We start from the raw sequence: 57,671 nt of genomic DNA, 5'->3' as shown, positions 1-57,671 counted from the left end.
CGGACGAACGAATAAAGTTCACAATTTCGTCGCGCTCATCGGAGGGGGGGAGTTCGAGTTCAACCTGGGTTAGCGCATCGGCATTGTTCAGACCGCGCAGATATAGATACCGATAAACTTCCTGAATTTCATTGATACGCTCATTTGTATACCCTCGTCGACGAATGCCTGTCGAATTAATACCAACGTAGGTCAAGGGTTCACGGGCCGCTTTCGCAAAAGGCGGAACGTCTTTACGAACGAGTGAGCCACCCGAAATAAAGGCATGAGCGCCGATGCGGGTGAACTGAAGCACCGAACTTGACCCGCCGATAATAGCCCAGTCTCCCATGTAAACGTGGCCTGCCATCTGCACATTGTTGGTGATAATGCAGTGATTACCAATGCGGCAGTCGTGGGCTACGTGGGCGTAAGCCATAATCAGGCAGTGGGTCCCAATTTCAGTTTTCCAGTGTTCTTCCGTTCCCCGGCTAATGGTAGCATACTCGCGAATGGTCGTATTGTCGCCGATGTAGGTACGGGTGTATTCATTATTGAACTTCAAATCCTGGGGAGTTGCTGAAATAACAGCCCCCGGATAAATCTTGCAATTCTGGCCGATGCGCGCCCCTTCGTTGATAACTGCGTGCGAACCGATCCACGATCCTTCGGCAATCTCAACGTCTTTATGGATAACCGCAAACGGCTCAATCACCACGTTGTGGGCAATCTTTGCTTCGGGGTGAATGTAGGCTAATGGTTGAATCATTTTTTCAAAAATGTACAATGAGTAATGAACAATGAGTAATGAACGGCGAAGGAGAGAGCTAATCCTGCATTATTCATTGTACACTATTCATTATTTTTTCTTCACTAAACTGGCAATCATGTCGGCTTCGCAGACCAGTTGGTTGCTAACGTAGCCCCGGCCCTGCATTTTCACAATGCCCCGCTTCATAGGCGACGTAAATTCGCACTTGAAGATGACAGTATCTCCCGGCAAAACGTTTCGCCGGAAACGGCAATTCTCAATCCCGACCAGAAATGGCCAGTAGTTTTCGGGATCAGGCACTGTGCTAAGCACCAGAATACCACCGGTTTGTGCCATTGCTTCGAGCTGCATAACGCCGGGCATTACCGGATTGCCCGGAAAGTGACCTGGAAAAAACGGCTCATTCATGGTCACGTTTTTGAGGCCTACCACGCTGTTTTCGTCTAACGCGATGATTTTGTCGATCATCTGGAACGGGTAGCGGTGGGGCAGCAACTGCGATATCCGGTTAATGTCCAGCACGGGCGGCTGCGTTGAGTCGTACTGCGGCACCTGATTGGCCGCATTTTTCTGAATCAGCTTCTTTATTTTTTTGGCAAATGCCACATTGGCTGCGTGGCCCGGCCTGGCTGCCAGAATCTGGGCCTTAATGGGGCGGCCAATAAGGGCCAAATCACCAACTACGTCGAGCAGTTTGTGGCGGGCCATCTCGTTCGGGTGGTGCAGTTGAATGTTGTTCAGAATGCCTTCCTGTTTGTTTACGCTCACCTTGGGTTTATGAAGCAAGTCGGCTAAATAATCCAGTTCGCCATCTTTCACATCCCGGTCAACAATCACAATAGCATTTGTGAGGTCACCACCTTTAATGAGATTCTGCTTGTAAAGTGCCTCTAATTCGTGCAAAAAGACAAACGTGCGGGAACTGGCAATCTGTTCAGGAAACTGGCTGATGTCGTTCAGGTAGGCGTGCTGGCTGCTGATAACCCGTGAGTTATAGTCAACCATTACCGTCAGGCGATAGTCGTTCAACGGCAGCGCTGCCAGTTCGATGTCTTTTTCGGCATTGCGGTAATGAACATATTCACTGACTTCAAAATAGTTGCGGGTCGCATTCTGTTCTTCAATACCGGCATCGCGCAGCGCATCGATAAACTGAATCGAAGACCCGTCCATAATGGGCGGCTCGGGGCCATCCAACTGAATCAGAATATTGTCTAACTGCAACCCCACCAGCGCGGCCAGCGTATGCTCGACGGTGTGGACCCGGGCGCCACTCTGTTCAATGGTTGTGCCGCGCGAGAGGTCGACAACGTTATCCACGTCGGCATCAACAACGGGACTCCCCGGCAGGTCGATGCGCTGGAATTTATAGCCATGATTGGTAGGGGCGGGCAGGAAGGTCATCGTTGCCTGAACGCCTGTGTGCAGGCCCACCCCCGATACCGAAACGGCTTTTTGAATCGTCTGTTGTTTGGTATTCATTCGTACATTATGAGTAGTGAGAGGTAAGTCGTAAGTCTCTTAAACCAACTTATCGCTTGTCACTTACGACCGTTTTTCATTTTTCTTCTCTAAATTGGAAAGTCGTTGTTCCAGCGAGGGCAACCGGCGGAACACAGCTAAGGAGCGCATACTTTCTTTAAGGCCGAATGCCGGGGAGCTATTGATGGCCGTATTTTCTTCGTCAATGCTTTTCCCCACCCCCGATTGCGCCCCCACTTTGGTTCCGTTGGCAATAGTCAGGTGGCCCGCAAAACCAACCTGACCGGCAATAACACAGTTTTCGCCAATCTTAGTCGACCCCGAAATGCCCGTCTGGGCCGCAATAACGGTGTTTCGGCCGATTTCGACGTTGTGCCCAATCTGAATCAGGTTATCGAGTTTAGCGCCCGTCCGGATAATGGTTGACCCCAGCGTAGCACAGTCAATGGTCGTCCCGGAGCCTACATTCACCCAGTCTTCCAGAATCACATTGCCGAGTTGCGGAATGGTCTTGTAGGTACCATCGGGCTGGGGCGCAAAGCCAAACCCTTCGCTGCCAATAACCGCGTTGGGGTGAATGATGCAATGCTGCCCGATGAGGCAATTATCCAGAATGCGGGCACCCGGATGGATGATGGTGTTGTCGCCGATGCGAACATTGTTGCCAATGTAGGCATGTGGATAGATTTTGACGTTTCGGCCAATCTGGCAGTTGTGTCCAATATAGGAAAACGCCCCCCGGTAGCTTAACTCGCCAACCCGGCTCTCGTCGCCAATATACGAGGGCTGCTCAACACCGACCCGCGAAAAGCTTAGCTGTTTGTAATATTCCTCTAACAGGCGTGCAAAAGCCGTGTAGGAATTTTCCACAAAAATCAGGGACGAATCAACGGGTTTTTTAGGCTGGAATGACTGATCGACGATTACCGCCGATGCCTGAGTAGTATAGATATACGGCTCATATTTGAGGTTCGACAAAAACGAAATATCGCCTGGCTTTCCCTCTTCAATTTTAGCTAATCCGGTGATTGCCAGTGACTCATTTCCGGCGACTTCGCCCCCCAGCAGCGTGGCAATCTGCTTGACTGTAAACTTCATATGCGTATGACGGCCGTCGCAAAGCACTCGCTATTGGCGAGCGATCAGGCCGCTAAGGTAGCTAACAAATTGGACTTTTCCGCAATGGGTTAGGTAGGTGGCGTAAGTAAAACAGGTCGGGTCGTGGCGTGTGTCTGGGCATTTTGTTTACCAGTGCAGCTATTTCACTACGTCACTAATTACTAAATCCCTCGCCCAGCATACATAATATCGGCGAACAATGTTGGTCAGCACCTGAATATTCGACAGGTCCGATGCATCGGCAATGTCAATGACCCGGCCCGATTTGAGTTTAATGGCAATCCGGTCGCCGGAGGGCAGGTAAGCCGCGTTGGTTGCCTGCCCTTCCACCAGAAAGTACGACAGCCAGTCGTCGGGCAGGCCAGTTTGGTGCAATTGAACTTCGAGTTCGTTGAGCAGTTCGCCCGCAAACGGCTCGGTCGATAGCATAATTTTGAACAGTTTCCGGTCGAGCAGCATATTGCAGAGCATCGACAAAACCGGGTCCGCATGCGAAGCTCCCTGTTTTATACACGCCCAGATATCGAAGTCATCTAACTTAGTGAAGGCGTTGAGGTACATCGAATTCGCCTGAAAATCAGTTAGGGAAACACTTTTGCTTAGAAATAACCGGAACGCATCCGACGCAAAAATCGGCTCCTGGCTCGGTAGTCGAGTCAAAAACCGCGCCCGGCGCAGAATCTGCACCAGCATGGACTCGCAGCAGATCGAGGTTTTGTGCAGATAGACCTGCCAGTACATCAACCGCCGGGCATTCAGGAAATTCTCAACACTCAGAATGCCTTTCGCTTCCACAACCAACTGGTCGTCAACTAAATCGAGCATTTTAATGATGCGTTCAGCGCCAATGGCTCCCTCTGCAACGCCCGTATAGTAGCCGTCGCGGTTGAGGTAATCCATGCGGTCCATGTCCAACTGACTCGAAATAAGCTGATGGAAAAAGGGGCGCTCATAGGTGCCATCGAACATGCGGATAGCCAGCGATAAGGCTCCCCCAAATTGGTGGTTGAGGTCGTGCATGATCATCAGCGAAATCGCTTCATGCGGCACATTGTCCAGCAAACAGCACTCCAGCACGTGCGAGAACGGCCCATGGCCAACATCGTGCAGCAGGATGGCAATTTGGGCGGCTTCGCACTCCGTATCGCTGATGCGGTGGCCTTTGCTTTGCAGCGTGCTCATGGCCTGGCCCATCAGGTGCATAGCCCCCAGCGCGTGATGAAAGCGTGTATGCAAAGCGCCCGGATAAACGTACTCCGACAGACCCAACTGCTTAATCCGCCGAAGTCGCTGGAAGTAAGGGTGCTCAACCAAATCGAAGAGCAACTCCGTCGGGATGGTAATAAACCCGTAAACGGGGTCATTTAGAATTTTCTTCTTGTTAGGCGTTGCCATCAGGCAAAGATAGTTCAGATTAGGATTACAGGATTTTGAGATTGTGCATTGAAAATCCAACCAGTTCTGCAATACTGTCAAAAAATTCGTAAATTTGCATCGCTGAATCTGAGCAATCAATCAGCAATGGGCTTGTAACTCAGTTGGTTAGAGTGCCTGACTCATCGAAGTATTGTTCTTTGATATTGTGAAATAACTATTTTTTTGTAAATTGAGTACTTAACGACTTGGTTTATGAAAAGAGTATGTGTGGTTTGTGCGAAGCCTATTGATGGTCAGAAGCAGAAGTATTGTGGTAACACATGTAAGCAGAAAGATCACTATCACCGGGTAAAGGCACAGACAAATACATATCACTCCCAAACGATTCGGTCACTTGATTGCAAACTCAAGTTAATCAGTCTGTTGGGTGGTAAGTGTGTCCGGTGCGGTTATTGTGCAAACATTTCCGCTCTACACTTTCATCATGTTGATTCGTATCAGAAGTCATTTAAATTAGACTCGCGCATTTTGTCTAATAAGAAATGGAGTCTGATTGCTGAAGAAGCAAACAAGTGTTAATTAGTATGTTCCAACTGCCATGCAGAAGAACATAACCCGGAACTCACCTTTCACAATGTACAACGAATAGTCGCTGGTGCCTCCCGTGAGAAATCACAGGATGAGCAGGGGGTTAATTCAGGGAAGCCTTACCAGATGCTTTTTGCAGAGTATGCTGATGGTAATCCTGAGCCAAATTAGGCGAATGGTTAGAAAATCGGTCCGCCGATACGGTAGCTTAAACGGTGCAGAGACTAAGAAGTGAGGAAACCAACCAATACGCTTCTACTAACGCCCCCCGCCCTAACGATTGACTTTTTAAGGTCAGACGAGGGTGATGAGATAGTCCAACTACTTTGGGAAACCAGAGGAAAGTGAATCAGTAAGTCCCAGGTTCGAGTCCTGGCTGGCCCACAAAAAACCTCCATGTCTATATGATGTGGAGGTTTTTTGTTTGACCAATCACTCAGAAATTAACCTACAGCTTCAGCCGCTGCCCGACCAGCGGTGCGACCCGAAAAGATGCACCCACCCAGAAATGTGCCTTCTAAAGCCCGGTAGCCGTGCATTCCACCCCCGCCGAATCCGGCTACTTCGCCAGCAGCATACAGACCGGGAATGGGTTCACCATCAGCGCTCAATACCCGGCCCGATAAGTCGGTTTGGAGGCCACCCAGCGTCTTGCGGGTCAGGATGTGCAACCGAACAGCAATCAGGGGTCCGGCGGCCGGGTCGAGTAATGGATGTGGTTTAACGGTTCGTATCAACCGGTCGCCGAGGTACTGGCGCGCTCCCCGAATGGCGGTAATCTGTAAATCCTTGCTGAAGGGGTTGAGAATCTGGCGGTCGCGGGCAACTATCTCGCGTTCGAGCGATGCCAAATCAATGAGGTTTTCGCCCGTCAGCGCGTTCATGCCTGCCACGAGGTCGGCCAGGTTGTCTTTCACAATAAAATCAATGCCGTGCTTTTTGAAGGCTTCGACCGGGCCGGGGGCCGCTTTGCCCGTAGCCCGGCCCAGCACCTGCCGCCAGCTTTTGTCCGTTAAATCAGGGTTTTGCTCGGAACCCGACAGTGCAAATTCTTTTTTGATGATGGCTTGGTTCAGCACAAACCAGGTGTAGTCGTAGCCCGTTGTTCGGATGTGCCGGAGTGTGCCGAGCGTGTCGAAGCCCGGAAATAAGGGAACAGGCAGCCGATTACCAGCCGCATCGAACCACATTGAGGAGGGGCCGGGCAGAATACGAATCCCGTGCTGGCTCCAGATGGGGTTCCAGTTCTGAATGCCCTCGGTATAGTGCCACATCCGGTCGCGGTTGATCAGGTTGGCCCCGGCGGCTTCGGAAATGGCCAGCATACGCCCGTCTACGTGCTCTGGCACACCCGACAACATGTGCTTAGGTGGCTCGCCTAACCGCTTCGGCCAGTTTTGGCGAACCAGGTCGTGGTTAGCGCCAATACCGCCCGATGTGACGATAACAGCCTGCGCCTGAAACGTGAATTCACCCACGACCACACGCGAGCTTTTCTCCCCGCGTTTGGCCAGGCTGGGTTCAAGTATGTCGCCCCGGATGCCATTGACGATGCCGTTGGTCAGCGTTAATTCGTTGACCCGATGGCGAAATTTCAGGGTAATCAGGCCGCGTTTTACCGCTTCACGGACGCGGTGCTCAAAAGGAGCCAGCACGCCGGGGCCTGTGCCCCAGGCAACGTGAAACCGGGGAACCGAGTTGCCGTGGCCGATGGCGCCATAGCCTCCGCGCTCGGCCCAGCCAACAACGGGAAAGAAACGAATACCCTGCTGGCGCAGCCAGGACCGTTTTTCTCCGGCTGCGAAGGCAACATAAGCCTCGGCCCATTGTCGGGGCCAGTGGTCCTCGGGTCGGTCGAAACCGGCGCTGCCCAGCCAGTCAGTAAGCGCCAGGTCATACGAATCGCGAATTCTCAACCGACGCTGCTCGGGGGAATCAACTAAAAATAACCCCCCAAACGACCAGAATGCCTGTCCGCCCAGGTTTTGTTCTGGCTCCTGATCGACAATAAGCACCCGCCTGCCCGCGTCGGCAAGCTCAGCGGCTGCTACCAACCCCGCCAGCCCTGCTCCAACGACGATTACATCTGTATCCATTTGCCTAAAAGTATGTTATCGTACTCCCTACTTAACCTCCACCTCATCCACCGCCAGTTGGGCCACGTTACCGGGATTGCGAAGCCCCGCCGGAACCCGCCCCACGTGCCTGGCAATGATCCGAATGTATCGGGCCGATGTTGGCGTGAAGTCGAAGGGGAGCCGGACAATGGCCCGTTTGCCCCCTTCGGCAGCATTGGTTTTCGCGATGAGTACAGATTTGAACGCTTTTCCATCCTCCGACACCGAAATCTCGACCTGTTTGGGCAGGCAAATATCCCGGGCCGTGTACTTCAGAAACCCTACCCGAACACTCTCTACCGGCTGCACCTGACTGAGGTCGATCACGAGGTTGATGTCATTTTTGAACGAAACCACCCCCGCGACCTCGTAGCCACCCATGCCGCCCGTCATGCCATCGGTTAGGCTATACTGTCGGTCGGGCCGACCGCTGGTCGGGGCGTTTAGCAGGGTATAAGGCTTGCCCGTCGCTTTCGAGACGATATAGTCGTTTTTTACCTTCGCCATCTCGTTTAGGTGTTTGCCCTTGTTGAATGTGGCGACTCGAACGGTTGTGGATTTGTCGAGCAGAAACGGTTTTTCGTACCGGGGTGATTCCCCCGATGGAATGCTGCCATCGAGCGTGTAGCGAATTTCCGGCAGCCAGGCTCCCCATTGTTTGCCTCCCGATAACGTTAGCTCTACCCTGCCTTCGGGTGTGGGTTTGGCCAACAGGCTTGCATCATAAATTGTTCGGGCGTAATTGACGTTCAAAATGGCTAACCGCTCGAAATGGGTTGATAGCCGACGGGTAAAATCATCGTAGTTTTTCTGCGGGATGGGCGTCCAGACCACCTCGGCCAGCGCAGCAGCACGGGGCCAAATCATGTAGTCGGCCTGGTCGGGCGTAGCAATATATTCCGTCCAGATGTTGCCCTGTGCGCCCAGAATATGCGTGGCTTCGGCGGGCGACAATACGGTGGGCGTGGGGTTGTAAGAATACACTTTTTCTAAGGGTAATGCGCCACCGAAAGCCGTTGGCTCCTGGGCCGGATCGCCCTGATAATGATCGAAGTAGCAGAACGACCCCGGCGTCATAATCACATCGTGGCGTTGGCGGGCTGCCTGAATGCCGCCTTTGATTCCCCGCCAACTCATGACCATGGCATTGGGCGATAAGCCGCCCTCCAGAATCTCATCCCAGCCAATAATCCGGCGACCTTTGGCCGTTACGAATTTGTCGATTCGCCGGATGAAGTAACTCTGTAGTTCGTGCTCGTTTTTCAGCCGTTCGCGTTTGATAAGCTGCTGACAGAATAGGCTTTTTCGCCAGGCGGTTTTCGGGCACTCGTCTCCGCCAATGTGAATGTATTTGCCCGGAAACAGGTCCATCACTTCCGTCAGTACATCCTGCAAAAACGCAAACGTTTTTTCGGTGGGGCAAAACACATCCTCAAACACGCCCCACTTCGTTGCCACCTGATAAGGGCCGGGCGAACAGGCCAGTTCGGGATAGGCGGCTAAAGCCGCCAGCGCGTGGCCGGGCATCTCAATTTCGGGGATGACGTTAATATACTTTGTAGCGGCATAGCGCACGACCTCGCGAATCTCGTCCTGGGTGTAAAAACCAGCGTAGGGTTTTCCGTCGAACACCTGCGGGTCAGCGTCATCATAGTGGCCAATAATCGTTTCATGCCGCTGCGATCCGACCTGCGTTAATTTGGGGTATTTTTTGATATCAATGCGCCAGCCCTGGTCGTCGGTCAGGTGCCAGTGGAAATTATTGAATTTATGCAGGGCCATCAAATCGAGGTATTTCTTGAGGAACGCTACCGAAAAAAAATGGCGGCTCACATCCAGACTCATACCCCGATAGCTGTAGCGGGGTTTGTCCTGAATCCGGCAGGCGGGTAGGGCAAGCAGCGGGGAGCGCGGGGCAGGCGATATAACCCGGCTTGCGGCCCCCTGCCCTGCGCCCAACACAGCGGGCGGCAGGAGTTGATAGAGCGTCTGAACAGCATAGAAAATTCCTTTAGGGGTAGACGCTTCGACGGTTACCCACTTTTCGGTTGCGTCGATTCGGTAGCCTTCATCACCCATCGTCGTGTCGCGCGTGAGAGCAAACACAATTCGATTCTCCGGTGATGTAAGGTCATCAGACTTGCCTGTAGCCATATGCACGGAAAGGGCCAGGCCGCTGCTCCGGTTGATTTGATTGGCAAACGCATCGACAATGACTTTGATCGCAGGCTGAGCAGCGGGCACCAGTAGGGTAGTGGCACCAGTAAGGGTAAATTCACCGGCGCGGGGTTCAAGCTGGGCCGGTCGGGGAATAATCGTGTACCGGTCGGTAACCTGACCAATGGCAAGAGTTAGCTGAGTAAGGAGGAAAAGGCTGAGTACGAGACGGGTGGCCATAATAAGCGATGACGGTGGGTATTACTTTTGCTTGCAATAGTCGTTAATCGTTTGTTAGTTACGATTGAATACCCTATTTATTATTCCCAATGACGTTGACAAATTGGTTGGTTACCCTGATTTTTTGCCTGCTCCTGACCACGGCAACGGCCCAGATATCGACGGGAACCGGCCCGGCCGAAACGCATCATTACGCCATTGAGATGGCAGGCATCCGGGTGGGGACCATGACCGCCATGCGGCAGCCACTGGCCGACAATCGCACAACCTACACCCTCATTAGCGATGTAAAGGTGAATTTGCTGGTCTATACCGTAAAAATTTATTATAAAACGGTGAACCAGTTTGATGGCAAAAAATTGACTCTGGCAACCGTTGATGCCCGCACAAATCGCGGAAATTTCGCGTCACGGACCGAATGGAAAGGTGATCATTATGACATTGTAGCTGATCAATATAAGTACAAACACCAGGCAACCGAAACCCAGAATATTGATTTTACAAGTTCACTTTTGTACTTTTACGAACCAACGGGTCGCAGTAAGGTCTATGCCGAGTATTTTGGTGATTATTTCACCCTGACCCGGACAGATAAAGGCTACCACGCGGTGATTAGCGACCGGGCTGACGACTACAGCTACGAAAACGGTCGGTTAGTGAAAATTGTCAAACACAATTCAGTTAAAAATTTCATTGTGCGGCTGCTGGATTAGTGAATAAAGGTCAGAAAAAAGCGTGTGAAGCCGCTGTGTATCGAGTGTCGTTCAGGTTGAACGGTTAGTAGCATACCCACCGTAACTCATGCTGTTTAATGACCAAACTCCTCCTGATGGTTGCCGTCGGCTTCGGCACCAACCTTCTCACTCACCTCTCGTCGTTTGCACAAACGGGTCAGTTACTGGCTCTTAGTCTCGCAAAGTCAACCAGGACGCTCACTAAGCTGTCGGCCCTAAGTAAACCCGATGATAGCCCTGTTCATTTCTGCGGGGAAACCATTCCGACCAATCATCCGGCTATCATTGCCCGCTGGACCCGCACCCTGAACCAGCAAGTGGCGTATGCCCGCGATTTAGCCCTGTTGAAACGCCGGGCGTCGGTTGTGTTTCCGCTTATCGAACCCATTCTGAAACAATACCGGATTCCGTCCGATTTCAAGTTTCTGCCTCTGCTCGAAAGCGCCGTGACGAATCGGGCCGTTTCGCGGAAGGGCGCTGCCGGTTTCTGGCAACTCATGCCCCAAACGGCGCAATCGTTGGGGTTAACGGTATCACGTCGGCACGACGAACGGTTTAATCTTCAGAAAGCGACTCATGCCGCCTGCCGCTACCTGACTGAACTGTATGAGCAGTTTGGCTCCTGGATGCTGGTGGCCACGGCCTACAACGCCGGACCAACCTATATTCAGCAACTTAGCAACCGGTATCCGGGCGAGCATCCAATGGCCCTGCCTTACCGGGCTGCCGAAACCAAAGCCTATTTATTTCAGGCGGTAATTATCAAGGAATTACTGACCCGCCCGCAGGCCTACCGTAATCAATTGAGCAGCCAGAACCTGGCCGATTTGAGCGATGAAAGTACACCAATGCCCCTGACCGAGCGAACGGCTATTCTGGCATCGTTCGATATGAGCGAAACGGATTTCCCTGATGTCAGGGTGGAACCAATAGAAGCGAACTTTGTCGCCGATTCGACGACGACCGTTGTTTTGCTGACCGAGACCGACGATGAACAAACGGCTGAATCAATAGCCGAATCACCTAAAGAAGTGATGGCGTCGTCATCGCCCCAGGCGGTTCTGCCGGTTGATCGGTTAGCCACGCGCAGTCTCAGCGAAGGGTCCCTTTCCGATGGACAGTTGTGCGTTTTTCAGGTGGTGCAACCCGTAACGATCAACGGGCGGGCGTTTGCGGTTGGCGACGTTATTCAGGCTCATATCGAAATCATGGACGCAGCATCAGGACGGGTATACCTCCGCACCGATCACCTGACAACAGCACAATCCCAGCAAATGGTACCACTTAACCTTGTGGCTACGGGGCAGCCTAAACAGCCGGGTGTTGGGCTACCTATCCGACTGGAAGGCTGGCAACTGATGTGGGAAGCGTTATGAATGAATAATGAGTGAATTGTGAATGAGTGAATAAAGACACGTCTCATAATTCATTCACAATTCACTCATTATTCATTACTTTGGGTCCCTGCCGGTTTATTTCGGAAACATAGGCTTCGCTGGTGATGCCAACCGACAGAAACGCCTGCTGCATGGCGGCACCTACCTGCTCGGCGGTTTGGGCGTCGCGGCTCAGGGCGAACATCGACGGTCCCGACCCCGAAATACTGCATCCGAGTGCGCCATTGTCCAACGCAGCCTGTTTGGCTTCATTGAATTCTGGAATCAGGATGGCCCGCACCGGCTCAATAATCACATCGACCAACGAACGGCTAATCAAATTATAGTCGGGCGTCATCAGGCCCGCAATTAGTCCTGCCACGTTTCCCATCTGGGTGATGGTATTTTTCAGCGAGACTTCGTTTTTAAGAATGAACCGGGCATCTTTCGTATTTACCTCAATATCGGGGTGTACCAGCGTGCAAAACAGGGTGGCTGGGGTTTCAATTCGGATTACGTCCAGGGGCTGGTAACTCCGAATGACCACAAACCCCCCCAATAAGGACGGGGCTACATTATCGGCATGGGCCGAACCGCAGGCAATCCGTTCGCCTTCCATGGCAAAGGGCAGCAGTTTCATGGTAGGCAATGGTCTGCCCAGCAACTCATTAACGGCAAATACACCCGCCACCGCACTGGCAGCGCTGGAGCCTAAACCGCTGCCCAGCGGCATTTGCTTGTGCAGCACAATGTCCAGCCCTACATCGAGCCGGTTAATATGCTTGAGGTAGGTCTGGATGGCTATTCCTGCCGTGTTCCGGCTGGCTTCGCGGGGCAACCGCCCTTCATCGCCAAGAATGTCGGTAATGCGAACACCCGGCTCCTCGCTGGCTGTTAGTACAATCTGATCGCCGGGATTATCAACCGCAAAGCCAAAAATATCGAACCCACAGGCTACGTTGGCAACTGTAGCGGGGGCAAACACACGAATAGAATCCACGATAGAAGAAGGGGCAACAAAGCGCAAAGGTAATGATTTGGCCCGGAAATCACTTACCCCGTCTATTCTACCCGAACGAAGGCTGAATGACATCCCTCAATGCAGGGTGGATGCAGGGTAAGTGTATCATTTTTAAGGGTAATCCACTGAGAACCTGCATACCCGGAAACATTCGGGGAAAAGTGAATCTGAACGATTTTGTTCGTGGTATCGGTTCGAAAGGACGTATACGATTGATAGGATTTCAATTGATCGCCCTGTGCCCGCACCTGACCATCGGCGGTAAACGTCAGGGTCTGCGCCGGTTTTGATGGAATCTTATCAACAATGTAGCCCGCTCCCGGCGAGTAGCCTGTTTCATACAGGAGCCAGGTTCCAGCCAGTCCTTCGCCATGCACGGGCTTTATTGAGTCATCTGATCGGCAATTTAGTAAGCCGAGCAGAATCGTTGCCATAAGTGTCCAGCGGTTCATAATTTCTCTATTTTTGCCTATAGAGTCTGTTTAATGAGAAACAGTTGGAACGCCTGGCCTGTTGCCCTCACCCCAACCCCTCTCCCAAAGGGCGAGGGGTTGGGGTGAGCGAAGTTTATTCACCAAATAACTGATGCCAGACGCTTTTCGCTTTTTCTTTGGCCGCTTCGATCTGAAGAGCCGCTTCGGCCTTAAGTTCATCGAGTTTGACCTGGGCTGCTTCGAGTTGGATAGCGGCTTCGGCCTTCATTTCGTCAAATTTATCTTCCGCTACGTCGGCAAGTTCATCGGCTTTGGCAGAGGCTGCGGCAAAAGCCGTTTCGGCCTGCGCCTGTAAGCTGGCTAAGTTCTCGGCGGTAGCAGCTTTGGCGGCTTCAAAATGCTCGGTAGCTTTTGCTTTAATGCCTTCAATATCAATGTCTTTGCCAAACTCCTGAGCCTGCGCTACTAACTTGTCTTTCAACTCATCGAGTTCAGTAGCGGCAGCGTTGAGGTGCTGGCCCGCTTCCGTTTTGAACGCTTCGAGTTTTTCGGCAGTGGACGCTTTGGTGGCCTGTACCTGTTCGGTTGCCTTCGTTTTTTCGTTGTTTTCCATCAGATTACTCGTGGGATGTTTAGTAGGGAGCGAAAGGTAAACAAAATGTACAACAGGTATCCGGGTGTTTTTGTTGAGTGGCGGTACGTAGGGAAGGGGGGTATAAAACCAGTAGGCCGAACTGGATGGTCAATGAACGCCACTACCCTAACCGACGTACAATCAGACTATTGACCAACTCAAACAGGCTGGCGGGAAGCAGTGCCCGCCAGTTGGCAATGTCGAGCGTTCCGCCAAAATTAATGTAGTAGTCGAGGTGGTATTTTTTCCACTCGCGCTCGATAAATTCTGGCGAATGAATGGCGGCAATCCAGCCATCCTCCACGTCTTCAAACCATTCCTCGTAATAGCTGTCGTCGGAGCCGTGAAAGTTGTAAATGTTCTCCCCAATCAGCACGAAATACTTAATGCCCTGTTGCACAAGCGGGTCGACTACCTGCCGTTTGAGGTACATGATGTCGTTGTGGAGGGTGTCGTTCCATTCGCCAAAGAGTTCGATGACAACAAAGTGCCGCTCATAGTTCGCAAAAAGAATCTTGCAATACAAGGTCTCCGAGCCGATCTCATCCCAGAGCGGATGAATATAATAGCCATAAATGGTATTCTCATATTGCTGTAGATTATACTCCCGCTCATGAAACGGCGACTGCTCGTCTTCGGATGCCGTGTAGTATTTTTCCCAGCCGTAGAAGGGTTCAATGTCCTGCATAATTAATGAGTGAATTAGCGAATTAGTGAATGACCGAATAACCAGGCCGATGGCCGTGTGCGGTAGTCAGGCAATGAATAGATGAGTCGGAACCATTCACTCATTCACCAATCGCTCATTCACCAATTGTTCATTGCATAACGCCAACAGACGGGCGATTGTTGAGCGGGTTTTGGGTATGTTTACGCCATGAAACCCGTCAGCAGAAACATTCTTATCACCGGCGTTTCGACCGGCATTGGCTACGGGGCGGCTAAGCAGTTTATCCGGCGCGGTTACACCGTTTTTGGAAGTGTGCGAACGAAAACTGATGCGGATCGGCTACAAACCGAATTCGGCCCTAACTTCGTGCCGCTTCTATTCGACGTGACCGATGCCCAAGCCGTAGCGAAAGCTGCGGACTGGCTATCCGAACGGCTGGCCAACGATGGGCTGGGTGGATTGATCAACAATGCCGGTATTGCCGTAGGTGGGCCATTGCAATACCAGTCAATGAATACCTTCAGGCAACATTTTGAGGTGAATGTTATGGGGTTGGTGCAGGTGACGCAGGCTTTTTTGCCCCTGCTTGGCGCACGTGAAAATCACCCCGTTCAGCCGGGACGGATTCAGAACATCAGCTCGGTAAACGGTCAGGTAGCCATTCCGTTTATGGGTGCCTATGTTGGATCAAAGTACGCTGTTGAAGGTATTTCGCATAGCCTGCGCCGGGAGTTGGCTTTGTTCGGCATCAAGGTGGTTATTGTTGGACCGGGGGCCGTTAAAACCCCAATTTGGGGAAAGGGAACCGATATGAGTCCTTATAAAAATACACCTTATTTTCCGGCCATGCAACGCTTTCTGAAACAGGTTGAAGTTGCGGAAGCGAGAGGATTTTCAGTTGATTATCTTGGCGAACGCCTTGTCGATATTCACGAAACGCCCCGGCCCCATATTCGGTATGCCCTGGTTCCGGGTAAACTAATGGGCTGGATATTGCCGCGCTTACTGCCCCACCGAACGCTGGACTGGGTTCTGGAGCGAATCAGTGGACTGAAACAATAAATAGTTTTTTAAACAAACTATGCTAAAGCCCACTTTTCAGAAAGACACGGCCCTTCTGGCCGACATCGAAATGGCTCGCAACCAGCCAGATGACTTACACATCTGGTGGCTTGGTCAAAGTGGTTTTTTGCTGCAACACAACGGCAAACACCTGGTATTTGACCCCTATCTGTCAGATTCGCTGAGCCGCAAATATGCCGGTACCGATAAGCCTCACGTTCGCGTATCGGAACGGGTGATTGATCCGTCCTGGCTGAACATGATTGATGTGGTTACCTCCAGCCACAACCATACCGATCACCTCGATGCCGAAACTCTGTTACCCTTCATTGCTGCCAATTCGGGTTTGAGCATGGTGATCCCCGAAGCGAACCGGACTTTCGTCGCCGACCGGCTGAAAACAGAATATGACTGGCCTACTGGTCTGAATGATAATCAAACGACAACGGTTGATGATTTTGTGTTTCATGGTGTTCCGGCTGCCCACAATGAACTCGAACGCGATACGGAAGGGCGCTGCAAATTCATGGGGTTTGTGGTCGAAATAGGCCAATACCGGGTCTATCACTCCGGCGATACACTTTGGTTCGAAGGCTTGGTAGACGTACTCCGACCGTTTGCCGTCGATGTAGCGTTTCTGCCGATCAACGGCAACAAACCAGAACGGCGCGTGGCGGGTAATCTTAATCCCGATGAAGCCGCCCGACTGGGCCGCGACATTGGCGCAACATGTGTTATCCCGCATCATTACGACCTGTTTGACTTCAACACCGCCGATCCTGCCGATTTTGTTCGGGCCTGTGAGCAGTATGGTACGCCCTATCGGGTAATGCAGTTGGGTGAACGAGTGAGCCTGACTCGGTAGAACAGGTTGTAACGTAGCTTTTCAACCTATCATCCGACCCGGCAAATCATGAAAAACGTCCTGATTTTTTATCTGTTAGCTGCCTGCCCACTGCTGGCACAAAATGATACTACCCAGCAACGTGCCCTGAATTTTACTATTCAGGTCGTTGATAATCAGATTGCTATTGGCTACGGCCTGGCTATTGGCGATGTGGATGGCGACAAACAACCTGACATTCTACTGGCCGACCAGAAGGAGATTGTCTGGTACCAGAATCCGGGCCGTAAGGATGCCCATTGGAAACGTCACGTGATGGCGGCTAACCTGACTCCGCAGGATAATGTCTGCATTGCCGCCCGCGACATAGACGGCGACGGGCGGGTAGAAGTGGCCGTTGGCGCAGGCTGGAACCCCGCCGAAACAGCCGACAGCACTAAATCGGGAGCGGTTTTCTACCTCCTCCGCCCACAGGACCCAACGCAGCCCTGGGAGCCGCTGCGCCTGCCTCACGAGGTGACTACCCACCGGATGCGCTGGGCCAAAGTGGGGAAAACCAGTTATCAGTTAGTTGTGGTGCCCTTGCATGGTCTGGGGAATAAAAATGGAGAAGGCCGGGGTGTGCGGGTGTGGGGCTATGAATTTCCAAAAAATCCGCGTGGCCCCTGGAAACAGCATTTAGTTGACTCAACCATGCACCTGACGCATAATTTTGAAATCTGGGAGGACGGTGAAAATGGTTCGGCTACGCGCTTAATTATTGCCGGAAAGGAGGGGGGAGCTATTTTCCGGTGGCGAAAAAAGCAATGGCAGCCCGTTGAGGATGAATCGGCCAGTAACGCGCTGCCTTTGTTGAATAAAGGCGTTGACGGTATTGGTGAGATTAGACGCCTGGACAACGGCAAAAACATAGCCACCATTCAACCCATGCACGGAAATTTATTGCAGGTCGAAAGCGGACTCTATTCGGCTCAAAAACCTCGCAAATCCGTATCTGACAAACAAATAAGTATACTAACTGACATGTTTAGCCAGGGGCATGCGCTGGTTTGCGGTGACTTCTTAGGCGTTGGTTCCGACCAGATTGTAGCTGGCTGGCGTAATCCCAACGCCGACAAAAAAGTAGGCATTCGGTTATTCAAACCCGATGAAACCAAAAACTGGCAGGGATACCCCATCAACGACAGCGTGCGGATGGCCTGCGAAGATCTGCAAGCCGCCGACCTCGACGGGGACGGTGATTTGGACCTCATCGCATCGGGCCGGGCTACGCTTAATGTGCTGATTTACTGGAACGGTTTAAAACCATAATGAAGTTTCAGGTTCCAGCCGGACGCCAGCCATCCGATTGGACCATGACCCAGCGACCTAACGTTTCGTTAGTGGCTTACTTGTCCGGCCAGTGTTTTCAGGGCCGATGCCAGCCCCTCAAGCCGGGGGGCAATGTCGCCTTCAGATCCCATCAGGGCGCTAAACTCCGTAGTTTGGGTAGCTAATGTTGTTAACAACTGGCTTACTTGTTCGCTATTAATCGGGTCATTTGTCAGGTGCGTCTTTACCTGCTCAAGAGTACTGGCAATGTCGGTAGCATTTTCCGTTTTATGGAGTTGCTCCAGCCACTGATCAATAACGCCTGTACCGCTTTGCGGAGTTGTTCCGGGTGATTCGACCTCCAGAATAGCCATGGTCGCGTCGAGCAGGTCGGTAGATTCTTCGTGAGTCAGCATATCAGAGTTGGTTACTGAAATTACGCAGGGCATTGGCTAATTCCTGGAGTTGGGACGCCGTTCTGCCGTCAACAATTGGTTCGTGCGAGAGGGCTGATGTGTGGCTGGCCATTGCGAGCAGCAGGTGGCGGATTTTTTCGCCATCGAATCGGCCCGTTTTCAGATGATCCCGCAGGGCCGTTAGTTCGGCCATGATACGCTCGGCACCCACATCGCCGGGCAGTGCATTCAGCCAGCCTTCGAGCAATAAAATACCCTGCTCGGCAGACATCGTCTTGTTAATGCCATCGCCGAAGGCACCTAAGGTATCGGTGAGCATTCGTCGTTCAAGTGTGGTTCCAATTTCTTCCATGGTATAGTGAATTTTGTGTTCCCTCACCCCCGGCCCCTCTCCCATAGGGTGAGGGAACATAGTATTATGAATTACTGCCGAGGTTTCGAAGAATTTTTGACAGGCTCTCCAGGCCGCCCGTCCAGGTGCCTTCGGAGTCAGGACCTTCAGCTACTTCCTGAGTTTTATCGGCCAGGCTGACCAACAAATCCCGGATGTACTGACCGTCGGGTTGGGCTGCCTGTAACGCCGTGCGAAGTTCGTTAAGCTGGCCCTGCAACTGGTCAAGATTCGAATCGCCCTGCAATGCCTGCAACCACCCGTCGATAAGCATGACTCCCTGCACCGGCGAAACAGCGGCCAGGTCGTTACTCCGAAAGGCACTGAGGGTATCATTCAGCATTCCCTCTTCTAAACTATTCGATCCCATTCGATTAAAACGTTGTCAGGTTTAGTGTCATTACGTTTTGCGTAGTTTTCAACGCAGCTTATAGGGCTATCAAGGCTTTTTCATAACCCTGCCAATGTTCGCAGCGAAAACGCTATAGTATCGAGCTTACCCGCGGTTTGCTCCTGTACGTTCGACCCCTGAGCCAACAGCGCGGTATTGTCGGCAAGGTCTAAAAGCAGACCTTCAATGAGGTCCGCATCGGGCTGATCAAGGGTTAACTGCTTCCGAAGTTCGTTCAGTTTCTCTTCGATGGGTTGGGTGCTCGTGTTCCCCGCAATGACTCGCAGCCAGCCGTCAATAAGTTCAACTCCATCGGAGGAGGAGGCCAAAACAGAGCCATTGTCGTCGGTAAGGCTATTTGTGCGCTCAAAAAGCCGCTGATCTAAAGCATGAGAAGGCATATTTTTCTGAATTAACAACAGGCCAAAAAAGGTTATGTTTCGTCGGTTATCCGGTTACCCGCCTGTGATTAGCGGATAACCGGATAACCCAGCCCAATGACGGTTTGTTTAGTCCATAACCAGAGAAAACCCGACAAAAGAGAAACCAATCCATATAACTCGCCGGTTTACTACTTAATGGACCCTATTCGTTTACAAGCCGACCTGCAGTATCAGTTTGCCCGCAGCGGAGGAGCAGGTGGGCAGAACGTGAACAAAGTTGCTACCAAAGCCGAATTGCGGTTCAACGTTCGCCAATCGTTGCTGCTGACGGACGAGGAACGGGCTATTGTGGAAGAGAAACTGGCCAATAAACTGACCACCAACGGCGAATTGGTGCTGACCCACCAGACTGAACGGACCCAATTGGCCAATAAGGAGAAGGTGACCAGAAAATTTTACCGGCTTATTGAAAAAGCTTTTGCGATGCCCAAACCCCGCAAAGTCACAAAACCCTCGAAGGCATCGGTGGAGGAGCGTATTGCCGGTAAAAAGCAGAAAAGTAACGTGAAGGCGAATCGAAAAAAAGTAGACTATTAACGTAAACCAATCATGCAAGGAATTGACCAGCAGCCTGCGCTTGCCGCAGGAACAATCACAATCGGCGGTGACCTGACCGTTAACCGAATGGGGTATGGCGCCATGCGCCTGACCGGCAATGGCATCTGGGGGCCACCCAAAGACCACGACGAATGCATTCGGGTCCTGAAACGCACGCTCGAACTGGGCATTAATTTTATCGACACCGCCGATAGTTACGGCCCGCACGTTTCAGAAGAGCTGATTGCCGAAGCCCTGCATCCCTATCCCGATGGGGTTGTGATTGCCACCAAAGGCGGTCTGCTTCGCACGGGTCCTAACCAATGGCCGGTCGATGGCAGCCGCAAACACCTCGAAGAAGCGCTGAATGGCAGCCTGAAGCGACTGAACGTTGAGCGGATTGACTTGTATCAACTGCATCGTTTTGATAGCAAAGTGCCGTCGGAAGAGTTTCTCGGCTTTTTGCAGGAAGCACAGCAACAGGGTAAAATCCGGCACATTGGCCTGTCGGAGGTAAGTATCGAGGAAATCGAAGAAGCCAAAACCTATTTTGAGGTTGTGTCGGTGCAGAACATGTACAATTTCGGCCAGCAAAAGTGGAACGATGTCCTACGCTACTGCGAGCAGAACAACATCGCCTTCATTCCCTGGTATCCACTCAACGCCGGTAACGTAACCGCCGAAACCGCCATTAAAAAAGTAGCTGAACGACACGGCGCTACTGATTACCAGGTTGCTCTGGCGTGGCTGCTGGCGGCATCGCCGGTGATGCTGCCCATTGCCGGGACCTCGTCGGTGAGGCATCTGGACGAGAACGTTCAGGCGGCAACCATTAAACTCACTGGTGACGATTTTCGGGATATGCCCCTGCCAGACTGAGGATACAAAAAAAGCCTGCTGAGAAGCAGGCTTTTTTTGTATCCGTTCTGTGACTTAGGCAGCCTGAAGGCCTTTTACCCTGTCTAAAGCGCCTTGTAGTTCAGTTAGTTGCTTTTTGAGGTCCTCTTTAATGTGGGCTGGAATGTGATCTTTATCAATCGCATCCTGATATGCCTCAACAGCCGCGCTATCGCCAAATTCAACCGATCCCAGAATAGCCTCGCGATCTTTTCCCGTAATGGCCGACTTAATATCGATCCAGGCACGGTGTAGTTTACTGCTAATATCGGTAGAGGTTGCATCGGTAACCGCCTTTCCATCAATTCGGACGATATGGTCGGCAAGCTGGCTGCGGAAGTTCTGGCTTTGCACGACATTATGCCGGAAAATATCCTTCAACTGGGCATCTTCGGTGTCTTCAATTGCATCTTCGTAGCCCTGAATGCGGTCATTATTGATTTTGACCAGTTCATTGAGATCGTCAACAATTTCTTCGTTCTTAATCATAACCGTTGTCTTTTGATAGTTCGTGTTCTGAAAAGACAACAGTATGTGCGCTGAAATGTTTCGTTCTAAAGAACGCCTGTTTTAGATTTTTCGGTTAGTTGCCCGTAGTTACACTTTGTATCCGCACGGTCGATCCTTTTTCAAAACCGTACTGACTTTCGGGACTGGTGAGGGAAATCTGAGAGATTACATTATCCCAGCCTGGAAGCTGGCTTGTATTGATTTCGTAGGTTCTAAATTGCCCATCCCCAATTATGGGGAAATCGACATAGCGACCCGGAATTTCCAGAAAGTCGATATCTTCGGGTTTTCGCCAGACAAACCGGGCCACCGTTCCTTTGGTTTGAAAAGCGGCCTGAAACCGTACTTTAGGGACATTAGCCGCATACCAGAACGACAGCGGGCTCATAATCCTGAATTCGCGTTTTTTATCATCAGCCCGGTACCAGCGAACGTATAATTCGTTCCGAATGGGCCAGCCATTATCGCGGGTGTTGGTAAAATGCCAGCCCTGGCGGTCATTCACAAATTTAAAATCGGGGCCTGCCGGAGGCCGGGGCTGGCTGTACACATACTGCCGGATGTCAGTAAGTGACCCCACAATGAGCGTGTATTCAAATTCATACGTACCGTTGTGATCGACCACTAAAAAATCTTCGCTGTTGATATAACCCGCCGACACGTCGAATTCACCACCTACGTGCGGAATCCCAAACCCACCCGTTCGAAACCGCACTTCGCGGGGTTTAAACAAGCCCACGCCCCGTCCCTTATCGTTCAACAGGGCGGCCCAATGCTCAGTGCCATAGCGGTTAATGACTTCCCGCTCCGAAAATTCCGAAACCGCATCATTCGTAAAAGGTTTCATGCCCGTATACAGAAACATGTGGTCATAAGGGCCATTCAAATAAATGCAGGGCGATTCCTGGGTCCGGGCTTCATACTGTGTGGTGTCGGAGCGACGATCCACCACCACCCGGCACCGCACATGCACTGTATTGGCCTGGGCGGTAATCCAGTGCTCAAATGTGCATTCGGCAACTTCGTTGTTGAGCGGCCAGATAAGCGGGATCGTTTTCACATACAGCAGGTTATCCGTTTGCTGGTAACTCACGATACGGGCTGGATTCAGGAAAAAATCACCTGCCTGCACGGGGTTCCAACCCAGATTTATCCACTCTGGAACGGGCTGTTTACCCCCCTGGCTGTAGGGATACGGACCGGCATAAATGGCTGTCTGGATTTGGCGGCCCAAGTCCGGGTTGTTGACCATGTTTTCGCTGCTGCCCGCTTCGGCTAAATACGTGATGGCTCCGCCCATGTTCAGGTCAATGCCGACGCGCAGTTTGTTGGTAGCCAGGAACAGTCGTTTTTGCGAGGAGGGTGATTCCTGCGGGGGCAGCCCTCCGCCCGGTGGATTGGGGTGAACGGGTGGCGTGTAGGGAGCTGTGGACGGAAAATCCCGAACGCAGGTAACGGCCAAACAGCTAATCAGGACGCACAGAATCAGTAGATACGGACGAGTCATAAACGCAGAGTATAACGCACAGATCAGTCAAAAATAAAGACATAGGCTTAACAAACCAAAAAGTACGAAAATTTCAAGGCAAATGTGTAGTTTAGTCAGCAAAGTCACTGATCATGCCGGCTGAATCCCCACAAACATACCGAAACCAGCTCTCCCCTGAGGATTTCGTTTTTGCCGTTTCGGCTACGGAGGAGGAGTTTAAGGAACGCAAAGAGGAGATGCGTAGTAAAGGGGTGGAACGTTTGACGGGGTTAGCCCTGCAGCAGCGATATACGGATATCCAGACGGGTGAGGAAGCAGATACACAAACAAAATTATACACGTGCATTAATGAAACGGAGATAGGAGCCGGAAAGGGTACATCTATTACGGTTGAAAACATACGGGGGGGCGTCCCGACTCTGGTGCTACGGCGTAGTTTGCTTCCTGACGTAATCATAAAAAATTGTGCATTAGTAGACGGGGCCAACGCGCCTAATTCAGTGTCTTTTTTAGTGAGGGAAAGTATAACCGGAGATTTCTTTATTGAGCGCAGTATAATAGGCAACTTCTCCATTAGACAAACGGAAACGGCCCGTTTCTTTATTTGGCAAAGCACCACAGGCTATTTTTTAATTGATCAAAGTAAAACGGGCTTCTTCTCCGTTAGAGAGAGCACAACAGATTATTTCACCATCAGGCAGCAAAGTGTAACAGGCAAATTCGTAATTAATCAGAGTAAAACGGGCAAAATTTCCATTAATAAAAGCACAATAGGTAAATTCTCTATTGAGCAAAGTACAGTAGAGGGTTTTGCTGTCAGGAATCAAATTAATACCGGCGAATTTGACATTATCAATAGTGAGATAGGCAATTTCACAGGCGATAATCTGTATAGCAGTTTCCATCTCATGAAAGCTACTATTGCCCAATTTCGCCTGAGCAATTGCCGGCTAACTGAGTTGAAAATTGAGCCGGGTTGCAAAATAGAGTGCTACATTGCCAAATCAGCTATAAACTTACTTGATTTACGGCATCTAACACTCCCTAAAGAGTCAGTGATTTCATTCGTTGAGTGCGCGATGTATGCCTGCCTGATGGAAGAATTTACTGTTTTGGGCAATTTGTTTTTCCTACGGGTAAAAAACTTAGCAAGTCCTTTTGTAGAAGAAGTGCCTGATGAAACCAGGGAAAAACAATCAAATGTGCCGGTCGCTACGTTTCGCATTGCCCGGTCTTCTCTCGGCAAAACCGAATTTACTGAGTGCGATTTGACGGAATTTCGGTTTGAGTTTAACAACGCTAAACTCATGGAATCCTTTATTTCGGGCGGGACAGTGCCAGAGAAGAATGTTGTTATCTACGAGGTAGAGGAAGGTACGTTGCAATGGCAGGAGCAGAACGTGTTTTTTTATAACCAGATCAGGAAAATTTTCGAGGGCCAGGGCGATATCTATTGGGCTACGTACTTTCAGGCAAAAACCGCCAGCTATCAGGAAGAAGTACTTAAACTTCGCCGACTGGGTGAACGACGTAAGCAGATTCCAGAGCCTTATTTTAACACTACTTTCTGGGATCTGCTTACGTTAAAACTTAATCGCTGGTCCAATCTCCACGGCGAAAGCTGGGGTCGTGCTTTGGCCTTTATATTGGTTGCTCCATTGCCCGTTTACGTATTGTTCCTCTGGGCGGGCGGGCGATTGTTCCTCAATACGGGCATCGACTGGAACCTGGCTGGCGCCTATTTTACCTTTCTGGACCCAACGCACAAGATTGATTTCCTTAAGGTTAAGTTAACAGGCTGGTCGAGTTTAGTGGACTTTCTGGGGCGTATCATCGCTGGCTACGGCATTTATCAGTTCATTTCAGCTTTTCGCAGGCATAGCCGAAAGTAAGCGCAACTTTTTCCGGGTCTTCGCTTCTCCATTCCCCATAAACCCCTAATTTTGCAGGATTTTTGACCACACTGAATAGCCGGTAGCTGTCAGGTACTGCGCTCAGACCACTATTCATCCGAAGCCGCCCGTGCGGTTTATTCTCCTGCTGGAAAATGCCTAAAAATACCAACATTCGCTCGGTTCTTATTATCGGCTCTGGTCCCATCGTGATCGGTCAGGCGTGTGAGTTTGATTATGCCGGTTCGCAGGCCGCCCGCTCCATTCGTGAGGAAGGCATTGAGGTCGCGTTGATCAATTCCAACCCGGCCACGATCATGACCGACCCCATCAATGCCGATTATGTGTATCTGCTGCCGCTGGAGAAGAAATCCATCGTCGACATCCTGAAAAAACACCAGGAAATGGGTAAACCCATCGACGCGGTGCTGCCCACAATGGGCGGCCAAACAGCGCTGAACTTAGCCATCGACTGCGACAAGGCGGGTATCTGGAAAAAATACGATATCCAGATTATCGGTGTCGATATTAAGGCCATTGAAACCACCGAAGACCGGGAGAAATTTCGCTTGTTGATGATCCAGTTAGGGGCTGGCGTATGCAAAGGCCGCACCGCCCGCTCGTTTCTGGAAGGTAAGGAAATAGCCCAGGAAATTGGGTTTCCGCTTGTTATCCGGCCCTCGTTTACGCTCGGCGGAACGGGGGGAGGCTTTGTGAACACGCCCGACGAGTTCGAAAAAGCCCTCACGCACGGCCTGCACGCGTCGCCGGTGCATGAGGTGCTGGTGGAGCAGAGCGTGATGGGCTGGAAAGAATACGAACTGGAACTGCTGCGCGATAACAACGGCAATTTCGTGATCATCTGCTCCATCGAGAACTTCGACCCGATGGGCGTTCATACCGGCGACAGCATAACGGTTGCGCCCGCCATGACCCTTCCCGATACCCTCTATCAGCAGATGCGCGACTTAGCCATCCGGGTCATGAGTGGCATCGGGCAGTTCGCCGGGGGATGCAACATTCAGTTCTCGGTCAATCCGCAAACCGACGATATCATCGTCATCGAGGTTAACCCGCGCGTGAGCCGGTCGTCGGCCTTAGCCTCCAAAGCAACGGGCTATCCCATTGCCAAGATTGCCGCCAAAATGGCCGTTGGCTATAACCTCGATGAGTTAATCAACCCAATTACGGGAACCACGTCGGCGTTTTTTGAACCCGCCATCGACTATGTGATTGTGAAAGTGCCGCGCTGGAACTTCGATAAGTTTCCCGGCGCCGACCGGTCGCTTGGCCTGCAAATGAAGTCGGTGGGTGAAGCCATGGGCATTGGGCGGAATTTTCAGGAGGCCCTCCAAAAAGCCTGTCAGTCGCTCGAAATCCGGCGGAACGGGCTGGGTGCCGACGGGCACGAACTTACCGACCGCAATGCGCTCACCCACAGCCTGCAACATCCAAGCTGGAACCGTCTGTTCCATATCTACGATGCGTTTAAGGCGGGCATGTCGTTCCGCACCATTCAGCAACTGACCCGAATTGACCCCTGGTTTCTGCACCAGATTGAGGAACTAATCGAACTGGAGCGCGAAATTCAGCAGTACGACCTGGACGATATACCGCCCGAACTGCTCCGAACGGCCAAGCAAAAAGGCTATGCCGACCGTCAGTTAGCGCATTTGCTGCAGGTGAAGGAGAGTAAGGTGTATCAGTACCGGCAGGCCCACAACATCCGCCGGGTGTATAAGTGCGTGGACACCTGCGCGGCTGAGTTTGAAGCCAAAACGCCCTATTATTACTCGACTTTTAACAACCAGGTGCCCATCATGACCGACCACGCCGAACCGGTGTCTGACCTGCCCGGCAATGAGTCGATTCGGAGCAATCGTAAGAAAATAGTGGTTCTTGGTTCGGGGCCGAACCGCATTGGACAGGGCATCGAGTTCGATTATTCCTGCGTGCATGGCATTCTGGCCGCAAAGGAAGCAGGCTATGAGACCATCATGATTAACTGCAATCCGGAAACCGTTTCGACCGACCCCGACATTGCCGACAAGCTGTACTTCGAGCCGGTTTTCTGGGAGCACGTTCACGCCATCATCATGCACGAACAGCCCGAAGGCGTTATTGTGCAGTTGGGCGGGCAAACGGCCCTGAAAATGGCCGAGAAACTGACCCGCTACGGCATCAGGATTATCGGTACAAGCTGGGAAGCCCTCGACTTAGCCGAAGACCGGGGCCATTTTTCGGAGATGCTGAAAACCCTGAACATTCCCTATCCGAAATTCGGCACGGTGCGCGAGTCGGAAGCCGCCATCGACCTGTCGCGGGAGTTGGGTTTTCCACTGCTGGTGCGGCCAAGTTACGTACTGGGCGGGCAGAGCATGAAAATCGTTATCAATGAGAACGAACTGGAGCAGCATGTGATGAAGATTTTGCAGGATATTCCCGACAATAACATCCTGCTCGACCACTTCCTCGAAAACGCCATCGAAGCCGAAGCCGATGCCATCTGCGATGGTGAGGACGTGTACATCATTGGCATCATGGAACACATCGAACCGGCGGGCATTCACTCCGGCGATTCCTATGCGGTGCTGCCCACCTTTGATTTGAGCGAGAACGTGATCCGTCAAATCGAGGAGCATACCCGTAAGATTGCCATTGCGCTCAAAACCGTCGGGCTGATTAATATTCAGTTCGCCATTAAAGACGAGTTGGTGTACATTATCGAGGCCAATCCCCGTGCCAGCCGCACGGTGCCCTTTATCTGCAAAGCGTATCAGGAGCCGTATGTCAATTACGCCACAAAGGTGATGCTGGGCGACAAGAAGGTGAAGGATTTCGACTTTAAACCAGTCAAAAAGGGGTACGCCATCAAGATTCCGGTGTTCTCGTTCAACAAATTCCCGAACGTAAACAAAGAACTCGGTCCCGAAATGAAGTCGACCGGCGAGGGCATTTATTTCATCGACGACCTGACGGACGATTTTTTCCAGACTATCTATTCGGAGCGGAATCTGTATTTGAGCCGGTAGGTACAGTTCATACGTAAAACAGTTGTGCCACGCCTAAACGAGTGTGGCACAACTGTTTTATTGTAATTTGGGTTTATAAGATAGATATTTACACTGTACCCTTAGAATTGTAGAAGCTATGACTGTTGTAGCTGTTGAGTTGGATGATAAACTGGCACTCGAACTGAAGCAGATATCTGAGTCATTGCAGACCAGTGAAGTTGATATTATTAAAAAAGCCGTTGATACGTATCTACGTCAGCAACGAATGGATCGGATTCGGGCTGAAATACAACCTTATGCAGAAGCTGCTGGCTTTGTAAATGAAGATGATATTTATAAAGAGGTTTCGTAACGGTTCAACACTTTTATAACTTTTTTGATTTGGCTAAGTAGGCGCACAAAGGCGTAATTTTGCTTCAATAAATCAAAAAAATATGTCTACTAATTTATTGCCGTCTACTAAAATACTATTCGATACAAATGTTCTTATTTCAGCCTTTATCTTCAAGAAATTCCCTGGTGAAGTGTATCAGTATTGCGCCGAACGATACAGCCTTTACACCTCAGAATGGATGCTTGAGGAATTAACTGGAATCCTAAGGGGAGCAAAATTCAAATTGCCTTTATCTTTGCAGGAAGATATTCTTTTACAGGTAAGGGCAGACGCACAAATCGTCTCGCCCACTAACGACCTTCCCACTGATTCCCGCGATCCTGACGATAACAATGTCTTGCAAGTGGCCCTATTTATTGAAGCAAATTTCCTGATTACGGGTGACCGAGACCTGTTAGATTTAGAGAATGTCAGTAACACCAAAATAATTAGTCCCAAGACTTTTTTTGACCGATACATGGTTTAACTACTTTACGCAAACAGCTCCGATACTGTAAACTGCATGTCCGGCACAACGGGCGCGGCTGAGACTACGTCCTGCCCTTTGTAGGCTTTTAATTCGTCAGGGGAGGTATAGGCGTAAATTTTCTGACGCTTTGGAACGATGTACCAAACCAACTGTGCGCCCCCGTCGAAATAATCCTGAAGTTTATCCAGTACATCCTGGTGTGATTCAGAATCGGACAAAATTTCAATAGCGAAAGCCGTATTTACACGCTCTCCACGACGAATAGCCTCTTTTTGTGAAGCTGTAAAGTATGTTAAATCAGGCACGCGCTTCCGGACACCGTCCACATAAGAATCCATCTCTGGCATTAATTCGTCGCCCTGTTGAAACGACAATGTTTTGATGAACAATCGGGTTAGAAAACTGGCAATAAAAATTTCGTCCTGCTTCATAGACGGTTTACGTATAATTCGCCCTCGAACAAACTCATAGCTGCCTTCGGTGGCGTACTGACGTTCCCACTGCTCAAACTCATCGACGGTTTGCAGATGAATGGGTAGTGTTTGCGGTTGTGCTGGTGCTGCAAGCATAGCTGATTGACGACAGATTTACCAAATATAACCAGATTTCGGCAAATTTACCCTTAAACAGAGCCGCCCGCCTTGTCTCAGACAAGGCGGGCGGCTACTCCCTCAAACACTGTATTAAAAACCTAAGCCAATGGCAAGTCCGCGAACGGTTGGGTTGCCTGGTAGCATGGAACCATTAGCCGCAAAGCCCGTGTCCAGATTAATGATATACACTTTAGTGACACCACCCACTCGCAGAAGTGCATAAGCCCGGTTGGTCATACCGCCAATGTCGAATCCATTAGCCGCTTCAATCTCTATGCCCAGCAAGCCATCTCCAGTTATAAGCTTAACCAATGTTCCGTTGTTGGGCGGGTTCTGCTGAAGCAGTGCAGCGCTGCCCGAACGGACGTCGAGGTCGTATAAGGTTGTCGTAGCTGCCCCCGCGAAGTTGTTTGTATAAGCAGCTCCCGATACCTTTGGCGTGCCTACTATTCCCGGAGCGTAGTTCAGCATGCCATCGGTGGCTGCTAATGTTCCGTCGTTCGGATTCAGTCGAAGGTTTTGCCCAGTATTGCTGACGACGCGGATACGGTCGACAGTTGGGTTAAAGTCGAAACCAAAATCGCTTCCCGACAGGGTAAACGCCCCCGCGCTGCCAACCGGAGCCGCAGTCCAGGTGCCTGATGCCGCAACCGTGATGGTGTACAGTCGGCTGGAGCTTCCCAGTGCATACAATTGACCGTTTGCTGGCCGGAAATCAACACCCTGCAGTGTTTCGCCAGGCTGCAGACCCGTGATTGTTTTCGCAATTGGGATCGGGTTGTCCGGGTTGAAAACCAGCAGGTTATTTGCGCCGTCGATGGCATAGGCAACCGGCTCGGTAGGAATAGCCAGGCCAATAATGGTACCGGGCAGGTTACCTAATTTTTGCAACCGGCCTGTTGTCAGGTTAATTTGCTGCAATTCCGATGCCCCGTTGAACGTCACGGCAACTAATCCCTGCGTGTTATCATCAGACGCAATATCAAACCCGGAGGCTCCGGTAATATCTAAACCCAGCGGACCAACGCTGGTTAACGTGCCGTTGTTGGGTGGATTCTGGATATACAGCCGGTCCGTTGCGGGGTCAATGTCGTAGAGAGTTGTGGTTGTTTGCCCTGCCCGGTTATTGGTATAGGCAACTTCACTGATTGTGGCGCCCATCACCCCATTAATCGACCCATCGGTGGCAGCAACCATACCCGTTTCGGGGTTAAGCCGCAAATCCTGCCCGTTAGACCCAACAAGACGAATGCGGTCGACGGTTGGGTTGAAATCCATGCCAACAACACTGCTGGCAATACCTGGTGTGAATTGACCGGCGGTTAATGCCCGGGCAGCCGCTGTCATGGGATTGATGACAAACACCCGGTTTTGATTACTAATCCCGTAGAGTTGGCCGGTAGCGGGCCGGAAATCAATCGACAACATGCGTTCGTCCTGCGCTGTGCCCGTAATGGTCGTTGTCGCCAGGGGCGAATTGGAACTGCGGATGTTCAGGCGCAGTAGCTGATTGGCATCGTTCAGCGCATATATTGTTCGATCAGGTAAAGTGTTGGAATCGGGTGCCAGCCGGTGATCCTGACAGGAGTTGAGGGTAAGCAGTGAACCAATCGTCAGCAGGCCGACGAAGATGCGGAGTTTGTTTCGATAAAGAGTAGTCATAGCATTGAATTTAAGGCCAATTCCTATACGCCGGAATGGAGTAAATGGATTCAGGAAAGGTGAAATTTAATTAAAAATATATTTACCGGCGCAGCCCTTCGTAACTGGAGTGGAAAAGTCGATTTTTCTAAGCAGGATTTGCCGCATGTAACATCAGTAAAGTAGTGAAAATCCTGTAACCCTGTCGAACAGGTCTTACCAGGTCTTTTTTATACTCAGAAAGCCGCCCACTGTCTCGGGCAGCAAATCGCCCCGGTCAAAAGCCAGGGAGGTTGTCAACACCGTTCCTGCCTGCCTGGTTATCCTCCATTGGGCCGATAGAAAGCCTGACAGTTGATAAAAAACCTGCGGGTAAGGGTGTCTGTACGTGCCAAAATTGCGGCTATAGGACAGCCGTGTCGTTAGCGTAGGCCCGCGCCGGAACTCGCTCATTGTCCCAAGATAATACGCCACAACCCGGTTATTCGGGAAAAAGCCCGACCCCCCAAAATCATTGTTAACCGTCGGGTTGAAATCTGAACGGGGGATGATAAACGGCGTGCCCAAAGTCCGGCCCCGATACGACCATCCCTGAATGTACTGGCTGTTGTTGAAATAATTATCAGCCCCCTGATACCGGGCTGTTGGGTCGAACGTCGGGCCGCTCTGATTGGTGGTGCTCAACCATTCAAGCACGACCCGCTGAAACCGAAAACCGGCCTTGCGGGTCGAGTGGTTCAGCAAACGCAGACCCGTCAGGCCATCGGGCACATTCTGCAACGCCAGCCCCGACGCATCGTCGTACATATGCTGATGGTAGAGCAGCCAGTTCGTTCGGGAGCCGTTCCATTCCAGGGCGGCATCGTAGCTACCCACATGATTGCCCACGCGATTGGTCCCGTCGAACTCCGTAAACCGGTCGTTTTCCAGCGCATCGGGGTAACGCCCCGTTACCAGTGACAGGTAATCCTGGAAGGCGGTGGGCATACTACCATTTACGGCTAACGGATTACCAATCAGATAATCGGCCCGCCCGCCCCATTGCACCTGATGGTTCAGCCCGCCATAGAACCGAACCCGCCAGGTGGGTTTCCCAAGGCGGCCATACAAGTACTTCTGATGCAGGTAACTCCCTTGTATATAGGTATTTGCAAACCAGGCGTGTGCATAGCCAACCCGAAACGCGAAAACGCCTTTGGTGAATCCCACCGGTACGAAGTCGGGCGTATGCAGGTAGATTTTCGGAAAGGGCATGGCGTTCCCCGACCAGGCCACAAAGCCTGACGTCAGGACGGTATCGCCCAGCCCGGCTACATCGCGCCGATTACCGCCATATAACTCAAAGCGGCCAAACCTGACCTTCACGTAGGCATCGGGCAGCAGCACTGCCGGATTATTGGGCGTTGAAGCAGGCCCGACATTGGCAACGGCATACAGGCCAAAACCCCAGTCGAAGCGCGACGTTCGCTTTTTAGCCGAATCGGATCGGGGTTTATAGTCGCGCCATATACCCGCCCGAAGCGTGCCGGCCGAGCCTTGCACGGGAACCGTGTTGTATTGATTGGTTCGCAGCCAAAATGGATTTTGACCCCCGGATGCCCCCAAACCACCCAGTTCTACCGAGTAGCGAACAGGTGCAGCCGGTTGCGCCCAGGCCGGCAGTGTACTCAACCAAATGAGACTTCCGAGTAGGTAGCGTATTCGCATAGGGTGTCGGTTGACCGGGCTTTTCTTTGGTTAAACATACGGCATAATTACCAATTGAGTTTAATAAACGAACGAAAAGGTGCATAACTGAAAACAACTTGCCTTGTTTTTGTATTCTATTTCAAGCGTCTGGAAAAATCATATGAATGAAACAATTACACTCAACAATGGAGTTGAAATGCCTTTGCTGGGACTTGGTGTTTATGCGCCACGCCATAACCATGAAATACAGCAGGCCATTGAATGGGCACTCGAAGCCGGTTGCCGCCTGATCGATACCGCAGCCGCCTACGGAAATGAACGCGAAGTGGCCGACGCCATCCGGGATAGCGGCATTCCCCGGAGCGATATATTTATTACGACGAAAGTCTGGAACGACGATCAAGGCTACACCCGAACGCTGCGGGCCTTCAACCGTAGTCTGGAACGGCTGCGGCTGGATGTTGTCGATTTATACCTCGTCCACTGGCCGGTGAAAGAATACCGGCACGAAACCTGGCGGGCACTGGAAAAAATTTATGCCGACGGTCGTGCCCGCGCCATTGGTGTTTCCAATCATTATCCAATTCATCTGGATGAACTGCTGACCCAAGCCCGGATTACACCCGCCGTCAATCAGATTGAGTTTAGCCCCTACTGCTACCTGCCCAACGTCCTCGATTATTGTCATCAGCACACCATTCAGCCCCAGGGGTATGCTCCGCTGGTGCGGGGTGAGAAAGAAAATGACCCTAAACTGGTTGAACTGGCCGAAAAATATGGCAAAACAACCTATCAGGTTCTGGTGAGGTGGTCGTTGCAGCATGGGGTCGTTACGATTCCAAAATCAGTACGTCGCGAGCGCATTCAGGAAAATTTCGATGTGTGGGATTTCACCATTACCGACGATGATATGGCTTTCATGGACACCTTCTACGACAACACCCGCATTGCCGACGACCCCCGAATGTTGTCGTGATTATTGCCGGACCCGATCACCTGTCAGCGCACCGTTTCGCTCAACAGTTTTGGGTCTGATTCCGGTGTTACCGCAATTAATTCCGGCCAGCGTTCAGGCAGCAACGTCGCTAAGGCCCGCAATCCCCATTCCTCACTGCGCCGGTGGCCAACGGCAATAAAGGCCATTCCCGTTTCATCAATCGCCGGTTGGCCGGGTTTTCGATAAGCGCCCGTCAGGTATAAATGGGCACCTCGCCCGGCGGCTTCCCGAACCAACTCATCGGTCATGGCACCCACCACCGCGATTCGGCAACTGTTGGCCCGCCATCCGGCCTGACTGTTTCCGACTTCGGCCCGGTCGTAGCCACCAAACACAGTGTTGATTTGAGTAAGGAGATGGTCAAATTCCTGCTCAATACCGTCGAAAATCATGCCAATGGGTCGTTTCGGCAGTTCTTTGACGAATTCACCAAGGGCTTGTTTGTAGCCTAATGGCTCCAGCAAACCAACGGCTCCTAACTGCTCCGCCAACCGGGTATTAAAGCCCATTGTCAGTGTTTCGTCGAAGGGAAGATGGTGCGAGACAATACCCAGATCTGGCGGAAGCCCGTCCAGATTAAGCTGCCAGGGACGGTGTATCCAGAGGGCATCTACATACGTCTCATTCACCCAGCCGGGCAGGGTAGAAAATGGCTCCAACAGCAGACCAATGCGCTTGACAGGCCGTTCGGACGGATAATAAATGCCGCCCTGTTCAGTGGCTGGGTAGCGGTGAACGGCAAATTCCTGCTGGAGGAAATCATTGATATCATTCAGAAAAAGGCGTGGCTCGTCCATGCTTATCCAACTACCTGACCAATAGTATAGTTTTGGTCAGGCCGGGATTCCTGCGTATAGAGCCCGCAGGAATCCCGGCCAAATCGACAGCGGTTTTTTGTAAACAAGTGACCGTTCACTCAAAATTAGTTGGCGCGTTGACAAAGAAAATCGTAGGTTTGCAGCCTTAACTGCGACCGCGCTGGCGGTTGGTCAATGCCCATGAAGTTCCTCGCTAAAAAACCCTGAGTGGGTTTTACGTTCTTCCCCTGATTTCTGCCATCCGCCGATAGGTCGGCCATGAGGCAGCCATTCTCATTTGTTCCATCATTCACTCGCTGTTTGTAGCCACCTGGCTGCGGCATCGTCTTCTTGTTCCAATGACCAAATTCGTTCGGTTATTCGTAGCCGCATTACGCGGTTCAGAAACCAATTTTACGTCGGGTAGTATCAACCGGGCCATTTTTCTGCTGTCAGTACCAATGATTCTGGAAATGGTGATGGAATCACTGTTTGCCGTTGTCGATGTGTTTTTTGTGGCCAAAATCGGGACCGAAGCCATCGCTACGGTGGGCCTGACGGAATCTGTCCTGACACTGGTGTATTCGGTTGCCATTGGCCTCAGCACAGCCGCCACCGCGCTCGTGTCACGCCGAATTGGTGAAGAAAACCCGCGGGCAGCCAGTAAGGCCATTGGGCAGGTAATCCTTGTCTCCATCACCATTGCCGTACTTCTGGGTGTGCCGGGCTTTCTGTTTGCCGACGATATTTTGCGGCTAATGGGCGCCGACGGCCACCTGATTACCAACGGAGCCAATTTTACCCGCATGATTTTCGCCAGTTCACCGGCCATCATTCTGCTCTATACGCTAAGCGGCTGCCTGCGCGGTGCGGGCGATGCGTCGATAGCGATGCGGTCGCTGTGGTTAGCCAACGGGGTCAACATTGTATTATGCCCGGCGTTTATTTTCGGCCTGGGGCCTTGCCCCGAACTGGGTGTTCTGGGATCAGCCGTTGCCACGACAATCGGCAGAAGCATTGGCGTCTTGTATCAGCTTTACGCCCTGACGCGCCCAAGCGGTGCCGTACAGGTGCAACAGGGTGATCTGACGCCGGACACCGACATCATCCGAAATTTGCTGGGTATTGCCATTGGCGGCACCAGTCAGTTTCTGGTGGCGTCGGCGAGCTGGATTTTCCTGATGCGGATTCTGTCGGTCTTCGGCAGCGATGTGGTGGCTGGTTACACGATTGCCATCCGGATTATCGTGTTCACCATTCTGCCTTCGTGGGGCCTGGCAAACGCAGCCGCTACCTTAGTGGGCCAAAATCTGGGAGCCGGTCAACCCGAACGGGCCGAAACTTCGGCCTGGCGGGCTGCTTTCTGCAACATGCTCTTTCTGGCGGCTGTTGGCGCTGGGTTCTTTCTGGGTGCAGCTCCGATTGTGGGCCTTTTTGATGATAATGCCCGCATCGTGGCCATTGCCGTTGAGTGTCTGCGCGTGTTCTGCCTGGGCTATTTGTTCATGGCGTATGGCATGGTACTGAGCCAGGCGCTCAATGGCGCGGGCGACACCCGAACCCCAACAATTATTAACATTGTGTGCTTCTGGTTAGTTGAAATTCCGCTGGCTTATACATTAGCCAATCTGCTGAACTGGGGGCCTCTGGGCGTGTTCTGGTCGGTTGCCATCAGCGAAACCTTACTGGCCGTTCTTGCCATCTGGGTGTTCCGGATGGGGCGGTGGAAAACGGTTCAGGTATAAGGCTAATCAACTCGTTCGGGCTGGTTTTCTGCCGAAACTTTTACTCCACGGGGGTCGTTATTATTAGTTACGCAGTGTCGGATTTGAGGGCGGCAAGGCCAACGTCCGACACTGCATTTAAACACCAATTTGATTACATGATCGACAATCTTAAACAACCCGAAACCGCCGTACTGGTCGCGCTGATTACGCAAAAGCAAACGGCCGACCAGACGAAAGACTATTTAGATGAATTGGCGTTCCTGGCCGAGACATCGGGCGTCAAAACCGTGAAAGCGTTTACGCAGAAACTCGAACGGCCCGATACCCGCACGTTTGTGGGCAAAGGTAAACTGGAAGAAATTCAAACGTTTATACTGGATAATCCCGTTGATACCATCATTTTCGATGATGACCTGACCCCTGCTCAGGTGCGGAATCTTGAGGCCGAATTTACGGAGGTAAAAGTGCTGGACCGCAGCCTGCTCATTCTGAATATTTTTGCGATGCGGGCGCAAACGGCGCAGTCCCGCGTGCAGGTCGAACTGGCACAATACCAGTACCTGTACCCGCGCCTGACCCGCATGTGGACGCACCTTAGCCGTCAGAAAGGCGGCACGGGGATGCGTGGTCCGGGTGAGACCGAGTTGGAAACCGACCGACGGATTGTGAAAGACCGGATTGCCTTTCTGAAAGAAAAGCTCGGTAAGATTGACAAACAGAGCGTGACCCGGCGGAAAGAACGCGACCGCTTAGTGCGGGTGGCGCTGGTGGGTTATACCAACGTAGGCAAATCGACACTGATGCGGACGATGGCAAAAACCGATGTGTTTGCCGAAAACAAACTGTTTGCCACCGTCGACTCGACGGTGCGGAAAGTGACGCTTGGGAATCTGCCGTTTCTGCTGACCGACACCGTCGGGTTTATCCGAAAACTGCCGACCACCCTGATTGAGTCGTTTAAATCAACGCTCGATGAGGTGCGTGAGGCTGATATTCTGGTGCATGTAGTGGATGTGTCGCACCCGAATTTTGAGGAGCAGATCGAGGTCGTCAACGCAACGCTGGCCGACATTAAAGCCGCTGATAAGCCAATGGTGCTGGTTTTCAACAAAATGGACCGCTTTGTTCCAAAACAGGAATGGATTGAAGGCCTGCACCCACTTGATGAAGAAGACGAATTGGTTGATTCGCCCGGAGAAGTGGTCGTTCCGGTAGCCGAGCGCAGACAAACCGCACTGGAGTACCTGAAGAAAACATATCTGGCCCAAAAAGCCGATTATGTGGCCTTTATCGCTGCCGAAACGGGCGAGAACGTGGGCGAATTGCGGGAGCTACTCTACACCTTAGTGAAAGAGAAGCACTACCAGATCTATCCCAACTGGGTACACGTACCCCTTTCGGAATCAGCCGAATACGGCGACGGTTTGGCAGGCTGACAGATTTTTGGCAATTTTGTGCAGCCTAACTTATTTAATTATGAACGACCGCGAACGCCTTGATCAATTAGAACTGGTGGTTTCCGAAATGCTGGCTAAGCAGGATGTGACAATTGAAGAACTGGCACAACTAAAGCAGGAGATTGCTGAACTTAAATTGAGTCTGGCTCAGCAGGGCGTTCGGTTGTTAAGAGTTGACCAGCGAGTTGAAAGGCTTGACCAGCGGGTCGAAAGGCTTGAAAAACGCGTTGATGATTTAACGGCGGTCGTAAAAGGACTTTCAGAGCAGCATGCCCACCTAACGGATAAGGTAGAAACGTTGCAACAAACGGTTGAGCGCGGCCAACGGGAGCTATCAGAAGGATTACGACTGGTTTTATACGACTGGTTTTAGACGCTATTCGTAACAAATAGAGATTGGTTGCGTAGTTCAACGGATAGAATAGACGTTTCCTAAACGTTTGATATGGGTTCGATTCCCGTCGCGACCACCCAAAAGTAATGAACGCAGATTATCGCGGTTTCTATGATTTTTGTCAGCCGTAATCATAGAAGTCATGATAATCTGCGTTCTATTTAGATAAGAGTCGTCTCAACCATGCACGAATCGCTTTCGGATAAACTCAACCAGTTAGAACAGAAATTTGCGGCTATGGGGCAGGACATGGCCTCCTACCTCGAAGGCTTGCTCCAGGCCGATTACCTGACCTATTGGGATTATATTCACCTCGAAACGCTGCTGTCGCTGCAGAATCCCAAAACCGCCTATCCCGACGAACTAATCTTTGTTACCTATCATCAAATCACCGAGTTATACTTTAAACTTATCCTGCACGAAATTGCCCAGATTGCCGACGCCGACCTGCTGACAACCGAATTTTTCGTGGCGCGACTGCAGCGCATCAATCGGTATTTTATGCTGCTGGAGCAGTCATTCGCGGTAATGATTTCGGGCATGGAGCGCGACCAGTTCCTGAAATTTCGGATGGCGCTGCTGCCCACAAGTGGGTTCCAGTCGGTGCAGTTTCGCGAAATCGAAATCGTTTCCACCGACTTCCAGAACCTTCTTGTAGCAGCCCCTCCCAATTTGCCATCCATCACCGCACGCTATGAATTTATGTACTGGAAACGGGGCGCCGTTGAAGTAGCGACGCAGCAAAAAACGCTTACGCTGCAACAGTTCGACCAGCATTATGGGGCAAGACTAATTCGGCTGGCCGAGGAGTATGCGCCTAAAAATCTGTATCAGCGATTTAAGCAGCTTGAGCAGGCAGAATTGATTACTGACGAGTTAGCAATGGCTTTGCGCGAATATGACTGGAGCGTGAATGTTCGCTGGAAACTGGCTCATATGCGCTCGGCGGTGCAGTATTTACACAAACAACCCGACGACATAAAAGCCACCGGCGGCACCAACTGGCAGACGTATTTGCCGCCTATGCAACAGCAGCGCGTGTTTTTCCCCTCGCTGTGGTCAGTAGAGGAGTTGCAGGCATGGGGCAGTCCGATGGGTCGGAAGTCCATTCAGCGCCCTGGTAAGCCTTAGTTTCCTGACAATACCTGACAAATGTCTTACTGCTGTTTCTTAAAATACCGGATCATCTCGCCGTAGCCCATGCCCATCGACAGACCCATCACGGCCTGCGTAATGCGTTTGGTTTTCGTTTCGATGGTTTTGGCGTCCTCAATCCAGTTGCTGAAATAAGCCTGGTGGCCCTTGGGCAACGTATTGAAAAAAGCCATAGCCTTCGGGTCATCGGCTAAGCACACCATCAGGTCCGGGGAGAGCGGGATGGAGGAGTTATCCACTTCGAGTTCAACCCGAATTGTGGCGCCTTCCTCTTTCCGAATGCCCCGGCGCATAGTGGCATTCACGGGCATGATGAACCCGGCCTGCGACTCATTGGCCTGACCCATTGGCAACAGCGCGACTAAATTGATCGGGAAATTATCCAGCCTTCCCTTCACCCGGAAGGACGTTCGCTGACCGGGTTTAAGGGAATCGGTTACGTCAACCGGAATGTCAATATATGTCCAGCCGGTCTTTTCCCCTTTTTGGGCGAAGCGTTGAAGCAGGGCGGTGAAGGAGGGCATAGAATTTATACTTTTGGTTTAGGGTTGGCTAACGCATGAGTTAATACCCCGCCAGCGTGGCCTGCAACGACGTTTTTAGTTCGGCCACTAAGCTGGCGGGTTGCAGGACGGTGAGGTGTTCGCCGTAGGAGCGGAGGTGCATCAGCAGGTCGCGGTTGGGTGCCAGCCGGAGCCGCACCACGCATTCGGTATCCGTATCGCGCAGCACCTCCTGCGTCTGGTGAATGGGTTTGGCTTTCACATAGCGGCCAAACAGGGGCGAAAACGACAGCACAATCTCCTCCACCGGGCCGCTGCTGTCGGTGATGCCGTAGATGTGCTCAAACAATTCGCTGACGCTGGTCAGCACAACGGGGGGAACGTCGCAGGCCTCGTTGGTTAGTTCCAGATCGCTCATCCGGTCCAGCGCAAAGGTTCGCTCTTTGCCCGTTTTCTCGTCATACCCAATCACATACCAGCTATCGGCCACCTCGCGGAGCAGAATCGGGTGCAGCACGCGGAGCGGCTCCGGCCCAACGGCAGGTACTGCGGTTTCGTGCTTGCGGTAGCGAAAGGTAATTTGCCGGTTCAGGTTAATGGCCCGAATCAGGACGGGAACGTACTGCCGGTTGCCACCCAGAATTTTCTCTTCCATATACACCACCCGGCGGGTCAGGGTTTCGGTTTTTACTTCGCGGATAATGTCTAAACTCTGCCGCACTTTCTGGAGAGCGTTGGCCAGTTCACCCGCTACGGATGCGCCCTGCGTGGCGGTCAGTACCTCGCGGGCGTAGTCGAGGGCTTCCATGTCGTCGGGCGAGAGCATGAGCCGGAGCAGCCGAAACTGCGGGTCGGTGTAATAATACCCATTTCGCCGTTTGTCGTAGGCAATAGGGGCATCGTGGTCTTCGCGCAGCCGCTGAATGTCTTTCTCTAAGGACGAAATCGACCGGATACCGCATTTGTCCTGGCAAAGTTCAAAGAGTTTCTGTTTTGAAAACTGGCGTGGGTAGCGGCTGATGATTTCATCGATCAGGCGATACCGCTGGAAGGCAGAGCGGGTTATGGGCATAGTTTTTAATGAGAAGGGCTGGGACACGGAGATGCACCAAGACGCACGGAGATACACAGAGAATTTTTTCTTACACCTCTGTGTATCTCCGTGCTCCTCCGTGCATCTCCGTGTCCCAGCTTTTTTTACAAAAAAGAGAAAAAATTTTTCACAAAAAAAGAAGACCGTAAAAAGATTACGTTTTGATAGGTAGAACTTTGTTCTGTGAATTTTAAACAACACTACAAATGAACACGCTATTTCAACCCAACCAGAACCGCATCGGGAGCCACGCGCCCCAACTTTTTCCGGCCCTGAACACATCGGCCAACTGGACCGCATCGGCAGTTACCGCACGCTCAGGCAAACGGTCTACGCTGTCGGCGGGGCAGTTGTTAGACATCGAACTGGGCTTGTTCCTGCTGTCGCAACTGTTGCCAACGGCTTCGCCCGATGCCCTGCCCGGTTTGCTGACCGGCAATGGACCATCGTTTCTGGATCGGCCCACCTGGACGCCCAAACAGCACAAACTGCTGAACCGGGGCCGGGCCATGCTCGGTCATATTCAGCAAAGTAATGTATGGTGTGCCCTGCTGGAAGCCTACACAACCATCCCCGACCGGTTGCAGGCGTATGACATCAGCACCGACCGCAGCCGCTTCAGCGAGAAGACTGTTGGTTTTTTCCGCAACCGGATCATTACCCTGAAACAGATGGTGAATTAAGGCATGGTCTATCGCTACATCACGAACAAGAACTAAAGATGAACACAACGCAAAAGCAACTAACATCTGAGGCCGTTTGCTTATCGGCAACAACGCTGATTCTGGCCGAAGGCGGCACAACCTCGCTGATTGTTCAGCAGTATTTGCGGAATCAGGGCTATCAGGCAAAACGAATCGACGTGTCGATCTGGCTGGTATGCATAGCCATGCAGGAAGACTGGCTGATTGACGACAACGGTCTGTTTCTGGTGTTTTCGTTTCCAACGCACCGTTCTTCACCGCAGTAACGGGTAGCCTGAATTGATGCGTCGAAAATAAATTTTTCGCCAGGCGAACAACGTAAAAAGATTACGCTCTCTGCCTGCCATCTTTGATGGGACAATAAACAACAACTACTAATGAATGCTTCGCTGACTTCCGCCTATCCCACTACTTCCCGCCCGGCCCTGACCAGCGTGTTGCGCTGGCAGGAGCCGCTGGCAACCTTCCTGCGGTATCGATATGCCCTCCCCGGTATGGTGGCTAATCGCCTGCTCAATGTGGAACTGGGGTTGTATCTGCTGGCCGAAATGCTGCCCCTCTGCCCACCGCAGTCGCTGCCCGACCTGCTCAATGGTCAGGGACCTGCCTACCGGCAAAGGCCCATCTGGTCGCCCCGACAGCACCGTTCGCTAACCCAGGCCCGCGTTCTGTTAGCGCCCTACCATGACCGGGCGGTCTGGCTCAAGGCATTAGACAAATACGCCACGCTTTCCCCTGAACTGCGGGCCTTCGCCATGACGGGTCGGGGCGGCCGGAATCCCGAAGTGAGCAGCTACGTGCTTCGCGAGCGGCTGCGGTTGTTTCAGGGTGCACTGGCGTAAGGTTTTTTGCACGAATTTATTGATCGAACTAATCGCGTTTTTAGTATGAAGTTTCTATCTCTTGAGCCGTTTATTCCATCAGGAAATAATTTTGAAGGGTCTATTCAGTTTTTCCAGGAAGTAGGTTTTGTTATCAATTGGGAGGCTGGCGATTATGTCGGTTTTGAGCGAGACGGGTGTAAATTTATTCTACAGAAATTCGACAGCGTTGCGTTTGCCCAAAACCTCATGCTCACTGTACGGATCAGCAATGCTGACGAATTCTGGCGGGAGATAACGGAGAAACGACTACCTGAAAAGTTTGCTATTCGGCTCGGCAAACCAACCGACCAGCCCTACGGCAGAGAAGTGAACTTAATTGATCTGGCCGGAGTCTGCTGGCATTTTATTGAATAGGCAGGCGAATCGGTATTTGTTTATCAATACCCTTCGTTCTGATACAACCCGGTTGGGTTCAGTTTGTATTCATCGAACGGAATCGGGTAGTAGTAATCTTTCGGGCCGAAGTTCGACAATTTGGCTGCGCCAAAATCCGCCTGATTTTTTGCCCGGAAATACGTCTGTAACTCGTCTTTGGTGAAGAATCGCAGCAAATCGAACCAGCGGTGATTCTCGAAGGCCAGTTCCACGCGCCGTTCATGCAGGATGGCCAGTTTGAGTGTCGGATATTTGCTGCTATAGGCCGGGCTGGCTTTTGCGACAGTATAGAGTGGCAATTTGGCCCGTTCGCGCACCTGGTCTAAGAAACCAATAGCGGTGGCTTCATCACCGAGATACAGATTCACCTCTGCCAGCATCAGGATTACGTCGGCATAGCGCAGCAAAATCCAGTCGTTCCCTCCAAATCCCGTTGCTCCGGCGGTTGCACTGGCATCACGGAATTTGGTGATGAAGTAATCTTTCACGTTGGCTGCGTTGGCGAATTTGATCGAGAAATCTTTTCGCGCGTCGCCTTCTTCGTAGTCCTTCACCAAATCGGGCGTCACGTTGCCACCCGTGCCGGTGGTCGTTCGCAATGAGTTGATGGTTTCGCCCTGTGCCTGGTTGTTAGCAGCAATGCTGGATGAATAAACGGGGTCGCCCTGCCGGTACACAATCTGAAAAATCGTTTCCGGGTTGGTCGTTTTCTTACTCACCTCGAATACGTCGGCATACGGAATCTCTTTCAGTGTCCCGAACGTCCGTTTGCTGTAGGCGTAGCTCAGAAACGTTTTGGCCTGGTTCAGATTAGCCACCTGAGTAGCCGGGTCAAGCGTCGTCGCCATTGTCAGATAAACCTGTCCGAGCAGCGCGTTTCCGGCTACTTTCGAAACGCGGCCTTTGTTGGCAGCCGGCTGAATATCGGGCAGTGGGCTATTGGCTACTTCGGTCAGGTCGGCTACGATTTGTGCATATACCTTTTCCTTTTTCTCACGGAAGGTGCTGGCCTGCAATTCTTCGGAACTGAGTGGAGTCAATACGAGTGGGACATCGCCCCATTTCCGCACTAAGTGGAAGTACGTTAATGCCCGGATGAATTTAGCTTCAGCCTGATACTGCGCTTTAGTTTCCGGTTTGGCAAAGGTCACGGTTTCCATACCGGCCAGCAACTGATTGGCGCGGGCAACAATCTGATACAGCGCCAGCCAGTGGCTTTTCAGGTATGTATTGCTCGGCAACAGCGAAAAGTCATTGAACTGAAACGGTTCGCCCGCGTTCGACTGGTTGTCGTTGGTGCCGGTATTGTCCGAGCGTTGCTCGGCGTAAAGTCCGCTGCCTTCGGCAATACCGTTGTTGTTTCGCAGGGCCTGGTACACGCCGTTTAGTCCCAGCAGCACGTCATTTTCTGTGCGGTAGTAGTCTGCAGCCGCCACCGCGTTCGGGTCGGTCTGGACAAGAAAATCCTGGCTACAGGCCCCTAATAAGAGTGGGGTTAGCACCGGCAGGAGTCGAAAAAATGATATGTATTTCATGATTTTTTTAATTGTTCGCTGGGTTTTAGTCCGGCGGATAAAAAAGCTTTCAGAAAGTAATTTTCGCGCCAACGTTATAGCCCCTTGCCAGCGGATACAGACCGTAGTCGACGCCGGGAGTCAGGTTAGCCCCGGCATTGTAATCAACTTCGGGGTTATAGCCTTTATATTTGGTGACGGTGAACGCGTTATTGATGTTGGCATACACCCGCAGGCCGCTCACCCGCACAGTAGCCAGCAACGACGCGGGCAGGGTATAGCCCAGCGTGATGTTGGTGCAGCGCAGAAATGAGCCGTTCTGCAGATAAAAGGAGGACAGGCGGGTGCTGTTGCTCTGCGTGCCACCCCGCGACGCCCGATAGACTTGTCCGTTGCCCGGTTCGGCTTCGGAACGGTAGCGCTGCGTGACATCGGCGTATTGATTGCCGGATGCCTCCATGTTGTAGACGTAGTAATCCTGCCCATCGAGCACCTCGTTGCCCTGCGTGCCATTGAACGATGCGTTGAAATCCAGGGCTTTGTAGTTGCCCGTGACCGAGAAACCATAGGTAAACTTTGGGTACGGCGTACCGATGACGCGCTTGTCGGCATCGTTAATCACCCCGTTTCCGTCCACGTCTTCAAACAACAGGTCGCCGGGACGCAGCGGATTGCTCGACGCCACCGACCGGGCTGGGCCTTTGCGTATATAACCGGCGGTAAACGTCTGCGTGGCTGCGTTGTAGCTGGCGTTATCCTGGGCCAGTGCTTCCATGTCTTTCTCCCGCACCATGCCAATCACCTTGAAGCCGTAGAACATCCCGACCGGCTGGCCCTCCTGCGTAACGTGGGTGATGTACTGCCGCTCGGCGCCCACCCCAAAAATGGTGTTGGCCCCGCCCATGTTCAGCACTAAATTGCTGTTGAACGAAATATTGCCACTCAACGTCAGCTTGAAGTCGTCGGTCGAAACGGCCCGGCCATCAATCTGAAGCTCAACGCCCCGGTTCCTGATTTTGGAGCCGCGCAGGTTGGTCAGGATGGTCGATGTTCCCGATATAGCCGACACCGGCTGGTTGAACAGCAGGTTGTACGAATAACTCAGGTAACCATTGGCAATCAGCAGCAACCGATTGTTGAACAGCCCCAAATCGACACCGAGGTTATACTGCGAGGTAGATTCCCAGCCCAGACGCTGGTCTTTGATTGGCCCGGCCCACACCGCCGTATTGATGACTCCATTCCCAAACACCGCCCCGCCAGGATTCGCCATCGTTTGCAGGTAGTTATAATTCCCGATGTTGTAGTTCCCCGTCAGGCCCCAGCTTGCCCGCAGTTTGAGCGTCGACGCATCGCCGAGCCAATCGCGGTAAAACGGTTCGTTGGAGACCGTCCAGCCCGCCGACACCGACGGAAAAGCCCCCCAGCGATTTAGCGGCCCAAACCGCGACGAGCCATCGGTTCGGAAAGCGGCCGTCAGGAAGTAGCGTTCATCGTAGCTGTAGGTAGCCCGCGCCAGATACGACAGCAGCGTTTCGGTGTATTTGCCGGTGGCGAGTTCACCGCCCCCCGTGTTCAGGAAGAAATTGCTGGGGTCGGCTCCCCGGCCTGTAATTTCCTGCACGCGGTCATTCTGAAAGCCCTGCGCCGATACGCTGATGCGGTCGCCGTCGATGCGCTGGGCGGTGTAGCCTCCCAGCAAATTCAGGTTATGGAGACCAAACTGCCGGTTGTAGGTAAGCGTAAACTCGCCGAGTGCGTTCTGAATCGTTGTCGTCTGGGCATTGGCACGGGCTGCAGCAACAGACGCGGGTGAATAAGGGGGCTGATTACCGCTGCTCAGGCTGGTGGGCAGGTAGTATTCGTACTTTTCGTTATAGGTCTGCAACCCAAGATTGGCTTTGGCAATCAGCCCCGGAATGATTTCATAGCTGGCTGTTCCGTTGTAAGTGCCACGCAGCCCTTTGCGGGTAATGTTGGTTTCCATCGCCAGTGCCACCGGATTTTCGATGGTTTGATACCCAAAGGTTGGCTGCTGTGAGGCTGCTTCGTTTTTAATTAAATTGCCGTTGTCGTCGTAAGCCCGGAAGATAGGCGGAAAAATCAGCGCACCCAGAATCGGCCCCTGGTTAAATCGGCCTTCCTGCACTTCGCGGTTGTTGGTCGAGGTCACGAAAAAACTGGCCCCGACTTTAAACTTCTTACTGATGTCGGCATCGACGTTGGCCCGCAGGTTAATCCGGTCCTGTTTGGTGGCTACGATAATTCCCTGCTGACCCTGATAACCGGCACTCAACAGAAAACGAACGCCATTGCTGCCGCCCGAAAACGTCAGGTTGTGTCGGCTCATGGGTGCGTTTCGGTATAATTCATTTTGCCAGTCGGTGTCGTACTGTGGTTTGATGGCCTTCTGGCTGGCGAAGTCGTAAACCTGTGTGGGAATGCTTACCGAACCGGCATTGCCAACATTAGCGATGCGCGTGGCGTTGGGGTCCGAGAAGTTAGCCGCCGTGAATGGCCGCCCGGCATTCTGCATCAGGTCGCGGTAGGTGTTGTTGCGGGCATCAATTAGCAAATCCACAAACTGCTCCGAGTTCAGCAGTTTCACTTTTTTCGCCAACTGATTGATACCGAACTGGTATTCGTACTCTAATTTTCCTTTGCCGTCTTTCCCGCGCTTAGTTGTGATGAGTACGACCCCACCAGACGCCCGCGAGCCGTAGATGGCCGCCGAAGCCGCATCTTTCAGGATGTCGATGCTTTCAATATCATTTGGGTTGATAAACACGTCGTTGCCTGCCGGAAACCCGTCGATGACATAAAGCGGGTCTGAACTGGCGTTGATGGAGCCGATGCCCCGCACCCGAATCTTCGTGCCGACATAAGGCGCACCGCTTGTCTGCGCCACCTGCACCCCGGCTAATTTGCCGACCAATGCCTGCCCCAGCGTTGGAGCCGCCATGTTCAGTTCGCGGGCTTTCACGTTGGAAATAGCTCCGGTTACGTCGCTCTTTCGTAGCGTCTGATACCCAACGGCTACGACTTCGTTCAACTGGTTAACGTCTTCTTTCAGCATCACGTTGAGGGTCTGCTGCGACCCCACCACAATCTCCTGCGTGGCGAACCCAACCGACGAAAAAACCAGCGTTGCGCCCGAATTTACGTCGATGGTGAACTTCCCGTTGGCATCCGTCACGGTTCCTTTGCGGGTCTGTTTCTCCACGATGTTCACGCCTGGAATCGGCTGATTCTGTTCGTCTGTCACCACACCCGACACACGGGCGGCATCCGAAATGCCTGTGACCGGCAGGTTGCCCGCCTGGGCCGTTCGATAGGTCAGCAAACTGACCAGCAGGAACAGGCAAATCAAAAGCCTGCCCCATTGAGTTGAGTAGCGATTCATGTCAATAGATTGATTGAAATTTGGTTGTAAAGGCATTAAACCTAAACGGTTTTTGGAAACCGTTTAGGTTTGTAGGCACTACCAGCCGAGGCTCATAAAATGCGCGTTGTTGCTGCGCGACGACGTAACGGCAATGCCCGTCGTCGGATCGTTGAGAAGCGTAAAGCCTTCTAATTCATCGGCTTTATCAATGTCAATTGTCTTGATAACCTGCTCTTTTCCTGCTTCGATGGATTTCTTCAAATCCACGAACGTAAACCGCCACCGTCGCCCTTCAATCTGGTTCTGAATCAGCACCAGCACACCTTTTGCCGGAATCCAGTGGAGGTTTTGTACCCAGGGCGAGCAGGTGAATTTCTTCACAACGACGCCCACTTCGCTGGTCTTTTTTGCTTTTGCCAGCCGTGCCGGATCATACAGCCGGACTTCGTTGGCCTTGTTGCCGTAGTCTGCCGTTGCCACGTACCAGCTATTGTCGTATTGGACATATTCGGGCCGGGTTCCCTGAATGCAGGCGTCGTCTTCGATGGTGTTGAGCAGGTTGCCATCGAGGGTTCCGGTGCGGAGCAGGCCCGCCCAATCCACGCAGTAGAGCACGGCCCGCCATTTGGTTCCTTCGGGATTCAGGCGGATGCTGTTGCCGATGAAGGTTGGCCCGGTTGAGTTACAGGCAATGCCGGTGGGGTGATTGATCACGTCTTTGCCACCCTCAGTGAGTTTGATTTCCTGCCCCGTGTAGGTCAGCGCGCCCTTCCCAACCGTGTAGGTACGGATCATACCCACTTCGCGGTCACCGTACAAATAAGCTTTACCGCCCAGATAACTCACGCCCTGGCAGGCTCCCAGCGAATCGACGGTTATGGATGTAGAGAGGGCAATGTTAACGTCAAGGCTGGCGAGGGATACGAAGCCAGCAGCAACGGCTACAACGTAGAGTAGCATCTTCATACGCGTTGAGTTAGCGCCGGTGAAGCCTGTACGATTAACGATTAACTATCTGTTTGTCAAATATATACTGTAAAACAGTAGCCGATGCTTCAGGGGCTGTTTGAAAGCACAAAGGTCGCTATTACGCATTACCCGAATTTTATTGGATTATTTCCAAGCCGTTATCTTTACGCCTGTCTTCGCTAAGAAACTTAATCTGAATGACTTCTCTTAGTGAAAAACAGCTTGTTTATGCTATTTCTGTTTGATTAGGCTAAAGCAGCAGATTTTGTCGAATCTCCACTAAATACTAACCTCACGTTTGCCAATGGTCTGCCCAAACCGGTCAACAACTTCTGCCATTTCATCGCCCCGCTCCAGGGCACCCATGTGGCCGCAGGGTTGCAGAACTTCCAGGTCAGCATTGGGTATCTGTTGATGCATGTACTCGCTGGCTACGGGCTTCGTGAGTTTATCCTGGGCAGCGGCAATCACCAGCACGGGCACGTTGATGGTGGACAGAATATTGGTGGCGTCATAGTCAAACATGGCCAGCATCCCCCGCGCAATCACACCCACTGGACTGAAGGCACTTAATCTGGATACATGGTCTAACTGCCCGCGCGTTTCCGTACCGGCGAAGCCCGTAAAATGATTGGTCATGTGTTGTGATCCGTTCATGTATTTCATCACATTACTGAGCTGTACCACTGGGGCAAACCAAATCAGCAGATGACACAAGGGCCGCAGAACCGGCTTCTCTATAGCCGTTAGTAGCCCGCTCAGAATCGATGTTTTGACGGGATTGGTGAAGGTTGTATGGACCAGCACTAAACCCGCGACGCGATCCTGCAACCGGGCATTGACGTGCTTGCAATACGTCAGGATTGTCATGCCGCCAATGCTGTGGCCCAGCACAATTGGCTTGCGGGGACCGGCCAGATCAATTACGGCGTCTAAATCGCGGGCGAATTTGTCGAGAGAATAGTCTTTATTCTGCGGCTTCTCCGATTTGCCCAGGCCTGGCAAGTCCATCATAATTAGCCGGTATGATTTGGACAGGCGTTTTTTGAGGTAATACCATTGCGTGCTGTCGCTGCTCCAGCCGTGAATCAGAATCAGCGGCTGGGCAACTTTAGGGCCGCTGAATTCAACGAATAGCTTATGTCCTTCGGGTCGTTGGAGCGTGGTTGATTCTTCGCTTCGCTCCATCGTCGGTTCGTCGAAGCCTGATTTGCCGATTAATAATCTAAGGATGAATCCGCCTAACAGAACGAGTACCAATATCCCAATGGCCCAGAGCAGGTAACGCTGGGCATCGTCGCGCACATACTCATAGGGGCTGTCTTTAAGGCGATACCATTGCCGCCATACGTAAATATCGGTGCCGAGCAGGGCCAGCGTGAACAGGTTAGAGAAAATACCCGTCAATAAGTGTATCGGTTGCATACGTGTATGATAAAAACGTTGTGAAAGGCATCAACGGATGACCAAACGCCTGTCTCTACAAACAACCTGAATCAGGGCCTATCGTTTGGTGTTCACAATTTGTTAATGGCAATCGCTATGCAACGGAGGCATTAAATCAGGATACGAAACATACAACGGGACAAACTACCACCGATAATAGTTAAGAAAAACAACCTCTTTAAACGACTGTAACTATAAAGTCTGATTAACTTCATGGCCAGTTAACGTCCAGGCTTTACAACCTCTTTTATGAACAGACGGAGTTTTATCAAGACCAGTTCAGTTGTTTCGGTATCCGCTACAACGATGGCGGTAAGTGCCTGCTCATCGCCTAAAGAGGCAAACTCAGAAAACAAGGCCACTCCCTTTGCCAACGAGTTTGCGCTTAATGAGCTAACCATCAACGACCTGCAACAACAAATGCAGTCGGGTGCGTACACGTCCGAAGCCATCACACAACTTTACTTAGACCGCATCGAAACTGTTGATAAGAAAGGGCCGCACCTGAACGCCGTGATTGAGGTCAATCCTGATGCCCTGGCGATGGCGAAAGCGATGGATGGCGAACGGAAAGCCGGTAAACTTCGGGGGCCGATGCATGGCATCCCGGTACTCATAAAGGATAACATCGACACCGGCGATCAGATGATGACTACGGCTGGCGCGTTAGCCTTAGAAGGGCATAAAGCCGCCAAAGATGCGTTTATCGTTGCCCGGTTGCGGCAGGCGGGGGCGGTCATTCTGGGCAAAACCAATTTGAGCGAATGGGCCAACTTCCGGTCAACCCGTTCCAGCAGCGGCTGGAGTAGTCGGGGTGGCCAAACCCGGAACCCCTACATACTGGACCGGAATCCAAGCGGCTCCAGTTCGGGTTCCGGCTCGGGGGCATCGGCCAATCTGTGCGCCGTTGCGGTGGGCACCGAGACGGACGGCTCCATCATTGCCCCCGCGTCGCATTGTGGTCTGGTTGGTCTCAAGCCCACGGTGGGGCTGGTCAGTCGCAGCGGGATTATTCCCATCTCCCACACGCAGGACACCGCCGGGCCAATGACGCGAACCGTAACCGACGCGGCCATTTTGCTGGGTGTGCTGGCGGGCGTCGACCCAGCCGATGCTGTTACCCTCGAAAGCCGGGGCAAGAGCGCAACCGACTACACACAATTTTTGAAAGCGGGCGGTTTGTCGGGCAAACGGATTGGTATCGAAAAATCCTTTCTGAACGGGCACGAGGGCGTCATTGGCTTGTACAAAGAAGCCATTGCAGTATTGAAAAAACAGGGCGCCACCGTCGTGGAAGTTGAGTTGATGAACGAACTTCGGGAGATGGGCGGGGCTGAGTTTACCGTACTGCAGTACGAATTTAAGGCTGGCGTCAACCGCTACCTGTCGACGGCCAACGCGCGGGTGAAGTCCTTAGCCGACGTGATTGCCTTCAACCGGCAAAACGAGGCCAACGCCATGCCCTTCTTCAAACAGGAAACCCTCGAAAGCAGCGAAGCCAAAGGCGATCTGACGAGTAAAGAGTACACCGACGCGCTGGCCAAAACCCGAACCTGGCGCCAGCGTATCGACCGGCTCATGGCGGCCAATAAGCTGGATACTATTGGCGGTATAAGTATCGGCCCAGCGGGTTGCATCGACCTGATCAACGGCGACTACGACACCGGTTTTTACTTCTGTCCACCGGCTGCGATGGCGGGCTATCCGCACCTGACCGTTCCGATGGGTAGCGTTCACGGCCTGCCCGTCGGCTTCTCCCTCATCGCCGGAGCGTATCAGGAAGGCGCGTTACTCGCAATGGGTTATGCCTATGAGCAGGCGTCTAAGAAACGAAGTCGGCCAATGTTTAAAGAGTCATTGATTCCGGGGTGAGGGGTCGGTAATAGACTCTTATTTTATCAGATAACAACTATATTCTGTAAGCCGCTCTTCTTTAGCTCTATACATTTTATAGATACCCGTTTCAGTTTGACATTATACTCTTTTTCAACGAACCCAATAAGCGTATCCAGATTACGCATAGCGCGAGCAAAGTGCTTATCGTAAGTAAAATGAACTGTTGTGGCTTTATTGCTACGCTCTTCGTTGCATAAATAGCGGGCACGACGGGCCAAACCCTGCAACTTATCGTATGCCAGATAGTCAGCCTGGGACAGCCGCGTAACAGACAGTTGATTGAATGGATTAAGTGCTTCGTCAACCTGTTGATGAGACCGAAAACTCAGCCCCGATTTTTGGGCCAGATGTGCATTGATCAGATGAACGCCCACATAGAAAGCCGCCGTTACCTGCCAGTCCCAAAAAGTAGTAATAGATTTATTCGTCTGCTCTAAAAAGTCTAAATTATGATTAGCCTGAGCAATGTGTTCCTGAAAACTCGCCACGCAAACGCTACTTAAGAATAGATTGATAATGAGATGGAATAGCCAGGCAGTCGCTCGTCTCCACAATGGTTGAGGACAAATAAAATCCGTATTGGCTGTATTGGGCGTTGATTTTCGCCTGAGCCAGCCGAAGTTGATCCTCCATTACTTCATCATCGTCATCAATTTCTGCCCAGACCAAAACGCTCGCATCCGAAAAGTCCATTGCTAATTGGCGCGGTTCAACGAGTCGCTGTTTTAGTTCTTCAACGTAGTCCAGAATTAACCGACCTAAAAAATACTGTGAACTTTGTGTGCGAGACGTTAAGGCTAAATCGGCAGCGTTGGCGGTTGCCATGCGCTGATAAAAACTCTGCTTTTCAGTGGTAGCGGTGTTCGTTTCGAGCGACATGCGATCCACCCGGAGGTGGTTCATAAAATTATCGAACCATGCCCGCATCTGGTCATTTAATTGGTGTTCAGTCGATTGGGCGACAGGTGTCATAAAGAAAGGGGATTGACCCATTGTAATGCAAAAGTAATACCAGTTTCGATTTTACCCGCTATGGTTTATAAAACGGCAATACTTACGCAACAAGTAATGAGGGCGATTGGTTGTGTGGTGCATCCGCTGTCACATCGTGATGCACTGGGCTGATGTCCTGTATGAAGTCAATTACATCAAACACAAGCTGACTGGGTTCTGCGTTCTGTTTCAGTATAAATTTACTGGTTATGGAGTCGACTTCAAAATTGCGTGCGCGGTAAGTAGTTAATCTACGCCTAACCACCCACCTATTTAAACTCTTCAACCAGCAACTTCAGCGACTCACGGTACTTAGCTTTTTTGCTTTGTAAATCAGTGTGCAACCTTCTTTACCACGAGGTTGTGGGCGATTGTCGACACCTAACTCCCATCTGCCCTCCACCACGAAAGCCACCCGGATTTTGAGCGGCAAGTCTTCCACATCCGACACGCCCATCAGCTTATTGCGAATGGCGTCGTTAAGCAGATGCGATCCTTTTGGATCAATGGCCCACAAGCATTTTGGCGACCACAGCAGAAAATCGGGATAGAAATTGGTAGTGCCTTCCCCAACTTCGGGTATTGGAATACCGTAGCCAGTTTTTGATGGATTCCGACACCAGTCCAGACCAAGCGTGTCCAACGCTTCGGCCAATTCTACTTCAAACGAGTTCATGCCGTTATATTCCTCGTGGAGTGAATTGACAAACTTTCGTACCCGATAGCGTTCTCGCTTCGCATTATCATCCGTTTGCAGATCGGGCGAAACCAGATTAAATGACTTTATCTTGTATTGTTGGTCAGGTTCATGTTCCAGCAAAAATTCATTGTTCAACTGCTTGACGATGGTTGAGAGATTCGCGTTCAGCGTGGTCATAGCCGGTGAGCCAATCTGTATTTTTTGCTTTAGACGCGGGTTTTCCTTCACCTTAGCCGAAAAACGAGTTCCACTTTGGCTGGCAATGCGCTTATCAGTTGTTGCCAGCCGACTCATTACGAGCCACTTCCACACGCTTACTTCGGTATTTTCGTCCCGTTGTTCTTCTTTGTACAACGAACCATCTTCGGTGTTTTGTCTAAGATTCAGTACTCGCGTTACTACCCGCCCCGGCGCACGCAGTTCTTCATCAGCAAATAGCGGAACGTTGTTTAGCAGAATCTGATCCAGTTTGTTCAGGTCTTCGCCAAACCACACGGCTACCGTTGGCAGTTGTACCAAACGCTTAACCGGCGACTCCCGCGAACTTTTTGGGCGGGTTGTGTTACCGTTAATCGAAATAATTTCGTACCCATCGCTGGCCAATTCATTCTGCGTGTGTCGTACAACATCGGCAAACTCTTTGTCGGGTACATTGAAATAGAAATAGGCTGAATTTAAATCACCATCATCGAATGGTTTGGCGTTGGGTTGACGTAGAAAACGACCAATCTTCTGCGATATGTCAATCAACGATTTACCCATCCCGTCCAGATAAGCCACATATGCCCAAGGTTCATCCCATCCCTCCCGCAGCGATAGGTTCCAGATCAGATGCGTATATCCTTCATTACGAAGGGCTTCAGGCGTTTTTTTAGCTTTGTGCGTATCAATCAACTTGGGCCAGGGAGCGTTGGGATTGGCCGCTGCCATTGCTCCGTTTACGTTGGCCAAGTGAACAGCCACGCGGCTTGGATCAACGCCCAGCGTTTGGGTTAGCATATCCCACACTTCCAGTCCTTCCAGCGTCCCGTTGACAATGCAGCACATCACCGGCCACTCGTTAATCGGCTGTAGTTTCTGACTCAATTCCAGCCATTTATTATTGGCTTCCCGCAACGCATCCAGCCGGGTAGTGTTGCAGTCTACCAAATAAAGGCGTGTTTTCAGTAAGCCTTCCTTAACGACTTCGGCAGTAGGCACAACAACGGTCTGAGCCTGTAATGCGGCTGTTTTTTTATCACCTGTATCGCCGGGCAGGAGTTTTTGTAAGCCGTCAGGTAAGTCAGAAGCGGAGGCCAGTATGAGTGCGCGGGGAGCTAATTCGGTTAAGCGCGAGAACTGAGCCGCCGTACCACCGTGTGCTTCGTCATAAACGACGTACAAATCCCGTTTCCGCCCTTCGGGACCTTTACCACCAAGCATTTCCCAAAACGTTGTGCCATTGCGGTCGTGATGTACTTTTAATACTTCACCATCACGGTTAAACAGGGCTACCGTTGCCAGAATAATAGTCAGGCCGGTTCGAGCCGAACATACATCCGTCCAGTCGATAGGTTGCATATCAGCCATTTCCAGCACCTGCGCGTCGTCGGGCAACAGCGAAGCATAGCTACCACCTGCGCTCAGATTAGTAGCCGTTTGTGAAATAACCGCCCCTCGGTTAGTAGTCCATAGCACAATGGCATCACCCAAGTCAGCCGCGCACATGGCCAGCATGGGCGTTTTACCACTCCCCGTTATGGCCCGCAGCCGAGTCAAAAAGGGCAGTGTCTCCCCAGTGTCTTCGTCGAACTTCTTGCGGTAAGGTGGATTAGGATAAGTAGCCAGCATTAGTGACAAGGCACCACCGGCTTCGGTCTGGAATTTTTTAAGGGAATCGCGGGTCAGTTGCACAGCTTAATTGTCGTCTTCGTCCAATAAATTTAACCGAACCAAAATAGAATCCGGGATTTGCTGAAACCGATACAGCGAGTCATTTACGGGCGATACGTTAGCTACTGCGTAAATATACACGGGCTTAGTTACTCCAGCCCGGTCGGCTTCTTTCATGATTTCGGAGCGAATCTGGCGCGTCAGGGGCTGATTACCGTCGGAGTTGCCCGCTTCCCAAACCAGCGCAATACCGTAGCCCAAACGGGTTTTGCCAATTAGGTACTTATAGCCATCCATCCGGCAATCGTGCCGGTTAGAATCTTCTTCAATAATTTGCAAAATAATATCGGCCATGTTCTCCCGCGTTGACTCCATGATCGACTTGCGGTTGACAGCCCGTTTGGCCTCGTAGAAAGTGAAGCCGCCCGGTAGAGCCGGGTGATCTTTACCATCAGCCCACTGCCCCGACAGCACCCGCCGAATTCGCTCGGCGGTCAGGCGTTCGGTATACAGGTCCCGGTCGATTTTCTTGTTAGTCGGGTCCCCATTTTCGACCATAATAAACCGGCGATTACCCCCATCTTCGGCGTTCATAGCCAACACCGCGTGGCCAGTTGTGCCGCTCCCGGCATAAGGGTCAAAAATGGTCGCATTAGGATTATTCCAAGTAGCCAACCCAAATAGTTTTTTTAAAATAAGATGATCTTTAGGGTGGCTTATCGCATCTTCAAACCCTATCAAAGACTTAAGAGTCATTACAGACTGTCTGGATTCTTTTTGTATAACGGAAGTGATCACGTCATTTTCACGGCCACCAAATAAGTACTTTTTGATTTTTGGAGTTCCCACTCCTTTCCAAACGACTAAATCATTACTCATGAACTCTTTAAAGTCATCTAAAGTGGTAGCACGCCAGCCTTTATCAGGCGTTTTCACGAACTTTCCCGTAATTGGATGAGGAACATCATATTTAGGACCGCCAGGTTTTGGATATGATGCATCCTCCTCTTTGAATGGCCCCAATTCTTTATACTTTGAATCTACACCGATATACTGTCGGATCGTCCAAAGTGGGCTGTCTTTTTTGATACCGCGTACAAACGTTCTAAGGCCATTAGAAATCTCGCTACAATCATTGTGCAACCCACATAGCCGATTAAATTCTTCCAGAAATGGCTGTAACCCAGGTTTCGGCTCACGCCATTTACCTTTTTCTTTTGCCAACTCATCAAGCGCTTCTTTATCTCTTGCCCAAAGCAGCATGTATTCATGGCCTTCAGAGATATATTTCGCGTCGTTTTTGCGGGAGCGTTCCCAGATGAGGGTTGCCAGTCGGTTGCGTTCACCATACATTTCTTCGAGTAGTAACCACAGGCGCGGTAACTCGTGTTCATCAATCGAAATTATTAGTACGCCGGTATGTTTGAGCAGTTTACGGGCTGCCCACAGTCGCGGGGCTATGTGATTAATCCACTTCGTATGCCGCGATGGGTCGTCAAGCGATATACTTTTCTCGACCGACCGGATTGACTTTTTGATTCGGTCCGTTTCAGCTTTGCTGAAACGAAAACTATCGTTGTAAATAAACGTGTCTTTACCCGTATTATAGGGTGGGTCGATGTACACCACGTCAAAGCCGGTTTTGGGTCCACCCCGGAACTCAGTCAGAAGAGAACGCATCACAGCCAAGTTATCACCGTCGATAATTCGGTGCGTTCCGCCTTCAGGATTGGGATAGCTTTTCTCTGGGACTGGCCGGATAGATACAGGCGGGACGTTTTCGGCCAGAAAGCGGTTTCGTCCGCGCCACATTAGGGCGGCATCGTTGGAGCCAGTTTCGGAAATATGCGAGAAAGCTTCGCGCATCCGCTTTTCTTCCTGCAACTCCTCGACCATGCGAATGAGTTGCTCATAGTCAAGCGTATGTAAAAGCGGAAGCGTAGCGTTAGATTGGGTAATCATAAAATTATGCCAGCCACAGATAGCTGATTTCGAAATTGCTACTTCGTTAGAGGCTGTCTAAAAATTAAAAACGTCGAATCATAATACGAATCATTGCCAGTTGGATCATCGCTTCGGAGACCTTTACCGAACGTTCATAATCCACCCTTAACCGACGCTGATGAG

General features: G+C 51.6%; 52 protein-coding genes and 1 tRNA gene (1 of these 53 running past the window's edge). 22 read left to right on the top strand and 31 right to left on the bottom strand.

Annotation, left to right across the window (positions count from 1 at the left end; genetic code table 11):
• The 6 genes from lpxA to ACYVI1_RS28090 all read right to left on the bottom strand — a co-directional run.
• Window positions 1–748, bottom strand: partial view of an acyl-ACP--UDP-N-acetylglucosamine O-acyltransferase gene (lpxA, locus tag ACYVI1_RS28115; RefSeq protein ID WP_460914664.1) — the 5' portion only. It extends 47 nt beyond the left edge of the window; 748 of the gene's 795 nt are visible here — the first part of the coding sequence; its start codon is at window positions 746–748; its stop codon lies beyond the left edge, outside the window.
• Window positions 749–838: 90 nt separating this feature from the next.
• A complete protein-coding gene (locus ACYVI1_RS28110) occupies window positions 839–2,233 on the bottom strand; it encodes a bifunctional UDP-3-O-[3-hydroxymyristoyl] N-acetylglucosamine deacetylase/3-hydroxyacyl-ACP dehydratase (RefSeq protein ID WP_460914663.1) in 1,395 nt (464 codons plus the stop codon).
• A 63-nt stretch (window positions 2,234–2,296) separates the two neighbouring features.
• The gene (gene lpxD / locus ACYVI1_RS28105; protein WP_460914661.1) at window positions 2,297–3,331 is read right to left on the bottom strand and encodes a UDP-3-O-(3-hydroxymyristoyl)glucosamine N-acyltransferase; all 1,035 of its coding nucleotides are present in this window, start codon (window positions 3,329–3,331) and stop codon (window positions 2,297–2,299) included.
• Window positions 3,332–3,490: 159 nt separating this feature from the next.
• On the bottom strand, window positions 3,491–4,747 hold the full coding sequence (locus tag ACYVI1_RS28100) for an HD domain-containing protein (protein WP_460914660.1): 1,257 nt from the start codon (window positions 4,745–4,747) through the stop codon (window positions 3,491–3,493).
• A gap of 1,013 nt (window positions 4,748–5,760) precedes the next feature.
• Window positions 5,761–7,413 (bottom strand): FAD-binding dehydrogenase, encoded by a 1,653-nt coding sequence (locus ACYVI1_RS28095; RefSeq protein WP_460914658.1) that lies wholly within the window; start codon window positions 7,411–7,413, stop codon window positions 5,761–5,763.
• 27 nt (window positions 7,414–7,440) lie between these two features.
• On the bottom strand, window positions 7,441–9,831 hold the full coding sequence (locus tag ACYVI1_RS28090; protein WP_460914656.1) for a glycoside hydrolase family 20 protein: 2,391 nt from the start codon (window positions 9,829–9,831) through the stop codon (window positions 7,441–7,443).
• A gap of 89 nt (window positions 9,832–9,920) precedes the next feature.
• On the opposite strand from ACYVI1_RS28090, the gene ACYVI1_RS28085 reads away from it, so the two are divergent.
• Window positions 9,921–10,544, top strand: coding sequence for a DUF6134 family protein (locus ACYVI1_RS28085; protein ID WP_460914654.1), 624 nt, complete (start codon window positions 9,921–9,923; stop codon window positions 10,542–10,544).
• 98 nt (window positions 10,545–10,642) lie between these two features.
• Entirely contained in the window at window positions 10,643–11,941 is a 1,299-nt protein-coding gene (locus ACYVI1_RS28080; protein WP_460914653.1) for a lytic transglycosylase domain-containing protein, read from the top strand.
• 61 nt (window positions 11,942–12,002) lie between these two features.
• Here ACYVI1_RS28080 and ACYVI1_RS28075 read toward each other — a convergent pair whose 3' ends face one another.
• From ACYVI1_RS28075 to ACYVI1_RS28060, 4 genes are all read right to left on the bottom strand, one after another.
• Window positions 12,003–12,941, bottom strand: coding sequence for a homoserine kinase (locus tag ACYVI1_RS28075; RefSeq protein ID WP_460914652.1), 939 nt, complete (start codon window positions 12,939–12,941; stop codon window positions 12,003–12,005).
• A 62-nt stretch (window positions 12,942–13,003) separates the two neighbouring features.
• The gene (locus ACYVI1_RS28070; RefSeq protein WP_460914651.1) at window positions 13,004–13,414 is read right to left on the bottom strand and encodes a hypothetical protein; all 411 of its coding nucleotides are present in this window, start codon (window positions 13,412–13,414) and stop codon (window positions 13,004–13,006) included.
• A gap of 115 nt (window positions 13,415–13,529) precedes the next feature.
• The gene (locus ACYVI1_RS28065) at window positions 13,530–14,009 is read right to left on the bottom strand and encodes a hypothetical protein (protein WP_460914649.1); all 480 of its coding nucleotides are present in this window, start codon (window positions 14,007–14,009) and stop codon (window positions 13,530–13,532) included.
• Between the two features lie 142 nt (window positions 14,010–14,151).
• The gene (locus ACYVI1_RS28060; protein WP_460914648.1) at window positions 14,152–14,718 is read right to left on the bottom strand and encodes a hypothetical protein; all 567 of its coding nucleotides are present in this window, start codon (window positions 14,716–14,718) and stop codon (window positions 14,152–14,154) included.
• 189 nt (window positions 14,719–14,907) lie between these two features.
• On the opposite strand from ACYVI1_RS28060, the gene ACYVI1_RS28055 reads away from it, so the two are divergent.
• Genes ACYVI1_RS28055 through ACYVI1_RS28045 form a run of 3 tightly spaced genes read left to right on the top strand, consistent with a single transcriptional unit; the run spans window position 14,908 to window position 17,917 of the window.
• A complete protein-coding gene (locus ACYVI1_RS28055) occupies window positions 14,908–15,762 on the top strand; it encodes an SDR family NAD(P)-dependent oxidoreductase (protein ID WP_460914647.1) in 855 nt (284 codons plus the stop codon).
• 19 nt (window positions 15,763–15,781) lie between these two features.
• Window positions 15,782–16,627 carry an MBL fold metallo-hydrolase gene (locus ACYVI1_RS28050; RefSeq protein WP_460914645.1) on the top strand — a complete coding sequence of 282 codons (846 nt, stop codon included), beginning with the start codon at window positions 15,782–15,784 and terminating at the stop codon, window positions 16,625–16,627.
• A gap of 48 nt (window positions 16,628–16,675) precedes the next feature.
• Complete coding sequence (locus ACYVI1_RS28045) at window positions 16,676–17,917, top strand: FG-GAP repeat domain-containing protein (protein WP_460914643.1); 1,242 nt, start codon at window positions 16,676–16,678, stop codon at window positions 17,915–17,917.
• Between the two features lie 68 nt (window positions 17,918–17,985).
• On the opposite strand, the gene ACYVI1_RS28040 is transcribed toward ACYVI1_RS28045, so the two are convergent.
• From ACYVI1_RS28040 to ACYVI1_RS28025, 4 genes are all read right to left on the bottom strand, one after another.
• Window positions 17,986–18,333: a hypothetical protein gene (locus ACYVI1_RS28040; RefSeq protein ID WP_460914642.1), complete on the bottom strand. Its 348-nt coding sequence runs from the start codon at window positions 18,331–18,333 to the stop codon at window positions 17,986–17,988.
• Window position 18,334: 1 nt separating this feature from the next.
• Window positions 18,335–18,685, bottom strand: coding sequence for a hypothetical protein (locus tag ACYVI1_RS28035; protein ID WP_460914640.1), 351 nt, complete (start codon window positions 18,683–18,685; stop codon window positions 18,335–18,337).
• Between the two features lie 64 nt (window positions 18,686–18,749).
• Window positions 18,750–19,094: a hypothetical protein gene (locus ACYVI1_RS28030; protein WP_460914639.1), complete on the bottom strand. Its 345-nt coding sequence runs from the start codon at window positions 19,092–19,094 to the stop codon at window positions 18,750–18,752.
• A gap of 80 nt (window positions 19,095–19,174) precedes the next feature.
• A complete protein-coding gene (locus ACYVI1_RS28025) occupies window positions 19,175–19,516 on the bottom strand; it encodes a hypothetical protein (RefSeq protein WP_460914638.1) in 342 nt (113 codons plus the stop codon).
• 177 nt (window positions 19,517–19,693) lie between these two features.
• On the opposite strand from ACYVI1_RS28025, the gene arfB reads away from it, so the two are divergent.
• Both arfB and ACYVI1_RS28015 read left to right on the top strand, forming a co-directional pair.
• Window positions 19,694–20,095, top strand: coding sequence for an alternative ribosome rescue aminoacyl-tRNA hydrolase ArfB (gene arfB / locus ACYVI1_RS28020; protein WP_460914637.1), 402 nt, complete (start codon window positions 19,694–19,696; stop codon window positions 20,093–20,095).
• A gap of 12 nt (window positions 20,096–20,107) precedes the next feature.
• Window positions 20,108–20,974: an aldo/keto reductase gene (locus ACYVI1_RS28015; protein WP_460914635.1), complete on the top strand. Its 867-nt coding sequence runs from the start codon at window positions 20,108–20,110 to the stop codon at window positions 20,972–20,974.
• A gap of 54 nt (window positions 20,975–21,028) precedes the next feature.
• Here the strand turns inward: ACYVI1_RS28015 and ACYVI1_RS28010 are convergent, their stop codons facing one another.
• Together ACYVI1_RS28010 and ACYVI1_RS28005 are read right to left on the bottom strand one after the other, a co-directional pair.
• Complete coding sequence (locus ACYVI1_RS28010) at window positions 21,029–21,481, bottom strand: ferritin-like domain-containing protein (RefSeq protein WP_460914634.1); 453 nt, start codon at window positions 21,479–21,481, stop codon at window positions 21,029–21,031.
• Between the two features lie 94 nt (window positions 21,482–21,575).
• A complete protein-coding gene (locus ACYVI1_RS28005; protein WP_460914632.1) occupies window positions 21,576–23,009 on the bottom strand; it encodes a hypothetical protein in 1,434 nt (477 codons plus the stop codon).
• Window positions 23,010–23,122: 113 nt separating this feature from the next.
• Here ACYVI1_RS28005 and ACYVI1_RS28000 point away from each other — a divergent pair, with 113 nt between their 5' ends.
• From ACYVI1_RS28000 to ACYVI1_RS27985, 4 genes are all read left to right on the top strand, one after another.
• Window positions 23,123–24,883, top strand: a complete 1,761-nt coding sequence (locus ACYVI1_RS28000; protein ID WP_460914630.1) for a hypothetical protein — start codon at window positions 23,123–23,125, stop codon at window positions 24,881–24,883.
• A gap of 155 nt (window positions 24,884–25,038) precedes the next feature.
• Complete coding sequence (carB, locus tag ACYVI1_RS27995; RefSeq protein WP_460914628.1) at window positions 25,039–27,915, top strand: carbamoyl-phosphate synthase large subunit; 2,877 nt, start codon at window positions 25,039–25,041, stop codon at window positions 27,913–27,915.
• A gap of 118 nt (window positions 27,916–28,033) precedes the next feature.
• On the top strand, window positions 28,034–28,249 hold the full coding sequence (locus tag ACYVI1_RS27990; protein WP_460914626.1) for a hypothetical protein: 216 nt from the start codon (window positions 28,034–28,036) through the stop codon (window positions 28,247–28,249).
• 82 nt (window positions 28,250–28,331) lie between these two features.
• Window positions 28,332–28,757: a putative toxin-antitoxin system toxin component, PIN family gene (locus ACYVI1_RS27985; protein WP_460914624.1), complete on the top strand. Its 426-nt coding sequence runs from the start codon at window positions 28,332–28,334 to the stop codon at window positions 28,755–28,757.
• A gap of 5 nt (window positions 28,758–28,762) precedes the next feature.
• Here the strand turns inward: ACYVI1_RS27985 and ACYVI1_RS27980 are convergent, their stop codons facing one another.
• From ACYVI1_RS27980 to ACYVI1_RS27970, 3 genes are all read right to left on the bottom strand, one after another.
• A complete protein-coding gene (locus ACYVI1_RS27980) occupies window positions 28,763–29,329 on the bottom strand; it encodes a Uma2 family endonuclease (protein ID WP_460914622.1) in 567 nt (188 codons plus the stop codon).
• Window positions 29,330–29,443: 114 nt separating this feature from the next.
• Entirely contained in the window at window positions 29,444–31,015 is a 1,572-nt protein-coding gene (locus ACYVI1_RS27975) for a DUF4394 domain-containing protein (protein WP_460914620.1), read from the bottom strand.
• 195 nt (window positions 31,016–31,210) lie between these two features.
• Complete coding sequence (locus tag ACYVI1_RS27970) at window positions 31,211–32,701, bottom strand: capsule assembly Wzi family protein (protein ID WP_460914618.1); 1,491 nt, start codon at window positions 32,699–32,701, stop codon at window positions 31,211–31,213.
• Between the two features lie 142 nt (window positions 32,702–32,843).
• On the opposite strand from ACYVI1_RS27970, the gene ACYVI1_RS27965 reads away from it, so the two are divergent.
• Window positions 32,844–33,659 (top strand): aldo/keto reductase, encoded by an 816-nt coding sequence (locus ACYVI1_RS27965; RefSeq protein WP_460914616.1) that lies wholly within the window; start codon window positions 32,844–32,846, stop codon window positions 33,657–33,659.
• 23 nt (window positions 33,660–33,682) lie between these two features.
• Here the strand turns inward: ACYVI1_RS27965 and ACYVI1_RS27960 are convergent, their stop codons facing one another.
• A complete protein-coding gene (locus ACYVI1_RS27960; RefSeq protein ID WP_460914614.1) occupies window positions 33,683–34,477 on the bottom strand; it encodes a Nif3-like dinuclear metal center hexameric protein in 795 nt (264 codons plus the stop codon).
• A 125-nt stretch (window positions 34,478–34,602) separates the two neighbouring features.
• Window positions 34,603–34,821, bottom strand: a complete 219-nt coding sequence (locus tag ACYVI1_RS27955; RefSeq protein WP_460914612.1) for a hypothetical protein — start codon at window positions 34,819–34,821, stop codon at window positions 34,603–34,605.
• A gap of 15 nt (window positions 34,822–34,836) precedes the next feature.
• On the opposite strand from ACYVI1_RS27955, the gene ACYVI1_RS27950 reads away from it, so the two are divergent.
• The 5 genes from ACYVI1_RS27950 (at window position 34,837) to ACYVI1_RS27930 (ending at window position 39,186) form a co-directional block, all read left to right on the top strand.
• On the top strand, window positions 34,837–36,222 hold the full coding sequence (locus ACYVI1_RS27950; protein WP_460914608.1) for an MATE family efflux transporter: 1,386 nt from the start codon (window positions 34,837–34,839) through the stop codon (window positions 36,220–36,222).
• Between the two features lie 137 nt (window positions 36,223–36,359).
• Window positions 36,360–37,640: a GTPase HflX gene (gene hflX, locus ACYVI1_RS27945; RefSeq protein ID WP_460914606.1), complete on the top strand. Its 1,281-nt coding sequence runs from the start codon at window positions 36,360–36,362 to the stop codon at window positions 37,638–37,640.
• A gap of 40 nt (window positions 37,641–37,680) precedes the next feature.
• Window positions 37,681–38,034: a hypothetical protein gene (locus ACYVI1_RS27940; RefSeq protein WP_460914604.1), complete on the top strand. Its 354-nt coding sequence runs from the start codon at window positions 37,681–37,683 to the stop codon at window positions 38,032–38,034.
• Between the two features lie 25 nt (window positions 38,035–38,059).
• A tRNA-Arg gene (locus ACYVI1_RS27935) sits at window positions 38,060–38,131 on the top strand.
• 107 nt (window positions 38,132–38,238) lie between these two features.
• Window positions 38,239–39,186: a tryptophan 2,3-dioxygenase family protein gene (locus ACYVI1_RS27930; RefSeq protein ID WP_460914602.1), complete on the top strand. Its 948-nt coding sequence runs from the start codon at window positions 38,239–38,241 to the stop codon at window positions 39,184–39,186.
• 26 nt (window positions 39,187–39,212) lie between these two features.
• Here ACYVI1_RS27930 and ACYVI1_RS27925 read toward each other — a convergent pair whose 3' ends face one another.
• On the bottom strand, window positions 39,213–39,734 hold the full coding sequence (locus tag ACYVI1_RS27925) for a DUF1905 domain-containing protein (protein WP_460914600.1): 522 nt from the start codon (window positions 39,732–39,734) through the stop codon (window positions 39,213–39,215).
• 40 nt (window positions 39,735–39,774) lie between these two features.
• Entirely contained in the window at window positions 39,775–40,785 is a 1,011-nt protein-coding gene (locus tag ACYVI1_RS27920) for a helix-turn-helix transcriptional regulator (RefSeq protein WP_460914598.1), read from the bottom strand.
• 227 nt (window positions 40,786–41,012) lie between these two features.
• Between ACYVI1_RS27920 and ACYVI1_RS27915 the strand changes: the two genes are divergently transcribed.
• The 4 genes from ACYVI1_RS27915 to ACYVI1_RS27900 all read left to right on the top strand — a co-directional run bounded on the left by ACYVI1_RS27915 (window position 41,013) and on the right by ACYVI1_RS27900 (window position 42,748).
• A complete protein-coding gene (locus tag ACYVI1_RS27915; RefSeq protein WP_460914596.1) occupies window positions 41,013–41,489 on the top strand; it encodes a pPIWI_RE_Z domain-containing protein in 477 nt (158 codons plus the stop codon).
• A gap of 38 nt (window positions 41,490–41,527) precedes the next feature.
• On the top strand, window positions 41,528–41,776 hold the full coding sequence (locus ACYVI1_RS27910) for a hypothetical protein (RefSeq protein WP_460914594.1): 249 nt from the start codon (window positions 41,528–41,530) through the stop codon (window positions 41,774–41,776).
• 111 nt (window positions 41,777–41,887) lie between these two features.
• Window positions 41,888–42,352 (top strand): pPIWI_RE_Z domain-containing protein, encoded by a 465-nt coding sequence (locus tag ACYVI1_RS27905; protein WP_460914592.1) that lies wholly within the window; start codon window positions 41,888–41,890, stop codon window positions 42,350–42,352.
• 45 nt (window positions 42,353–42,397) lie between these two features.
• Window positions 42,398–42,748 (top strand): VOC family protein, encoded by a 351-nt coding sequence (locus ACYVI1_RS27900; RefSeq protein ID WP_460914590.1) that lies wholly within the window; start codon window positions 42,398–42,400, stop codon window positions 42,746–42,748.
• 23 nt (window positions 42,749–42,771) lie between these two features.
• Here ACYVI1_RS27900 and ACYVI1_RS27895 read toward each other — a convergent pair whose 3' ends face one another.
• From ACYVI1_RS27895 to ACYVI1_RS27880, 4 genes are all read right to left on the bottom strand, one after another.
• Entirely contained in the window at window positions 42,772–44,304 is a 1,533-nt protein-coding gene (locus ACYVI1_RS27895) for a RagB/SusD family nutrient uptake outer membrane protein (protein WP_460914588.1), read from the bottom strand.
• Window positions 44,305–44,353: 49 nt separating this feature from the next.
• Window positions 44,354–47,722: a SusC/RagA family TonB-linked outer membrane protein gene (locus ACYVI1_RS27890; protein WP_460914586.1), complete on the bottom strand. Its 3,369-nt coding sequence runs from the start codon at window positions 47,720–47,722 to the stop codon at window positions 44,354–44,356.
• A 42-nt stretch (window positions 47,723–47,764) separates the two neighbouring features.
• Window positions 47,765–48,628, bottom strand: coding sequence for a hypothetical protein (locus ACYVI1_RS27885; RefSeq protein WP_460914584.1), 864 nt, complete (start codon window positions 48,626–48,628; stop codon window positions 47,765–47,767).
• 288 nt (window positions 48,629–48,916) lie between these two features.
• A complete protein-coding gene (locus ACYVI1_RS27880) occupies window positions 48,917–50,062 on the bottom strand; it encodes an alpha/beta fold hydrolase (protein WP_460914582.1) in 1,146 nt (381 codons plus the stop codon).
• A 270-nt stretch (window positions 50,063–50,332) separates the two neighbouring features.
• Between ACYVI1_RS27880 and ACYVI1_RS27875 the strand changes: the two genes are divergently transcribed.
• Window positions 50,333–51,955, top strand: coding sequence for an amidase (locus ACYVI1_RS27875; protein ID WP_460914580.1), 1,623 nt, complete (start codon window positions 50,333–50,335; stop codon window positions 51,953–51,955).
• Window positions 51,956–51,981: 26 nt separating this feature from the next.
• Here the strand turns inward: ACYVI1_RS27875 and ACYVI1_RS27870 are convergent, their stop codons facing one another.
• The 4 genes from ACYVI1_RS27870 to ACYVI1_RS27855 form a co-directional block, all read right to left on the bottom strand.
• A complete protein-coding gene (locus ACYVI1_RS27870) occupies window positions 51,982–52,467 on the bottom strand; it encodes a hypothetical protein (RefSeq protein WP_460914578.1) in 486 nt (161 codons plus the stop codon).
• A 7-nt stretch (window positions 52,468–52,474) separates the two neighbouring features.
• Complete coding sequence (locus ACYVI1_RS27865) at window positions 52,475–52,951, bottom strand: hypothetical protein (protein WP_460914577.1); 477 nt, start codon at window positions 52,949–52,951, stop codon at window positions 52,475–52,477.
• Window positions 52,952–53,267: 316 nt separating this feature from the next.
• The gene (locus ACYVI1_RS27860) at window positions 53,268–55,565 is read right to left on the bottom strand and encodes a DEAD/DEAH box helicase (RefSeq protein WP_460914575.1); all 2,298 of its coding nucleotides are present in this window, start codon (window positions 55,563–55,565) and stop codon (window positions 53,268–53,270) included.
• A 3-nt stretch (window positions 55,566–55,568) separates the two neighbouring features.
• Entirely contained in the window at window positions 55,569–57,506 is a 1,938-nt protein-coding gene (locus tag ACYVI1_RS27855; protein ID WP_460914573.1) for a site-specific DNA-methyltransferase, read from the bottom strand.
• Window positions 57,507–57,671: the final 165 nt, after the last annotated feature.

The sequence above is a fragment of the Spirosoma areae genome (genome assembly GCF_054781775.1).
Note: the sequence above shows the minus strand (reverse complement) of the source record. Positions and strands in the feature narration are given on the sequence as shown.

What these genes read in the sequence shown, in the direction of transcription:
- ACYVI1_RS28110 (WP_460914663.1), bottom strand. Translation starts at nt 2,233, where the DNA reads ATGAATACCAAACAACAGACGATTCAAAAAGCCGTTTCGGTATCGGGG.
- lpxD (WP_460914661.1), bottom strand. Translation starts at nt 3,331, where the DNA reads ATGAAGTTTACAGTCAAGCAGATTGCCACGCTGCTGGGGGGCGAAGTC.
- ACYVI1_RS28100 (WP_460914660.1), bottom strand. Translation starts at nt 4,747, where the DNA reads ATGGCAACGCCTAACAAGAAGAAAATTCTAAATGACCCCGTTTACGGG.
- ACYVI1_RS28095 (WP_460914658.1), bottom strand. Translation starts at nt 7,413, where the DNA reads ATGGATACAGATGTAATCGTCGTTGGAGCAGGGCTGGCGGGGTTGGTA.
- ACYVI1_RS28090 (WP_460914656.1), bottom strand. Translation starts at nt 9,831, where the DNA reads ATGGCCACCCGTCTCGTACTCAGCCTTTTCCTCCTTACTCAGCTAACT.
- ACYVI1_RS28085 (WP_460914654.1), top strand. Translation starts at nt 9,921, where the DNA reads ATGACGTTGACAAATTGGTTGGTTACCCTGATTTTTTGCCTGCTCCTG.
- ACYVI1_RS28080 (WP_460914653.1), top strand. Translation starts at nt 10,643, where the DNA reads ATGACCAAACTCCTCCTGATGGTTGCCGTCGGCTTCGGCACCAACCTT.
- ACYVI1_RS28070 (WP_460914651.1), bottom strand. Translation starts at nt 13,414, where the DNA reads ATGAACCGCTGGACACTTATGGCAACGATTCTGCTCGGCTTACTAAAT.
- ACYVI1_RS28065 (WP_460914649.1), bottom strand. Translation starts at nt 14,009, where the DNA reads ATGGAAAACAACGAAAAAACGAAGGCAACCGAACAGGTACAGGCCACC.
- ACYVI1_RS28060 (WP_460914648.1), bottom strand. Translation starts at nt 14,718, where the DNA reads ATGCAGGACATTGAACCCTTCTACGGCTGGGAAAAATACTACACGGCA.
- ACYVI1_RS28055 (WP_460914647.1), top strand. Translation starts at nt 14,908, where the DNA reads ATGAAACCCGTCAGCAGAAACATTCTTATCACCGGCGTTTCGACCGGC.
- ACYVI1_RS28050 (WP_460914645.1), top strand. Translation starts at nt 15,782, where the DNA reads ATGCTAAAGCCCACTTTTCAGAAAGACACGGCCCTTCTGGCCGACATC.
- ACYVI1_RS28045 (WP_460914643.1), top strand. Translation starts at nt 16,676, where the DNA reads ATGAAAAACGTCCTGATTTTTTATCTGTTAGCTGCCTGCCCACTGCTG.
- ACYVI1_RS28040 (WP_460914642.1), bottom strand. Translation starts at nt 18,333, where the DNA reads ATGCTGACTCACGAAGAATCTACCGACCTGCTCGACGCGACCATGGCT.
- ACYVI1_RS28035 (WP_460914640.1), bottom strand. Translation starts at nt 18,685, where the DNA reads ATGGAAGAAATTGGAACCACACTTGAACGACGAATGCTCACCGATACC.
- ACYVI1_RS28030 (WP_460914639.1), bottom strand. Translation starts at nt 19,094, where the DNA reads ATGGGATCGAATAGTTTAGAAGAGGGAATGCTGAATGATACCCTCAGT.
- ACYVI1_RS28025 (WP_460914638.1), bottom strand. Translation starts at nt 19,516, where the DNA reads ATGCCTTCTCATGCTTTAGATCAGCGGCTTTTTGAGCGCACAAATAGC.
- arfB (WP_460914637.1), top strand. Translation starts at nt 19,694, where the DNA reads ATGGACCCTATTCGTTTACAAGCCGACCTGCAGTATCAGTTTGCCCGC.
- ACYVI1_RS28015 (WP_460914635.1), top strand. Translation starts at nt 20,108, where the DNA reads ATGCAAGGAATTGACCAGCAGCCTGCGCTTGCCGCAGGAACAATCACA.
- ACYVI1_RS28010 (WP_460914634.1), bottom strand. Translation starts at nt 21,481, where the DNA reads ATGATTAAGAACGAAGAAATTGTTGACGATCTCAATGAACTGGTCAAA.
- ACYVI1_RS28005 (WP_460914632.1), bottom strand. Translation starts at nt 23,009, where the DNA reads ATGACTCGTCCGTATCTACTGATTCTGTGCGTCCTGATTAGCTGTTTG.
- ACYVI1_RS28000 (WP_460914630.1), top strand. Translation starts at nt 23,123, where the DNA reads ATGCCGGCTGAATCCCCACAAACATACCGAAACCAGCTCTCCCCTGAG.
- carB (WP_460914628.1), top strand. Translation starts at nt 25,039, where the DNA reads ATGCCTAAAAATACCAACATTCGCTCGGTTCTTATTATCGGCTCTGGT.
- ACYVI1_RS27990 (WP_460914626.1), top strand. Translation starts at nt 28,034, where the DNA reads ATGACTGTTGTAGCTGTTGAGTTGGATGATAAACTGGCACTCGAACTG.
- ACYVI1_RS27985 (WP_460914624.1), top strand. Translation starts at nt 28,332, where the DNA reads ATGTCTACTAATTTATTGCCGTCTACTAAAATACTATTCGATACAAAT.
- ACYVI1_RS27980 (WP_460914622.1), bottom strand. Translation starts at nt 29,329, where the DNA reads ATGCTTGCAGCACCAGCACAACCGCAAACACTACCCATTCATCTGCAA.
- ACYVI1_RS27975 (WP_460914620.1), bottom strand. Translation starts at nt 31,015, where the DNA reads ATGACTACTCTTTATCGAAACAAACTCCGCATCTTCGTCGGCCTGCTG.
- ACYVI1_RS27970 (WP_460914618.1), bottom strand. Translation starts at nt 32,701, where the DNA reads ATGCGAATACGCTACCTACTCGGAAGTCTCATTTGGTTGAGTACACTG.
- ACYVI1_RS27965 (WP_460914616.1), top strand. Translation starts at nt 32,844, where the DNA reads ATGAATGAAACAATTACACTCAACAATGGAGTTGAAATGCCTTTGCTG.
- ACYVI1_RS27960 (WP_460914614.1), bottom strand. Translation starts at nt 34,477, where the DNA reads ATGGACGAGCCACGCCTTTTTCTGAATGATATCAATGATTTCCTCCAG.
- ACYVI1_RS27955 (WP_460914612.1), bottom strand. Translation starts at nt 34,821, where the DNA reads ATGCCGCAGCCAGGTGGCTACAAACAGCGAGTGAATGATGGAACAAAT.
- ACYVI1_RS27950 (WP_460914608.1), top strand. Translation starts at nt 34,837, where the DNA reads ATGACCAAATTCGTTCGGTTATTCGTAGCCGCATTACGCGGTTCAGAA.
- hflX (WP_460914606.1), top strand. Translation starts at nt 36,360, where the DNA reads ATGATCGACAATCTTAAACAACCCGAAACCGCCGTACTGGTCGCGCTG.
- ACYVI1_RS27940 (WP_460914604.1), top strand. Translation starts at nt 37,681, where the DNA reads ATGAACGACCGCGAACGCCTTGATCAATTAGAACTGGTGGTTTCCGAA.
- ACYVI1_RS27930 (WP_460914602.1), top strand. Translation starts at nt 38,239, where the DNA reads ATGCACGAATCGCTTTCGGATAAACTCAACCAGTTAGAACAGAAATTT.
- ACYVI1_RS27925 (WP_460914600.1), bottom strand. Translation starts at nt 39,734, where the DNA reads ATGCCCTCCTTCACCGCCCTGCTTCAACGCTTCGCCCAAAAAGGGGAA.
- ACYVI1_RS27920 (WP_460914598.1), bottom strand. Translation starts at nt 40,785, where the DNA reads ATGCCCATAACCCGCTCTGCCTTCCAGCGGTATCGCCTGATCGATGAA.
- ACYVI1_RS27915 (WP_460914596.1), top strand. Translation starts at nt 41,013, where the DNA reads ATGAACACGCTATTTCAACCCAACCAGAACCGCATCGGGAGCCACGCG.
- ACYVI1_RS27910 (WP_460914594.1), top strand. Translation starts at nt 41,528, where the DNA reads ATGAACACAACGCAAAAGCAACTAACATCTGAGGCCGTTTGCTTATCG.
- ACYVI1_RS27905 (WP_460914592.1), top strand. Translation starts at nt 41,888, where the DNA reads ATGAATGCTTCGCTGACTTCCGCCTATCCCACTACTTCCCGCCCGGCC.
- ACYVI1_RS27900 (WP_460914590.1), top strand. Translation starts at nt 42,398, where the DNA reads ATGAAGTTTCTATCTCTTGAGCCGTTTATTCCATCAGGAAATAATTTT.
- ACYVI1_RS27895 (WP_460914588.1), bottom strand. Translation starts at nt 44,304, where the DNA reads ATGAAATACATATCATTTTTTCGACTCCTGCCGGTGCTAACCCCACTC.
- ACYVI1_RS27890 (WP_460914586.1), bottom strand. Translation starts at nt 47,722, where the DNA reads ATGCCTTTACAACCAAATTTCAATCAATCTATTGACATGAATCGCTAC.
- ACYVI1_RS27885 (WP_460914584.1), bottom strand. Translation starts at nt 48,628, where the DNA reads ATGCTACTCTACGTTGTAGCCGTTGCTGCTGGCTTCGTATCCCTCGCC.
- ACYVI1_RS27880 (WP_460914582.1), bottom strand. Translation starts at nt 50,062, where the DNA reads ATGCAACCGATACACTTATTGACGGGTATTTTCTCTAACCTGTTCACG.
- ACYVI1_RS27875 (WP_460914580.1), top strand. Translation starts at nt 50,333, where the DNA reads ATGAACAGACGGAGTTTTATCAAGACCAGTTCAGTTGTTTCGGTATCC.
- ACYVI1_RS27865 (WP_460914577.1), bottom strand. Translation starts at nt 52,951, where the DNA reads ATGACACCTGTCGCCCAATCGACTGAACACCAATTAAATGACCAGATG.
- ACYVI1_RS27855 (WP_460914573.1), bottom strand. Translation starts at nt 57,506, where the DNA reads ATGATTACCCAATCTAACGCTACGCTTCCGCTTTTACATACGCTTGAC.